This is a genomic window from Nostoc sp. CHAB 5836, assembly GCF_020829445.1.
In the GTDB taxonomy this organism is placed as follows: Bacteria; Cyanobacteriota; Cyanobacteriia; order Cyanobacteriales; family Nostocaceae; genus Nostoc.
The window spans coordinates 1-57,671 of the sequence record NZ_JAIVFV010000003.1 but is presented as its reverse complement, the minus strand read 5'-3'; the positions used below and the strand labels follow the sequence as shown (position 1 = coordinate 57,671).

At 42.6% G+C, this 57,671-nt stretch carries 55 protein-coding genes and 2 pseudogenes (1 of these 57 running past the window's edge); 15 read left to right on the top strand and 42 right to left on the bottom strand.

Going from position 1 to position 57,671, the window contains the following annotated elements:
- The 6 genes from LC605_RS01330 to LC605_RS01305 all read left to right on the top strand — a co-directional run.
- On the top strand, positions 1–94 hold the final stretch of the coding sequence (locus LC605_RS01330; RefSeq protein ID WP_229545783.1) for an ABC transporter substrate-binding protein. 2,669 nt of this gene lie to the left of the window's left edge; the window shows 94 of its 2,763 coding nt (coding positions 2,670–2,763); its start codon lies beyond the left edge, outside the window; its stop codon occupies positions 92–94.
- Positions 95–446: 352 nt separating this feature from the next.
- Entirely contained in the window at positions 447–650 is a 204-nt protein-coding gene (locus LC605_RS01325; protein ID WP_229545782.1) for a hypothetical protein, read from the top strand.
- 702 nt (positions 651–1,352) lie between these two features.
- A complete protein-coding gene (locus LC605_RS32725; protein WP_306426832.1) occupies positions 1,353–1,862 on the top strand; it encodes a calcium-binding protein in 510 nt (169 codons plus the stop codon).
- 786 nt (positions 1,863–2,648) lie between these two features.
- On the top strand, positions 2,649–3,302 hold the full coding sequence (locus tag LC605_RS01315) for a hypothetical protein (protein ID WP_229545781.1): 654 nt from the start codon (positions 2,649–2,651) through the stop codon (positions 3,300–3,302).
- A gap of 155 nt (positions 3,303–3,457) precedes the next feature.
- On the top strand, positions 3,458–5,053 hold the full coding sequence (locus LC605_RS01310; protein WP_229545780.1) for a VWA domain-containing protein: 1,596 nt from the start codon (positions 3,458–3,460) through the stop codon (positions 5,051–5,053).
- 27 nt (positions 5,054–5,080) lie between these two features.
- Positions 5,081–5,452, top strand: a complete 372-nt coding sequence (locus LC605_RS01305) for a hypothetical protein (RefSeq protein ID WP_229545779.1) — start codon at positions 5,081–5,083, stop codon at positions 5,450–5,452.
- Positions 5,453–5,522: 70 nt separating this feature from the next.
- On the opposite strand, the gene LC605_RS01300 is transcribed toward LC605_RS01305, so the two are convergent.
- Positions 5,523–6,059: a GAF domain-containing protein gene (locus tag LC605_RS01300; protein ID WP_229545778.1), complete on the bottom strand. Its 537-nt coding sequence runs from the start codon at positions 6,057–6,059 to the stop codon at positions 5,523–5,525.
- 302 nt (positions 6,060–6,361) lie between these two features.
- Complete coding sequence (locus tag LC605_RS01295; RefSeq protein WP_229545777.1) at positions 6,362–6,943, bottom strand: Uma2 family endonuclease; 582 nt, start codon at positions 6,941–6,943, stop codon at positions 6,362–6,364.
- A 454-nt stretch (positions 6,944–7,397) separates the two neighbouring features.
- On the opposite strand from LC605_RS01295, the gene LC605_RS01290 reads away from it, so the two are divergent.
- Entirely contained in the window at positions 7,398–7,853 is a 456-nt protein-coding gene (locus LC605_RS01290) for a hypothetical protein (protein ID WP_229545776.1), read from the top strand.
- 480 nt (positions 7,854–8,333) lie between these two features.
- On the opposite strand, the gene pgmB is transcribed toward LC605_RS01290, so the two are convergent.
- The 8 genes from pgmB to LC605_RS01250 form a co-directional block, all read right to left on the bottom strand.
- Positions 8,334–11,357 (bottom strand): beta-phosphoglucomutase, encoded by a 3,024-nt coding sequence (gene pgmB / locus LC605_RS01285; RefSeq protein ID WP_229545775.1) that lies wholly within the window; start codon positions 11,355–11,357, stop codon positions 8,334–8,336.
- A gap of 187 nt (positions 11,358–11,544) precedes the next feature.
- Complete coding sequence (locus LC605_RS01280; protein WP_229545774.1) at positions 11,545–13,956, bottom strand: sucrose synthase; 2,412 nt, start codon at positions 13,954–13,956, stop codon at positions 11,545–11,547.
- 668 nt (positions 13,957–14,624) lie between these two features.
- The gene (locus tag LC605_RS01275) at positions 14,625–14,999 is read right to left on the bottom strand and encodes a hypothetical protein (RefSeq protein WP_229545773.1); all 375 of its coding nucleotides are present in this window, start codon (positions 14,997–14,999) and stop codon (positions 14,625–14,627) included.
- Positions 14,989–15,996: an LLM class flavin-dependent oxidoreductase gene (locus LC605_RS01270; protein ID WP_229545772.1), complete on the bottom strand. Its 1,008-nt coding sequence runs from the start codon at positions 15,994–15,996 to the stop codon at positions 14,989–14,991. The genes LC605_RS01275 and LC605_RS01270 overlap by 11 nt, the downstream gene beginning before the upstream one ends.
- Before the next feature lie 145 nt (positions 15,997–16,141).
- On the bottom strand, positions 16,142–16,504 hold the full coding sequence (locus LC605_RS01265) for a hypothetical protein (RefSeq protein ID WP_229545771.1): 363 nt from the start codon (positions 16,502–16,504) through the stop codon (positions 16,142–16,144).
- 476 nt (positions 16,505–16,980) lie between these two features.
- The gene (locus LC605_RS01260; protein WP_229545770.1) at positions 16,981–17,292 is read right to left on the bottom strand and encodes a hypothetical protein; all 312 of its coding nucleotides are present in this window, start codon (positions 17,290–17,292) and stop codon (positions 16,981–16,983) included.
- A gap of 2 nt (positions 17,293–17,294) precedes the next feature.
- Positions 17,295–17,576, bottom strand: coding sequence for a hypothetical protein (locus LC605_RS01255; RefSeq protein ID WP_229545769.1), 282 nt, complete (start codon positions 17,574–17,576; stop codon positions 17,295–17,297).
- A 39-nt stretch (positions 17,577–17,615) separates the two neighbouring features.
- A complete protein-coding gene (locus LC605_RS01250; RefSeq protein ID WP_229545768.1) occupies positions 17,616–18,038 on the bottom strand; it encodes a hypothetical protein in 423 nt (140 codons plus the stop codon).
- A 1,533-nt stretch (positions 18,039–19,571) separates the two neighbouring features.
- On the opposite strand from LC605_RS01250, the gene cysK reads away from it, so the two are divergent.
- Positions 19,572–20,531: a cysteine synthase A gene (gene cysK / locus LC605_RS01245; RefSeq protein ID WP_229545767.1), complete on the top strand. Its 960-nt coding sequence runs from the start codon at positions 19,572–19,574 to the stop codon at positions 20,529–20,531.
- Between the two features lie 231 nt (positions 20,532–20,762).
- Positions 20,763–20,906 (top strand): hypothetical protein, encoded by a 144-nt coding sequence (locus tag LC605_RS01240; RefSeq protein ID WP_229545766.1) that lies wholly within the window; start codon positions 20,763–20,765, stop codon positions 20,904–20,906.
- A gap of 125 nt (positions 20,907–21,031) precedes the next feature.
- Here the strand turns inward: LC605_RS01240 and LC605_RS01235 are convergent, their stop codons facing one another.
- The 7 genes from LC605_RS01235 to fdxB form a co-directional block, all read right to left on the bottom strand.
- Positions 21,032–21,541 (bottom strand): ArsC/Spx/MgsR family protein, encoded by a 510-nt coding sequence (locus tag LC605_RS01235; protein ID WP_229545765.1) that lies wholly within the window; start codon positions 21,539–21,541, stop codon positions 21,032–21,034.
- Positions 21,542–21,830: 289 nt separating this feature from the next.
- Entirely contained in the window at positions 21,831–22,442 is a 612-nt protein-coding gene (locus tag LC605_RS01230; RefSeq protein ID WP_229545764.1) for a cupin, read from the bottom strand.
- A 209-nt stretch (positions 22,443–22,651) separates the two neighbouring features.
- Positions 22,652–23,137: a hypothetical protein gene (locus LC605_RS01225; RefSeq protein ID WP_229545763.1), complete on the bottom strand. Its 486-nt coding sequence runs from the start codon at positions 23,135–23,137 to the stop codon at positions 22,652–22,654.
- Between the two features lie 236 nt (positions 23,138–23,373).
- Positions 23,374–23,967: a heme-copper oxidase subunit III gene (locus LC605_RS01220; protein ID WP_229545762.1), complete on the bottom strand. Its 594-nt coding sequence runs from the start codon at positions 23,965–23,967 to the stop codon at positions 23,374–23,376.
- 205 nt (positions 23,968–24,172) lie between these two features.
- Positions 24,173–25,864 (bottom strand): cytochrome c oxidase subunit I, encoded by a 1,692-nt coding sequence (gene ctaD, locus LC605_RS01215; RefSeq protein ID WP_229545811.1) that lies wholly within the window; start codon positions 25,862–25,864, stop codon positions 24,173–24,175.
- Between the two features lie 176 nt (positions 25,865–26,040).
- A complete protein-coding gene (locus LC605_RS01210) occupies positions 26,041–27,039 on the bottom strand; it encodes a cytochrome c oxidase subunit II (RefSeq protein WP_229545761.1) in 999 nt (332 codons plus the stop codon).
- A 473-nt stretch (positions 27,040–27,512) separates the two neighbouring features.
- Positions 27,513–27,806: a ferredoxin III, nif-specific gene (gene fdxB, locus LC605_RS01205; RefSeq protein WP_229545760.1), complete on the bottom strand. Its 294-nt coding sequence runs from the start codon at positions 27,804–27,806 to the stop codon at positions 27,513–27,515.
- A gap of 1,103 nt (positions 27,807–28,909) precedes the next feature.
- Between fdxB and LC605_RS01200 the strand changes: the two genes are divergently transcribed.
- Positions 28,910–30,505: a helix-turn-helix domain-containing protein gene (locus tag LC605_RS01200; RefSeq protein WP_229545759.1), complete on the top strand. Its 1,596-nt coding sequence runs from the start codon at positions 28,910–28,912 to the stop codon at positions 30,503–30,505.
- A 173-nt stretch (positions 30,506–30,678) separates the two neighbouring features.
- Here the strand turns inward: LC605_RS01200 and LC605_RS01195 are convergent, their stop codons facing one another.
- Positions 30,679–31,656: a sucrase ferredoxin gene (locus LC605_RS01195; RefSeq protein WP_229545758.1), complete on the bottom strand. Its 978-nt coding sequence runs from the start codon at positions 31,654–31,656 to the stop codon at positions 30,679–30,681.
- A 1,439-nt stretch (positions 31,657–33,095) separates the two neighbouring features.
- Here LC605_RS01195 and LC605_RS01190 point away from each other — a divergent pair.
- On the top strand, positions 33,096–33,710 hold the full coding sequence (locus LC605_RS01190) for a Uma2 family endonuclease (protein WP_229545757.1): 615 nt from the start codon (positions 33,096–33,098) through the stop codon (positions 33,708–33,710).
- 318 nt (positions 33,711–34,028) lie between these two features.
- The gene (locus LC605_RS01185) at positions 34,029–35,018 is read left to right on the top strand and encodes an ROK family protein (protein ID WP_229545756.1); all 990 of its coding nucleotides are present in this window, start codon (positions 34,029–34,031) and stop codon (positions 35,016–35,018) included.
- Here LC605_RS01185 and mazF read toward each other — a convergent pair.
- From mazF to LC605_RS01120, 15 genes and pseudogenes are all read right to left on the bottom strand, one after another.
- A complete protein-coding gene (mazF, locus tag LC605_RS01180) occupies positions 34,984–35,340 on the bottom strand; it encodes an endoribonuclease MazF (RefSeq protein WP_229545755.1) in 357 nt (118 codons plus the stop codon). The genes LC605_RS01185 and mazF overlap by 35 nt on opposite strands.
- Positions 35,327–35,563, bottom strand: a complete 237-nt coding sequence (locus LC605_RS01175; RefSeq protein ID WP_229545754.1) for a hypothetical protein — start codon at positions 35,561–35,563, stop codon at positions 35,327–35,329. Before LC605_RS01175 ends, mazF begins: the two co-directional genes overlap by 14 nt.
- A 74-nt stretch (positions 35,564–35,637) precedes the next feature.
- Complete coding sequence (locus tag LC605_RS01170) at positions 35,638–36,222, bottom strand: Uma2 family endonuclease (protein WP_229545753.1); 585 nt, start codon at positions 36,220–36,222, stop codon at positions 35,638–35,640.
- Between the two features lie 51 nt (positions 36,223–36,273).
- Entirely contained in the window at positions 36,274–37,383 is a 1,110-nt protein-coding gene (proB, locus tag LC605_RS01165; protein ID WP_229545752.1) for a glutamate 5-kinase, read from the bottom strand.
- Positions 37,384–37,677: 294 nt separating this feature from the next.
- A complete protein-coding gene (locus tag LC605_RS01160; RefSeq protein WP_229545751.1) occupies positions 37,678–38,217 on the bottom strand; it encodes a YqeG family HAD IIIA-type phosphatase in 540 nt (179 codons plus the stop codon).
- A 53-nt stretch (positions 38,218–38,270) separates the two neighbouring features.
- Positions 38,271–38,934: pseudogene (locus LC605_RS01155) on the bottom strand (hypothetical protein).
- A 464-nt stretch (positions 38,935–39,398) separates the two neighbouring features.
- Positions 39,399–39,971 carry a DUF3727 domain-containing protein gene (locus LC605_RS01150; protein WP_229545750.1) on the bottom strand — a complete coding sequence of 191 codons (573 nt, stop codon included), beginning with the start codon at positions 39,969–39,971 and terminating at the stop codon, positions 39,399–39,401.
- Positions 39,972–40,102: 131 nt separating this feature from the next.
- Positions 40,103–40,585 (bottom strand): Holliday junction resolvase RuvX, encoded by a 483-nt coding sequence (gene ruvX / locus LC605_RS01145; protein ID WP_229545749.1) that lies wholly within the window; start codon positions 40,583–40,585, stop codon positions 40,103–40,105.
- A gap of 1 nt (position 40,586) precedes the next feature.
- Complete coding sequence (locus LC605_RS01140) at positions 40,587–41,843, bottom strand: GNAT family N-acetyltransferase (protein WP_229545748.1); 1,257 nt, start codon at positions 41,841–41,843, stop codon at positions 40,587–40,589.
- 204 nt (positions 41,844–42,047) lie between these two features.
- Positions 42,048–42,254, bottom strand: a complete 207-nt coding sequence (locus LC605_RS01135) for a hypothetical protein (protein ID WP_229545747.1) — start codon at positions 42,252–42,254, stop codon at positions 42,048–42,050.
- A gap of 236 nt (positions 42,255–42,490) precedes the next feature.
- Positions 42,491–42,622, bottom strand: a complete 132-nt coding sequence (locus tag LC605_RS32720; RefSeq protein ID WP_267868369.1) for a hypothetical protein — start codon at positions 42,620–42,622, stop codon at positions 42,491–42,493.
- Positions 42,623–42,672: 50 nt separating this feature from the next.
- Positions 42,673–43,164, bottom strand: a complete 492-nt coding sequence (locus LC605_RS01130) for a hypothetical protein (RefSeq protein ID WP_229545746.1) — start codon at positions 43,162–43,164, stop codon at positions 42,673–42,675.
- A 100-nt stretch (positions 43,165–43,264) separates the two neighbouring features.
- Complete coding sequence (locus tag LC605_RS32715; protein WP_267868368.1) at positions 43,265–43,390, bottom strand: hypothetical protein; 126 nt, start codon at positions 43,388–43,390, stop codon at positions 43,265–43,267.
- 24 nt (positions 43,391–43,414) lie between these two features.
- A complete protein-coding gene (locus LC605_RS01125; RefSeq protein ID WP_229545745.1) occupies positions 43,415–45,553 on the bottom strand; it encodes a pentapeptide repeat-containing protein in 2,139 nt (712 codons plus the stop codon).
- 388 nt (positions 45,554–45,941) lie between these two features.
- Positions 45,942–46,280, bottom strand: coding sequence for a hypothetical protein (locus LC605_RS01120; protein ID WP_229545744.1), 339 nt, complete (start codon positions 46,278–46,280; stop codon positions 45,942–45,944).
- 486 nt (positions 46,281–46,766) lie between these two features.
- Between LC605_RS01120 and LC605_RS01115 the strand changes: the two genes are divergently transcribed.
- Positions 46,767–47,198: a hypothetical protein gene (locus LC605_RS01115; RefSeq protein ID WP_229545743.1), complete on the top strand. Its 432-nt coding sequence runs from the start codon at positions 46,767–46,769 to the stop codon at positions 47,196–47,198.
- 39 nt (positions 47,199–47,237) lie between these two features.
- Here the strand turns inward: LC605_RS01115 and LC605_RS01110 are convergent, their stop codons facing one another.
- From LC605_RS01110 to petB, 6 genes are all read right to left on the bottom strand, one after another.
- Entirely contained in the window at positions 47,238–47,609 is a 372-nt protein-coding gene (locus tag LC605_RS01110) for a hypothetical protein (RefSeq protein WP_229545742.1), read from the bottom strand.
- A 65-nt stretch (positions 47,610–47,674) separates the two neighbouring features.
- Entirely contained in the window at positions 47,675–48,856 is a 1,182-nt protein-coding gene (locus tag LC605_RS01105; RefSeq protein WP_229545741.1) for a glycosyltransferase family 4 protein, read from the bottom strand.
- Position 48,857: 1 nt separating this feature from the next.
- Positions 48,858–49,856: a GDP-mannose 4,6-dehydratase gene (locus LC605_RS01100; RefSeq protein WP_229545740.1), complete on the bottom strand. Its 999-nt coding sequence runs from the start codon at positions 49,854–49,856 to the stop codon at positions 48,858–48,860.
- Positions 49,857–50,188: 332 nt separating this feature from the next.
- Complete coding sequence (locus tag LC605_RS01095; protein WP_229545739.1) at positions 50,189–50,632, bottom strand: anti-sigma regulatory factor; 444 nt, start codon at positions 50,630–50,632, stop codon at positions 50,189–50,191.
- Positions 50,633–51,176: 544 nt separating this feature from the next.
- Entirely contained in the window at positions 51,177–51,659 is a 483-nt protein-coding gene (gene petD, locus LC605_RS01090) for a cytochrome b6-f complex subunit IV (RefSeq protein ID WP_229545738.1), read from the bottom strand.
- A gap of 248 nt (positions 51,660–51,907) precedes the next feature.
- Entirely contained in the window at positions 51,908–52,555 is a 648-nt protein-coding gene (gene petB, locus LC605_RS01085) for a cytochrome b6 (RefSeq protein ID WP_094332660.1), read from the bottom strand.
- 406 nt (positions 52,556–52,961) lie between these two features.
- Here petB and ctpA point away from each other — a divergent pair, with 406 nt between their 5' ends.
- Together ctpA and LC605_RS01075 are read left to right on the top strand one after the other, a co-directional pair.
- The gene (gene ctpA / locus LC605_RS01080) at positions 52,962–54,206 is read left to right on the top strand and encodes a carboxyl-terminal processing protease CtpA (RefSeq protein WP_229545737.1); all 1,245 of its coding nucleotides are present in this window, start codon (positions 52,962–52,964) and stop codon (positions 54,204–54,206) included.
- Between the two features lie 311 nt (positions 54,207–54,517).
- Positions 54,518–55,084: a Uma2 family endonuclease gene (locus LC605_RS01075; protein WP_229545736.1), complete on the top strand. Its 567-nt coding sequence runs from the start codon at positions 54,518–54,520 to the stop codon at positions 55,082–55,084.
- Positions 55,085–55,114: 30 nt separating this feature from the next.
- Here the strand turns inward: LC605_RS01075 and LC605_RS01070 are convergent, their stop codons facing one another.
- The 3 genes and pseudogenes from LC605_RS01070 to LC605_RS01060 form a co-directional block, all read right to left on the bottom strand.
- Complete coding sequence (locus LC605_RS01070; protein ID WP_229545735.1) at positions 55,115–55,816, bottom strand: Uma2 family endonuclease; 702 nt, start codon at positions 55,814–55,816, stop codon at positions 55,115–55,117.
- 73 nt (positions 55,817–55,889) lie between these two features.
- A complete protein-coding gene (locus LC605_RS33230) occupies positions 55,890–57,197 on the bottom strand; it encodes a Rid family detoxifying hydrolase (protein WP_229545734.1) in 1,308 nt (435 codons plus the stop codon).
- Positions 57,198–57,327: 130 nt separating this feature from the next.
- Positions 57,328–57,447 (bottom strand): annotated as a pseudogene (locus tag LC605_RS01060) (NUDIX hydrolase); the annotation flags it as partial.
- Positions 57,448–57,671 lie beyond the last annotated feature (224 nt).

The following is a 57,671-nucleotide window of genomic DNA, read 5'->3' as shown; positions in this document are numbered from 1 at the left end:
GGGCGATCGCAGAGAATTTACCACTCGTGCGATCGTTACTGTAAATAATAAATTGAGGTTTGATCTCGTGAAAGACGTTCCTTGTCCTAAGTAGGTCGGGGCAATTAAAGTTAACTGGCTAAGGCTGTCATTTGTCATTTGTCATTTGTTACTAGTAAGGGTTTTAAGCTTATTTACGTTTCGTAACATACTTGGGTTTTTTCGCACCGACGTACTTAGATTTGTCTTGAAAGTTGGGTATGGGGCAATAGGTTTGGGTTAAAAAGAAAAGTAGAAAAGTAGGTTGGGTAGAGTGTAAGCGTTACTCAAGAAAGTCTTGAGGATGTTGGGTTTCGTTCCTCAACCCAACCTACGCCTACGCCTTGTCCCACATACGCTTTACCCCACCCCTCAATCCCCTCGCCGTGAACGGGGGGAGGTTTTAGCTCTACATTCTTTTTCACCAGATGTCTATTTGTTACATCGGCGATGGCATTTGTTACATCAGCGATGGCATTTGTTACATCGGCGATGGCATTTGTTATTTCGGCGATGGCATTTGTTACATCGGCGATGGCATTTGTTATTTCGGCGATGGCATTTGTTATTTCGGCGATGGCATTTGTTATTTCGGCGATGGCATTTGTTATTTCGGCGATCGCAATTGCTGATTGCCTTTATCCTAAAACAACTTAAGACAAAGACCTCTTGTTAGTTTACGAAGAAGCAAGCTTTCAGAGCCTATTTATAAAGTAAATATTAAGTAGGGTGTGTTACGGCTGTGTAGGAATTTGAGGGTTTGAGAAAGTTTAATTTAGCCGTAACGCACCATATTTTCAGGTGCGTTACGCGCTGCTTTAACGCACCCGACAATTTAAGGTTTACTTTATAAGTGGTCTCTCACCTGTCCAATACAATATTTGTTTGTAAAGTTACGTAAAAATTCGGGCGATTTTTACTCTAGCCTCCGATAGTCCTTTGTAGGGTAAAAAGCAATACGCTTGGGTTAAGAATAATTGTAGGTTGGGGAGCCACTTGTGTGAGCGGGTTTCTCGACTTGAGCAAAGTGGCGTTTGAACGCAGTTAAACCCAACAAAGGCTTGAAAACTACATAATTTAATTTTTTGGGCTTAACCCAAGTGTATTGGGGTAAAAAGCATTGTCTCTTGAGTCAATACTTTTCGGATAAGCGTAAACTACTCCCTGTTAGTCTCTTAGTTGGTTAAAGGGCAAAGGGTAAAGGTGAATTCAAAGCCTTTCCCTTTCCCCTTTCTCCCTTAACCGAAAAGTATTGGATTGCGTACCAATGAGGTGATGGAAGATTTATCCAAATACCTTTGCCTTAATTCGATTTAAATCAAGGAGAAACTCAAATGGCTATTATTAATGGCAGCTTTTTCAATGATGTACTCTTTGGCAGCAACGGTGACGACCTGATCGCTGGCTACTCCGTTGGCTCTGGTTTGTTTGATTACGACGGCTACGATACATTGTTTGGCTTTGCTGGCAATGATATATTGTTCGGCGGCAATCAGGATGACATCCTTTATGGCGGAGATGGTAACGATACATTGTTCGGCTCTACAAACAGTGGCTTAGTAGAAAACGACATCCTGGTTGGTGGTGCTGGTTCTGATACTTTCGTTCTTGGCGGTTCCTTCGGTGTTGGATACCAAGGTTTTGGTTACGCTACCATTACTGACTGGAACCCCTCTTCTGATTCGATTCTAGCCGGGGGTTTCTCTAGTCTATACTCTCTTGGGAATGCAAACTTGAGTGGCAATTCTGCTCTAGACACACAAATTTACTATGGCATTGACTTGATCGCTAACGTTCAAGACACTACCAATGTCATTCTCTCTATAGATTTCATCTTTGCCTAGTCAGCACTTTGTTCGCTTTCTAAATGCATTTTTGCTTAAAAGTTTGCGATGACGCACAGCCCCCGTAGTCAATGCGATCGCATTTGGGGGCATCGTTATCCAGAACCTTTGTAGAGATGTAGCAGTGCTACATCCAGGGCTATTTCATTCTAGACATAAACCACCCGGAACTGAAGTTCCGGGCTCATAACTAAAGTCCGTTAAAACGGACTATAACCCAATACGGTTCACTTAAGGCTAAAACTCTTTTTCTTTAACGTAGACGCACTCGCGTTTGCGTCTCCAAGAGTTGCGGCAAGCCGCAGGCTACCGCTCCAGATAAGGAGTTGCCAGTGCGCCCTTGCGGTTAAGAGACTTGTTCGCTCTTAGGGTTCCTGCAGGGTAGCAACTGGCGCGGCACAGAGAGAAGAGAGAAAGAGAGCGAAGAAATGCTTAACCCAAGTGTATTGGACTATAACCTTTTCTCAGTCGTCTTTAGACGACTTTTGCTATTAGACTCAGAATTCATTCTGAGGCGGGCTAGATGAGAATGAAATAGGCCTTATTTAATTGCATACTCTGCAAATGATTTCATCGTTTGCAAAAGCTTTGCTATCAACGAATTCATTAGACATCTGGTGAAAAAAAATGTAGAGACGTAGCACTGCTACGTCTCTACAAGGGTTCTAGGTAAGGCATATTTAATTTCTACCAGATGTCTATTACTTTCGCCGCCGATGCCAAACTGATCACGGCTAAAGAATGCGATCGCACATCAGCAATCCGTTTCCAAAATTAATTTCTACAATGATGACTCAACCGAGGGGCAATCCTTTTCGACTCTCTCACACTCAATTTTTAGTGGCTGGTTTATTAATTGGTTATATTAGCTTTGTTTTGTGGTTAGGAATACGTTTAATTGTTCTATTTAGCGGCGCAGTGATTGTTGGATTGGCGATCGCTTCTTGGTACGTGCAACTCGAAGGCCAAAAAATAAGCTCTTCAGCAACTTCCGCGAATTTACTGGAAAAAGATGTTTTTTTAAGTCATATCAGCTACTTTAATAACCGAATTCCTGATACTTCTCAAACTCTGTGGCGATCGGTTCAGCAACAAGCTCAAGCCATTGGGCAGATCGCGACACAAATTGCCCAACAGGAATCAACTTTCACTCCAGACTTGCTCGAAACATTGCACACTGTTCTAGATTTAGTTGACCAACTGGTGCAAGCATTGCAGGTTATTCAACAAGTGCAAACACCACGTTATCGAGAGTTGGCACAACAACAGTTACAAAGCAGCATGACTCGACTTCAGCAAACCCATGACCAGCTTCAGGAATTGCACGACCAAATTGCATTGGAAAGTTTGGAGCGGCGTTCACTTAGCGCTCCTGCTGTCATCTCGATCCGGCTGCAAACACTGATTGCGGAAAACGAAAGAGGAATTTTAGAAAATTAAAAACTGTGAAAAATTTGCCTTTCAAATTTTGCCTAGCGATCGGACTATGCTTGACATTTTTGTCCACTTGTACAATACCATCACCAATATCATCAATCAATTCATTTGAAAGTGCCGATCACTATCTAAGCCAACATCTTTTACCCAGTATTCAATTGGATTCACAGCTTGTATCTGACACCGCCGCCTATAATGCGGTGATTCCTCCACTAGCTGATTCTGTCCCCGATCCAAACTTCTTTCCTCTTTACGGTGCAAAGCCAAGCAACGATCCGAATATCGTGTATGTCGAAATCTACAGCTCGGCTGAAAAAGCGAATGGAGAACGACAGGATGAACGTTGGTTAATTGATGTTGTAGAAAAATTTAATCAGCAACCACAAAGGCTCAAGTCTGGAGAAGTCATTCAAGTAGGGATTCGGAATATTCCTTCTGGATTGGGCGCACAGATTTTAGCTGCTAAGAAAGGGAAACCCGCAGGCTACACACCAGCAACGGCTTTGTGGTTGGAGTTACTGAAAGCTGAAGGATTGCCACTACAAGCGATCGCACCTGCATTAGTCTCGAACCAAGCCATCTTTGCAATCCAACCCCAGGTGTATCAACAACTGGCTAAAGGTGGAGGGGTGACGTTTGATCGCTTGATGGATGCCATTCTCGCAGACAAAATCCAAGTTGGTTATTCCAATCCTTATATCTCCTCATCGGCGTTGAATTTTCTGCATACACTGCTTTGGCGTTCAGCAGGTCATACTCAAGATGGCAAACCATTAACTATTGCTGAACTAGAGTCTTCTCAAGTCAATTCAGTTTTTAGCACCTTCCAGAAACAAATCGCCCTCACGACGCCCACATACCTGGACTTAAAGCAAATTTGGATTCGTGATCCCCAAAAGTTTCAGGCAATTGTCATGGCCTACCAAAGCTATGTCAATCTGAAAAAACAGCCAGAATTTGCACAGCTTGCTTACATTCCCTTCGGTGTTCCTGAAAATTCGCCATTAGTTGGATTTGATTGGAATACGGCATCTGAGCGAGAAGCCCTGGAGAAATTTGCTGCCTTTGCTACCTCTGCACCAATGCAACAATTGGCTCAACAACAGGGATATGAAAAAACAGAGTATCTCCAGCGAAATCAATTTCCACCCCTACCATCTGGTGAAGTCCTCAAAGCCGCTCAGTCATTTTGGAAACAGCGTAAAGATGGTGGACATACAGTTTACATGGAACTGATTGTGGATACTAGCGGTTCAATGGAGCTAAACAACCGTCTGCAAGCGGTTCAGAAAGCGTTACGATTTGCCAGCCAACAAATTAACCGAGGTAATCAGATTGGGTTAGTGACCTTTAGCGATCGCCCCACTCGCCGGATCACCCTCGCTCCCTTCAACGAATTAGAACAAAAGCGATTATTTGCAGCCATTGACCAACTTCAACCTGATGGTGAAACTGCTCTCTATGATGGACTCGCTGTTGGTTTGGCAGATCTGATGGCAAAACAAAAAACTGATCCCAAGGGTCGATTTTATCTACTACTGCTCACCGATGGAAAACGAACCAACGGACTTGATTTTAGACAAATTAAGGATGTGATTAAGTACAGCCGTGTGAGAGTATATCCCATTGCCTACGGTGAAGTGAATCAGCAGGAATTAGAAGCGATCGCTGCGATTCGAGAAGGCAGTGTTTACCAAGGCACACCCGAAAAAGTACAAGTTCTGCTCAAAGACTTGTTTCAGACTAATCTCTGATCCAGTAATTTTAGAAAAATCACAACAATGAACCTCAACACGCAACTCCTCAAAACTTTAGGACTCAGTTGGTTAGTGTTTTTAATCACCGGAGTGCTGATCAGTTGGTTCTTTGCAATTCCGGCAATCACAATACTGATCGATCGCAGCTATTGTCCAGCGACAGAGTGGCAGCAGGTTGTTCAGACTTACACTCAACTTTATCAGCAGCACCAGCAACGTCGTTTGCAATTACAATCTGTCGTCTTGTTCAGCAGTCTAGGAGAGGAGCAGTTGTCAACTCCACCTGAGCCTAAAGTATTACAACAGTTATCGACTTACGGACGCCCGCAGCCACAACGGCAGTTGCAACTACAAAAAGACTATCCTCAAGCACAACTGTTGCAATGTACTCAATAATGGGGAGGGCTAGTAGGGAAGGGGTTGGGGGTTAGGTTTGACTTGCACACGGCATGAATTCCGAATTATTTTAACTCTCCACAATGTTACGATCCGTTGCTAGAGTTTGTGCGCCCGTTTGCATCATTTCTATATCTGATGGCGACCAATCGTGAGGCCCTTGACAGTGATGTGCTGCTAGCAATCCCCATAATCCTCTGGGAATCAAAATTGGTACAACCAAATTAGCACGAACCTGCATACTGCCCAGAAAATCTCGGTGACAAGACTCGATTGGCTCTAATTCAATATCAGCGATCGCTCTTATCCGTCCAGCTAAGTATAAAGCAGCATACTCATTGTTAAAACAATCATCTGGGCCAGTGGAACCAAGTATTGAGAATTCTTTAGAACTCAAAGATTCAAAAGTAACCTGTCCTTGCCACTGCCCGTAAAAATAATACAACACTACCCGGTCAACCTGAAGCGATTCTCTGAGTTGATTGGTAGTTTGGCGGACTAACTCATTTTGCTCTATTGACCTGACAAGGCGATCGAGCAATTTTTGCAACCCCTGTTTAGTGCGATCGCGGCTCTGGTTAAATTCTGAGTAAGGATGAATTTGCACGGTTCTCAAATTACGATTAGGTAAATGCTGCCGGATTTATATAGTAATTTATTAGACCTTATTTAAATACCAGGGCTATTTCATTTTATTTCTCCAGTATCCCAGCATTTTGGATCATTTATTTCTTGGATTACTCTAACGTAGTCCAACTACCAATGGTGCAATCTGGAGTACTGCAAACTGAGATTCGTTCTCGGTACAGTCTAGCCTCTTACTTTTATTCGCCACCCCGACTTATTGAGCCGATACCCAAAACAGGCGATTGCCCAAGGGGCAACGGCAAAGCCGAACGCAATTTATCTTTAAGCTTGATTTACTGCATCAAAGATTTGTGATACTTTGAGATTTAGTTGACTAAATTGCGGCGATACAACTAAATCATTACCAGAAAAGTTACCTATCTCAGTGTAAGTTTTGTCAATGAGTTCTAAGATTAATATAGTCTGAGCTTCGGGGTCAATAATCCAATATTCAGGAATCCCACAATCTTGATACTGCGATCGCTTGGCGATAAAATCTCTATCTCGTTGCAATTCTCCGGGACTAACCACTTCAATCACCAGTAGAGGCGGTAGCATCTCTAAGCGAATAGTGTTACGTTTTGCTAACTGCTGAATATGCTCTTGGCGAATAATTGTCAGATCGGGGTAACGGTTTCTAGGTTCTCCTCTGACTTCCAGTTCTAAACCATGTCCTCGCACTCTTCTATAGTCTAGTAGAGATGCAAATTGAATTAATAGAAACGTGGCAATCTCAACATTAATTCCTGACTCTGGAGGCATCTCGATTAACTCTCCATTAAACAACTCATAGAGTTTATCTGTGCCATCATCATAAGATAGGTATTCTTCAAAGCTTTGAAATCTATATTTAATATGTAGCATCAAGGTTACTCCATGATGAGTCTCAATGCAAGTTTAGCCGATCTTGCACTAGGCAAACGGAACTTACTGTGACGTAAAGCCCAGATTTCGCAGGTTAGTTTGAAAATCTTGGTATTTTTCATAAACCAACTATGACTTGTGTTTCAAGCATTGAACCTATATTCTGCACTCTGCGATCCCTTCGGTGAGCTACGCTAACGCAACTCTGGTAAGTGTGAAAGTTGAGGTGATTGACACTATTCTCAACAAACTTAGCCTGTTTGAGAGTAAAAACTTCGCTCACCCCCCATAGATGATAAAAAACGTGAATTTATTGCCAGGACTTAGTTGTAGCCGTTTTATCCCAATTCCGGTTTTGACAAAACAACCTGCGGAGGGCAAAAAATTGAGTATAATTAGGGCTTGCTGAATGTGGGGGTTTAAGAAGATAGCGTGTATACTTGCTAGAATCTCAATGCAGATATTAGAGAAAAATATGGGTAGTTTGGCTAGCGGTCGCCCTGGAGGGAACCCAGAATTTGGTAAGACTATTAAACGTGATGCGGCTGGGATTGAGCCTCTAGAGAAACTTTTAAATATTCGGCTTACGTCCTCGATGGATGAGGCGCTTAGGAATTTGGGCGATCGCAGGCTGGAATTTGTGCGGGAGGCGATCGCCCAGAAGCTGGGGCGGGAGTTGGCCGCCCAAACTGCTAAAACAGAGACAACTGAACTGGAGACTGAGCAGGGGCAACAACCTGACAACAGCCAAACCACCCAGCTAAACCTGGAACTGGCGACAGACCCCACGCTGACGGAACAGGTAGCGACCCCAAAAACACGGCGCAAGGCAGGACAGAACCCAGCGCGAAAGCAAGCGTTGCCCAAGAGCCAGACCCAAAACCGGAAAAACACCGCGACTGAGAACTAGAGGGAAGTAGGCCTTAAAATCTTTACTAGTGACCAATACTTCGACTTACCTCGACTTACTTCGACTACGCTACTTCGGCTGCGCGGTTCCTGAGCGTAGTCGAACGCGAGTGCGTCCCGCTCTTATAGCGATTCTCAATTGCATGGAATACAGACCTCAATACAGTTCAGTTAAGCAATTTTTTTCCTTCTCTTTCTACTCTCTGCGTCCTCTGCGCCTTGGCGGTAGCCTGCGGCAAGCCGAAGCGTCTACGTTAAAAAATTGACTTGGATAACAGAGTTTTAGCCTTAACTGAACCGTATTGATACAGACCTAACCCCCAGCCCCTTCCCTACTAGCGTTGGGGAGTAATATTCAAAGCCTCTCTCCTAAAAGGAGAGAGGAATGGAAGTGAGGTCAAACTGTATTGCATCCAAGCGAAAACCGCTATAAGGGCAGTACAAGTGACAGCCTTAGCCAGTTAGCTTTAATTGCGCCGACCTACTTATGATGTTTTTGTCTGGCAATATTGCTTAATTTGGCCTTTAAATTTGCCCATTTAATACCTGTTAGGCTGGGTAAAACAACATGAGCAGCTCCAACTCGTTCAATGGGGCCGAGTCCTACTGCCCACATACCAGCAGCTAAAGCAGCCTCAATGCCTGCTGCGGCATCTTCTACAACTACAGATTGCTCTGGTTCTAGTCCTAGCTGCTTGGCTGCGTATAGAAATAAGTCGGGTGCTGGCTTGGGTTGTTGTACACTGTAACCGTCAGCGATCGCGTCTACTTTGTCGGCAATGCCCAATCGCTCGATCACTGTGCGGGCATTTTTGCTAGCTGAACCAATACCAATTTTAATCCCCCCTTGCCGCAGTTCATCCAAGAGGGCGATCGCACCTGGTAACAAATCCTGGGATGTGATGTTTTCGAGCAATTTCACATAATAGCGATTCTTGCGCTCCATCATCTCCTCAATTTGTGCTTCCGAATAAAGTCTATTCCCAATAATCAGCATCAGGGAAGCACGACGCGAGACACCCCGCAGGGCTTCGTTAGCTTGTCGATTAAAGGGTATACCCTCTTCATCTGCTAGCTTCTGCCAAGCTAGATAGTGAAGTTCTGCTGTATCTGTTAGCACACCATCTAGGTCGAAGATGAATCCTTGGATGTTGAGTATTGGGGATTGGGCATCGGTTATCTGCGTTGTCTGCTTGTCTGGTTGTCTGCTTGTCTCCTTATTCCCATGGCCAATGCCCGATGACGCCAGTGGCCTCAAGTCGGGAAACCCGCCCACAGCGCTGGCTCCCCCATGCCCCATGCCCAATCCCCGATGCAGATCAAAGTCGTGCCATAACCCTTGCCAGTGCAGTTTAAACTTCAGGCGCGTCCAGCCTGGGGGTAGGTGGGGGTTGGCTACAGGGCCATTTTCGGTTATTTGGATGCCGCCGAATCCAAAAATTACAGCTTGCCAAATACCACCTGCACTAGCGCCGTGAATTCCATCGCTGGTGTTACCTCGGTTATCTTCAAGATCCACCATTAACGCCCGCATAAACTGTTCGTAAGCTTCCGTTGATTTGCCCAAATCTGAAGCTAAAATAGCTTGAACTGCTGGGCCAAGAGATGAACCATAGGTAATATCGGTGCGGGGTGCGTAGTAGTCCCAGTTGGACTGCAATGCCTTTTCGTTGTAGGGGAAATCTGCTGACTCTCGCATTAAATATAGTAGCATTAATACGTCTGGCTGCTTGATTAGTTGAGATTTATTAGTTTTCTCCATACCCAAGATGGCTTGGATGGAGCGATCGCGTGGTTCATGGTCTGCTAAGTTGATATCTTCCAATTGGAAAAATCCCTCAAACTGCTCGATTATTTCTGTTGATGGATCATCAAGAAACAATATTTTGGCGATGATATCTTGCCAGTGCGATCGCTCTTGGGAGGTGAGTTTTAGTTTCTGTTCTAGTTCGGTGACTCGTTCGGGGAATTTGTGAAACAGCCAATCATAAACTGCGATCGCTTTCTCTAGATGCCATTGCGCCATGCGGTTGGTAAAGGCGTTGTTGTGGACGAATTCATGATATTCATCTGCTCCGATCACTCCCCGAATTTCATACTTTTGGCGCTCAGGATTGAATTCGACGCGGCTACCCCAAAAGATCGCGGCATCCAAGATCATCTCTGCGCCGCACTTTTCCATCCAGTCATCATCACCAGTGGTTTGCCAATAGTTCCAAACGGCATAGGGAATATCTGCATTAATATGAATTTCGCGATCGCGGCACCAAATCCGCACGTCTTCACCATAAAAATCACTGCCGATAGCCCAACGTGGTGTCACTTCATCCCCGGTATCAGCACTTTCCCAGGCAAACATTGCCCCTTTATAGCCGTAATGGGCTGCCTTGCGTCTCGCTCCTGGTAAGGTGTGCCAACGGTAAGTGAGTAAATTACGAGCGATCTTTGGTTGGGTAAACAGAAACAAGGGCTGCATAAAAATTTCTGTATCCCAAAAGATATGACCACGATAGCCAAACCCGGAAAGGGTTTTAGCAGCAATGCTCACCCTGTCATCATCCCGTGGCCCAGCAATCAGCAGCTGAAACAGATTGTAGCGAACAGCAAAAGTAGCTGTGCTATCCCCTTCAATGAGGATGTCACTTTGCTGCCAAACCTCATCCCATGCCTCTTGATTGGCTTTTAGTAATGTTGCGTAGTCTGACAGGTGCGCGAGTTTTTCTTGAGCTGCTGCGGCTGGTGTTTCAATGTCCCGCGAGGTAAAAACTGTCACTAGTTTTTCCACCGTCACGGTCTGTTGTGCTTTAGCCAAGAAGTTTGTAGTCAAGCTAGGATAACCAGGTGCGGTACTGACTTGCAAAGATGCTTCAGTGCCTAATATTGTCACCTTAGCTGCCATACAGAGTTCAATTCGGGAGTTGCGGGTGCGGCGTTGCAACCAGATTCCTTCCTCAGTCTTACCCTGGTCTAGTCCTTCCCAGTGATTAAAACCCTGATTTTCTGGATAGCCGTTGATACTAGCTTGAACTTCGATTAACCCATCAAAATCTACTGGCGTTAAATGGCAGCGTAGTCCCAACACGTGTGGATCTGCAAGACTAGCAAAGCGTTCAAAACTGATATCTATAGTATTTCCACCAGGAGAGCGCCAACGCAAGGCGCGGATCAGTAGTCCTTGACGTAAATCAAGCTGGCGATCGTAACCCAATATCTCACCTTGATCCAGACGGAAGCGATCGCCATTGACAATCACTACCAAAGGTAGCCAGTCAGGGCAATTTACCAGTTCAGTGTACACCACTGGCACATCATCGTAGACACCGTGGATAAAAGTAGCTGGCAATGCATGAGGATAACCTTCCTCAAAACTGCCCCTTGTTCCCAGGTATCCATTGCCGATTGTAAAGACGGTTTCTTTGGAGTGCAATTGCTCAGGGTCAAACTGGGTTTCGATTAATATCCAGTCTGTGTATATAAAATGGCGAGAACGACCTTTTGTTTGCATAAGTTGGGATTGAGAATTGGGCACTTGTACTGAGCGACTTGTGGCAAGCGTTGTCGAGGTAAGTCGTTGGCGCAGCCTCTGGTAGAGTTAGTTGTATTGGGAATTGGGCATTAGGGACAGAGATGAATCCAGTTCCGAGGTGGATGAATCAGTCTCTTCCTCATCTCCCTCATCCCCCTCATCCCCCTCATCCCCCCATGTGTTTTTCCAAAATCTTTTCAACTCTGGGTTTATAAATGAGATGAAATAAGGTTTCCATGTACCGATCTCTAGCTTCGTTATTTTCGGGAGCAACCAAGTTCCAAAAACTAAACATTTTAGCAAGCAATAGTAATTGATTGCTATGTAAATGCCAATTATATTTATGATGAATTCGCTGACTCATCCATTCTGAAACTTCGTACCAGTATTCAGCACGAGTATCGCATTGTTCAAGGAAGTCTAAAATTTTCGTTGCTGTTCCTTCTAAATCTGTAGGATTAACATTAAATCGGTTTTCTTGGTTCTCGATAATTTCTAAAGAACCGCCAAATTGAGTCGCAAAAGTTGGCAAACCGGAAATCATCGCTTCCAAAATACTCCGACCGAAGGATTCAAAGCGGGCAAAATGGACATAAATCCCCTGAGAATCTGCAACTACTCGGTAGGCTTCGCCGAGTTCACTGCTGGGGATACGCATTCCCACCCAGCGAATCTTGCTATAAAGATGATATTGATCAATAATGTCGTGGAGTTTTTGAATTTCTTCTGCTTCTTCTGAGTTTATAGCTTCATCTGGATGCAGTTTACTACTTACAAGGATTAGGTTACAACGCTCTTGCAACGCCTGACTTTTACCAAAGCATTCAGCTAAACCAGTGAAGTTTTTGATTGAACTGATGGTATCAACGGCAAATATTGGTCGCTTATTAGGGTGATCTAAATGACCAAATATTCGGGCGTCTTCGCGGCTAAAAAGTAGATCGTGAACTTGTGTACGAAGGTGAGAATCTCGGTTTTCTTTTTGGCTATAGGGAAAGAAAATATTTTCATTTACTCCCGGTGGCACTAAGTTAAATTTAGGACTAAACAAGTCAATTCCATCAACCACATGATACAGTTGCGGCATCGTAAACCATTTGTACGACTCGTATTGACCTATGGTGTCAGGTGTGCCGACAATTTCTTGATAGGACGATGTAATAATAAAGTCGGCTGCATTCATGCTAATCAAATCGGCGGTGAATTGTGCCGAGAAATGATATTGTTCTTCTAAATCTTGCCAATATAAATTGCTAAATAGATATTTAGGTTTTTCCAAGGAATGGGCAATGTTGCACTGGGTAACTTTCATGCGACGAGATAGGAGAAAGGCCACTAAATTACCGTCACTATAATTGCCAACGATCAGACTAGGTTTGCCTTTAAATTGAGCTAGTAGTTCTTTTTCTGCATCTATAGCAAATTGTTCTAAATAAGGCCAAATATCAAATTTAGAAATCCAATTGTTAGTGATTTCTGGATTGAATTCACCAAAAGGAACGCGCAATATCCAAGCATTTTCAGTATGTTGGACTTTTTCTAAAGGCAGGTTGCAAAATGTCTCTTCACAGTTAGGGATTAAGCGAGTCAGAATAATTACATGGGGTTTAATGCCCAGCTGGTTGAGTCCAGCGAGCTTAATTTGTTCCCGCAGTTCATTTTCTAAGCTGCGAGCTTGTTCGAGGACGTAGATAACTTGACCGAGTGTTTCATCTCTTCCCAAAACATCTTCCTGTCCGATCCAGCCGTGGATGGAAATGAGGACGACGCGAAAGACGGCGGGGACGCGGGCTACAAATGTTTCTAAAATGCCCGGTTCTGGAGAGTAAATGAGTCGGTCGAGGAGTTCTAGGGTTTCGGAGACTCGCGCCGCAGTGTTACCCCAACCCGGCTCAAAGCCGAGTTCTTGGAGATCAAAGCTAAATTTTTCGTAAGGTTCATGGGGCGATCGCTCACTCAACAATTTGAGCGCTTGCTTAATTTGTTTGGCTAACTGAATACCGGAAGAAATGCGATCGCTCAACAAGAGGGGAATACCATCGTATTGCAACCTATGTAATGCTTGAAATAACATTTCTACCCAATATTCGGGGTCAGTCAACAATTGATTGCACAGGTAACGGTTGAGAAAAGCTAAACCTTGACCAATATTTCTTGCGTCGTCGATTCTTGGGGAACCTTCATAGAAGGGGTGGAGGTCGATTTCGAGGATGTGGGGTTGGTAGCGGTTGACTAAGCGATCTCTCACATCTAGCAGCGCTTGAGGCGTCATCTGCTCAAAGCTGCTAAAGTTGGCTGTGAGTTGCCAAACTTCCTGGTTAGCAATCCTTGGTCGAACCACGAACCAAGTACTTTCATCTTCAAGAATTATTTCGTGGGTGTACTGTATCAGTTTGCCAACAGAAGAAGAATAGTAGAAATAGGCTGGCTTTTCGGATTGATGACAGTGGTCGGCAAAGGCTTGCAAAATCTCATTTCTCAGGAAGTAACGCTTACCTGAAGCACTCAACGCATAAATCAACTGATGCAGAGCAGTTTTTTCATCACCGTTGAAGACAGCTTGAACTAGTTCATACATGATGACGAATTCCAGAAATTTAGCTAGGTAACGACCTCATTTTTATCTTTGGTCTCCAGTTATCTGAGGTACATTTCCCCCGTGATTGTAAATAATTATAAAAAACTTCGCGTCTAGCTTTGGGATGAAACGCTGCGAGTCTATGGGATGAGGGAGTTTAAATCAGTGAACAGTTAACAAGTATCCGCATTATCACAGTAACAGTGCGGGGATTTGAAAGCCCCTCAATCCCCTCCCGAAGAGCGGGGAGGGGAGGTTTTGGCTTTAGACAAAGCCGGGGTGGGGTGAGGCTCTAGCTGGTTGCGATCGCGCGGGCTTTCCTTAAAAAGGGGGGACTTTGATAGATGTTTTTCCGGTTCCCTCCTTATTAAGGGGGGATCGAATTCTATGCAGCTTCATAAAAAATTGGTGTTACCCAACAAATGCTCGTTGTAGGTTGGGTTGAGGAGCGAAACCCAACCTGCGCAAATTTATCGAACCGCAGAGGCGCAGAGGGCACAGAGAGAAGAGAGAAAGAGAGGGAAGAAATGCTTAACCCAAGTGTATTGGACTAAGGGGGATCTCCAATTGATGTTGCACCAAAACCTATGCAGTATTGACACCCTGCACTTTAGGAGTACAGGGTGGAAGAGAGTTATATTTGGTGTGATTCCCAGTTTCTAGTTACCTCAAAGCCAATCTCGATAAGCAGATATTTCATTAACACCAATTTCAAAGGGCATCCCCTTGCCAAATGGCGGATAAACGCGGATTTTTCCATTGGTAGCAAATCGCTCTAACCTATTACCCAACTGGGGAATATTGCTGACTATATGCCAGTAAGATACTAAATCAGGGCAGTCAATAATTAATGTGAGGATGCTAGCATTTGTTGTGATATACCACTGACAATTAGATAATAGGACTCGCGTAATGCGATCGCAGGCTAAATAAAAGCATCTGCCAGTAGACTGTTCTAGCTCCATTTGCAGCATTCCATCCTGTTTTGTTACCTCAGTGGGAGGTAAATCATCGGGAGGAAGCAGGTATAGTTTAGAAGACATAATTTCGCACCTCTTGGTTGTAGCGCGTCAAACTCTCCAGGTTTTTTTGCATATCCGAAGATGAGGGTTTGAGTGCTAGCGTACCTAAATTTAATTCGTCCTGAAATTTCTTGATTTTGTCTCGACAAGTCTCCACATCACCGATAATTGAATTCTCAATTAAATAATCTTCATCGAAACAAATGTTTGTGCGATCAAATGCTTTTTGGTTGGGATTTGCACTATTTTGCAATACTTCAGCCGAATTAGCTTTCATTTTCTGGCTAAATTGGCGAACGAAAGGTAACGCTTCACTCACTGCCTCATTAAATGTTTTGCCAACAAAAAAGAAGCGTGCCAGGACAAAGTTTTCCGCACCACTAGAATTTAAGGCTCGATATTTAGCAACAGTATCTTTCAATCTCTCTAGGGAAAATGGCGGCCCACCCATCAAGCTGAAGGAATGTTTAGCAGCAAACTCGATACCATCATCACCGCCAGTGGCAACATACACTGGAATTTGCCTCTGCAATGGTTTTGGGTAAATTGTCAAGCGATCGCATTGATAATACTTGCCATTAAATGATACATCAGTTTCATATAACAGCTTTTGAATCAATGCGATCGCCTCTAGCATCTTGGGACGGGATTCACTTGGTAGTGTCGCAAAATGCTTGTTTTGTTGGGGAAAGGGGCCGCCTTTAGCAACTCCAAATAATAATCGTCCATTGCACAGATTATCCAAAGTGGCAATATCTTCCGCTACTCTAATTGGGTTATGGAATGGCAGTAATACCGCCGCAGTGCCTAATTGGATAGTTGAAGTCAATCCCGCCAAATGTGCCACTAACACCAACATGGACGGACTGAGATTGGATGCACTAAAATGATGCTCACTCACCCAGGCTTCTTCAAAACCTAAGTTTTCTGCCTGTTTTACCAGCGCGACTTGCTCAAAGATGGCACGACGAGCATCTTGGTGAAAATTATCGTAATTGCAGAAAATTCCAGTTTTCATTACTTGCGTTGATACTTTGTACTCACCGTCGCTGCTCGTTGTTCTAGTGGCCTATCGCATTGAATAAGTTTGTACTGAGCACTTTAGTCCTCAAATATTTAAGCACTAAAGTGCTTACTACAAACTCAATTAATCCGATGAATAACTAAGTTGCAACCCACTGCAACTCCAACCATAGGCGTGGATTGTTCAATTTGACCTTCGACATAGGATCGCGCAACAATCGCTTGGCATTTATGCAGACTACCTGCATCAGACCCATATTGTCTGCTACTTCTCTGAGTATTTCTTTTTGAGCTTGCACGCAGGAAATCATTTCGTCAGAGCAATAAATTCCGATATATTGCAAGCGTCTAGCAGGTCGTCCCCAAAAACAGGTGATGACTTTCACATAACACCCATCCAGCAATTCCCCAACTTGCGGGTAGTAATGGTTGACGACTCTTGTGAATTCTTTGGCTAAGATATCTTCAGCAATCATTGGAACTGATATTTCTGTAGCGTCCATCACGCTATTTAATATAACATAATTTTATCAGTTAAATATGACAAAATCGCTGATTATGGTTTAATAAAATATTAAATATTACATCAAAAAGAGGTGTACCTTATTTGGTATCACCTCCGATTTGCAGAAAGCATCTTTATATTGAATGAAAGATCAAAGTATTGGTTTAAATAACTGGCGAATCTCATTTGCGGCTGTACACACAAAACCCAATACAGTTCAGTTAAGGCTAAAACTCTTTGCCAAAGTCAATTTTTTTAACGTAGACGCAAACGCGAGTGCGTCTGGTAAGAGTTGCGGCTTTCCGCAGGCTACCGCTAAGGACGCAAAGAAAGAATTTTTAATTAAGTAGGTCGGCACAATTAAAGCTAACTGGCTAAGGCTGTCATTTGTCATTTGTCCTTCGTCATTTACAAGGGTTTTAAGCCTATTTACGTTTCGTAACATATTTAGGTTTTTTCGCGCCAACTTACTTATTATCGAGCATTGCGTTCACAAACTAAGACTTCTGCTACGATATCCGGCACATTTATAAAGTCCGTAAATCCTTCATAACCACGGATTGGTGAAATAAATGTATAGTTTGGATCACACACTCCATTGTCATATACTTGAATAAACCACCTATCTGGGAATCCTTCTACACCTAGTTCCACAGTGTACCAACTCTCGCCAATCAGACGAGAGTTAAAGATTGTAAACCATTCTCTGTTCTCTTCTGAAATATTCCAATCTGCCATCAGCAGTTCTAAAGCTATTTGTCCCGCATCCGTTGAAGTCAACAGCATTTTTACTCCTTATTTGCAGCTTCAGGATTTGCAACTTCAGTATTGGGAACTTCCGGGTATAAACCCAATTGTTTAGCTAGCTCACGCCCCACAAAAAATAAAAATTGGGCGCCATCTTGATTACCTTCATGAGCAAACATAGTTGCTACTTGTAAGATTGTTTCTACTAAACCAGAATCCATCAATTCTGGCTGAGATTCTAAAATTTCTGGCTCTTGACCATTTGGGCATTTGAGCAACTCATCAATGAGATTAAAATACAGATTTTGACGTTGTTCTGTCATGGTAAATTTGTTGATTTGGGTGAGGAAATTGACAATTGGTTACTGTTCTATACTTTGGTGCCACAGTCTTTCTAACATTTCAACTTGTTCTTTTAAAACAGCAGCACGATAAACAAGATATCTGTCGTAAAAGAGAATTCCTAGCCCAACACAAATAGGGGTTAACAAGAAGAACCATTGCAAAATATTGGCAAATTTATATTGTTCAGCAACAGTCAGCATTTGATGAACTACATTACGATCAGAAGATTGGATGCTAGTTTGAGGGGAATGTGTACTCTCTGTCTGGGGAGCCAAGGCGGGAGCATCTGTAGTAGTGTTGTTAACTTCGCAAGCTAAATTCTGAGATTTTACTAACTCCAGATGTCGCTCCCAAACTATACCAAATACTACTAGTTCTGGAGAAAGCACTGCTAAGGTAACTACGCAAACTGTAATAATATTTAAAAGTTTGGCTTTCATCTCGGCTCTCCCTTGCTAGGTAGTATGCACCCAGGAAGAAAATATCTTTTACTGTTTATCGAAAGTAGCTATATATTTCTACCTATCAAACAGTTTTGATATTAAAATGTGTGTAATCGGTAATTTTCGCAATTGTTAATTGTCAGTTATTTTTTTAATTACCACTGACCACTGAAAAGTTACCAGGCTTTTCACAAAATGCAGGATTATTCAGTCAGAAATGACGCACTCAGATTGTTGGAATCTGGTTTGAGCCAACTCTCAAAACAGAGATTAAGAAGTCCCCCCTAGTTCACTAAGCTTTCGCTCAGGAATGTTGGGGGGTAGAGGGGAATCTCTGCGTAAATCCTATACGATTTATATCAGCCGCCCTCCACAAAATAGTTTAGCCCAGCCACGTTAAGATTATTAAATTCATTAGAATAGTACTCAAAGCCTGTAATCCTGATCTGATCAGACTTATAAAAATTAATTGGGGTATGGGTGCTAGTGTTTTTGAGACGAGGTTCTAGTGTTTTCGAGGTGGGGTTCTGGTGTTTTTGCACTCAACCTAAAACCAATGTAGGCAATGGATAAGGACTGTTTTCGATGCAATTTGGAGTTGAGAAAAACTGCACTCAACAGAAAATATCAATGTCTCTTGATAAAAATAAACTAATAAATTAGAAAAAGCAATTAAATATTTTGAAAATAAATTAGTAGGGTGCGTTAGCGTTTCGCGTAACGCACCATTGGTCAGGATTTGGTGCGTTACGCTGTCGCTAACGCACCCTACAAATACCTAATTTTGTTCAAAAATCAAATCGGATTCCTATAATAAATTAGAAAAAGCAATTAAATATTTTGAAAGTAAATTAGGGACTTCCAATCAATGAATTATCCAATCTTGTGGGGTGGGTGTGTCGCCATTGGTGTCAACTTAGGCTAGAAATGGCTTATCTGTTGGCTGCACTACCCACCTTGAACTAAAGTTCTTTGGCTTTTAGTTGAAGTCATCTAAAGATGACTAAAAGATTCTCAAAAATCTTTAGTCATCTTCAGAAGACTTTTGCTATTAGCAAGGAACTTCAGTTCCTTGCGGGACATAACTTTTACGTTAAGTTGACACCAATGGCGTGTCGCCCATCATAAATACAGAATTATAGAAATTCAATCTCAGCCCAGCAGGCAATAGTCAGTAATTCCAGATGGTAAAATACAAAGATGGCAAGCTAGCCGTCTGCTGAAGAGAATCAACGGAAACATCTGATAAAAGTTCTTCCTAAACTTTCATATTTGATGGTTTAGTTATAATACATAGTATATGCACTCATTGACACTCAACTGCAAATTAAATACACAAAAGGTTATTGTTACAAGTAAATACTCTGTACTAATATAGGAATCCGATTTGATTTCTGAAACTCTCATAGAGAGAGGGAAGAGGGAAGAGGGAACAGGGAACTCTGAAGGGGGAAAAAGGAATAAACCTGTACTGAGTTTTGTTCAAAAATCAAGTAAAAGTCCTATATTGAGGATTTTAGGAGTTAAATAATGCGGATTGCTCAAGACGTAACTGAACTGATTGGACGAACTCCTTTAGTTCAACTGAACAAGATTCCTCAAGCTGAGGGAGTAGTGGCGAGGATAGTTGTCAAATTAGAAGGGATGAACCCAGCAGCTTCGGTGAAAGACCGCATTGGGTTAAGTATGGTACTCTCAGCAGAAGCCTCTGGCTCAATTTCCCCTGGAAAGACGATTTTAGTTGAGCCTACTTCCGGTAATACAGGAATTGCTCTAGCAATGGTAGCAGCTGCGCGTGGCTACCGTTTGATTTTGACAATGCCAGAGACAATGAGCCAAGAACGACGAGCTATGCTGAGAGCTTATGGTGCTTCTTTGGAGTTAACACCAGGCGCTGAGGGAATGCGGGGAGCAATTCGCAAAGCCGAAGAAATTGTAGCTAATACTCCCAATGCTTTTATGCTGCAACAGTTTCGCAACCCGGCCAATCCTAAAGTTCATCAGGAAACCACCGCAGAAGAAATTTGGACAGATACAGACCAGGAAGTGGATATGGTGATTGCTGGCGTAGGTACTGGTGGAACGATTACTGGGATTGCAGAGGTACTCAAACAGCGCAAGAAGACTTTTAAAGCGATCGCAGTTGAACCCAGCAACAGCCCAGTCCTCTCAGGTGGTGAGGCTGGGCCACATAAAATTCAAGGTATTGGGGCCGGATTTATCCCCGATGTTCTGCGTCTAGAATTGGTTGATGAAGTAATTAGAGTCAGTGATGAACAAGCGATCGCTTATGGGCGACGTTTGGCAAAAGAAGAAGGCTTATTGTCTGGGATATCTTCTGGTGCTGCTTTGTGTGCTGCAATTCAAGTAGGTAAACGTCCAGAAAATGCCGGACGTTTAATTGTAATGATTCAGCCTTCCTTTGGTGAACGTTACCTCAGCACACCCATGTTTCAGGATTTATCTTTAGAAACTGCTGGGGTGCGGTGAACTACTCAGCATAGGTGTCAACTTAACAGTCCCGCAAGGAACTGAAGTTCCTTGCTAATAGCTGAAGTCATCTAAAAGATGACTCAATAATCGGAGAAGAACCCCACCCCGCCAAAGCTACGCTTTGTCTCCCCTCCCCGCTTGCGGGGAGGGAATTAAAGGGTGGGGTGTGATGACTGTGGGAATCATAACTAATTATGCGGACATGATATCAGTCAAAACAATGGCATTGTGAATCGAAACAATGGCATTGTGAATCGAAACAATGCCATTGTGAATCAAAACAATGCCATTGTGAATCAAAACAATGGCATTGTGAATCAAAACAATGGCATTGTGAATCAAAACAATGCCATTACAGCAGGTTACTTTTAAATAGCATGGCAATTGAGAATCGCCATAACTAATAAAAATCCCACCTGTAAAAGCTACGCTTTGTTTCCCCTCCTTCCTTGCTCTTAAGGGTTGGGGGTGGGGTATTAGGGACTTTTGCAAAAAATCTAATGGCTACAGTTGCCTTGCTTTTGATGTTTTTCACTATGATGGTTACAGCCACCTTCCTTATGGTGTTGATGACTATGATCATTACCGTGTGAGCAGCCTTGCAAATTTTGCTTCATCAGGTTTTCGCTGATTTCTCGCAAGGATTCATCCACAGGCTTTAAGCCAATCCAAGCATCAATCTTTTCTACATCAAATCCTACCTCGCGGCGGTCGCCTATTTCTAATAAAGGACGGCGAATCAACAATGGATCTTCCAACATTAGCGTCAAGGCGCTTTGGGCATCGATTTTTTCAGGAACCACTTCACCAGATTTTACCTTTGGGGCGGAAGGATTAAACCATTGGGCTACGGGGCGATCGCCAAAGAATGAACGCAACCGTTCAACTGTCCAAGGTTCTGTTAGCAGGTTGTATGGTATCACCTCATGACCGGCAGCTGTGAGCAAAACTTTTTGCTTAGTACCACCTTTACAGCCTGGTTTGCTATAGAAAATTACCTTTGCCATTGCACTACCTCCTAATTACTCAATTGTTTGTAGTTGGCGCTTTAGCGCAAAGCACCAACTACGAACCGAAGAAATGAATCCCAATACTGCGCAGGTTTTGGCAAAAAAATAAAAAATGTGTAGGTTGGGGAGCCACTGCGTTGGGCGGGTTTCCCGACTTGAAGCACGTGGCGTTTGAGGAACGAAACCCAACCGAAGAGCGAGGTTTGTTGGGTTTCGCCTACGCTCAACCCAACCTACAAATATTAAAAACCTACGCAGTATTAAAATGAATCCTGACGATTCCTAATTAAAAATTCCTAGCCTTATGAGTAACTGAGTCAAACTCAAATCTCTCATTCGGATCAGTTTCGCCGTAAATGTTAAAAGTGACAGTTGGTTCATCACCCATTGCTTCTACACTGTGAATTGCATCGGGAGTCAAGCTAATAATATCCCCTGGAAATAGAGTTACCTCTCCCGTCGGTTCAATTTTGTCCTGAAAATCTGGGCTATGGGTGCGTCGCCAAAAAGTATTTTTTTCCTGACCTTTTAACACCGCCACTACTCCCCACGTCCCATGATTATGAATGGTTGATCGGGTTCCCGGTGCAAATGTTACTGTTTGCACAGTCAAGGGAAAACCCAATTCATCGTATAGGAGTAAAACAGAGGTTCCCGTTTTGAGCGAAGGCTCTAAATATTGACTTCGCACCCAGTAGGAATTTACTATCAAGCGCCTTACGAGCATCCGAATTTCTGGCAAACCACTGACTTCATCATCCACACTATTGAGAACATCTTCGACCTCAGTTAAAAACCGATAAACGCGATAATTTTCTCGCAATAAATCCCATGCTCTCACAGCTTTACAGGCTTGATACTGACCGTCCCCTGTTAGCAGCCAATCCCTACCTTTCATAACTTTTAAATTGATAGCTGAGAAGATTTGATGATCAAAAGCGGAGAGATGTTAGGAATATTACCTACAGGAGCTTTAGTAGGTATGGTAATAGCAGGAAAGATAGAGTTACTATTACTAGCTGCTCCCAATAGGGAGTAAGAGGAATATGATGTAGTAGATAACCAATTGTTCATGATTGTTCACCTTGATTTTTGATTGCTGACTAATTAATCATCTTCTTCTGGCGGACGTGTCAAAATATCCAGCAGAATTCCGGCACCAAAATCATTCTTTTCGTCTATCTGTTTGACTCTGGTACTGATTTCTTTTGCTTCCTCGATTGCTCCCAACTTTGCTAGTACTAATCCCGAAGCAGCATAAGCATTTAAGTACAGTCGAATTTGTGGGTCTTCTTGACGATTAACTAATATCGGCTTCAGCTGCTCCCACTCATCAGGGAATTTTTCTAGTTCTTTAATTTTATCTAATAATTTGACTGTTGTTTGGAATGCAAGAGAATAATTGTTCTTATAATAAAAAAATCTATACGCTGCTACCAAGACATCTGTATTATCACCAGTTTGGTCTAAAGCTTGTTGAATATATTTTTCTGATTCTGATGTGTTTTCCCAGGTTTGTGCAGCTAAAACTAATAGATTTTTAATGTCCTCTGGCACCTGGAACCATGAGAATTTGTTTGTATTAGTTTGCATAATGGGATCCTGGATAGTTAGGAGTTAGGAGTTAGGAGTTAGGAGTTAGGAGTCAATACACTTGGGTTAAGCATTTCCTCCTTCTCTTTCTCTCTGTGTTCTCTGCGCCTCTGTGGTTCGTAAAAAAAAGAGTTTCAGCCCTTTTGTGAACCGTATTGAGTTAGGAGTTAGGAGTTGGGAGTTGGGAGTTGTGAATTTTTAACTCCTCACTTCTCACTCCTCACTCCTAACTTTTGTTAAAACAAGGTGAGAACGTACACTAAGGTGAAAAGAACAATCCAAATAATGTCTACGAAGTGCCAGTAAATTTCTGTCATTTCGATGAAAGTATGATTGGTTGCAGAATATTCACCGGGAAGACGCGATCGCCACAATACACGTAATATCAATAACAATCCCACAAAAACGTGCAAACCGTGGAACCCTGTCATGATATAAAAGCAGTTGGCGAAGACGTTGGTAGTCAGTCCGTATCCTAATGTTGAGTACTCATAAACCTGACCACCTAAGAAAATTGCCCCCATGATTGCAGTAATTGCATACCATAGTTGCATTCCCTTGACATTATTCTTTTTAATCGCCGTATCACCGAAGTGAATCACGAAACTACTAGACACCAAAATAATGGTGTTAATCGTCGGTACAAGTAGTTCTACTTCACTTCCTTCTGGAGGCCAAACTGGTGTAATACCTCGAAAAAACAAATAGGTGGCAAAAAATCCTCCAAACATCAGGGATTCAGAGGCGAGGAACGTTAACAGTCCCCAAACTCTTAAATCTGGATTTTCTTCGTGTCCTGCACTGTGATCTTCGCTTGTAGCTATAGTCATAGATTTTTTGACAATATTATGCGCTGCGTCTGTTGTGGAAACTTGAATGAAGTCTTTTTTAAACGCAAAGGTACGCAAAGTAAACGCAAAGGTACGCAGAGTTTTACCTCAGTTCGTAGCAAATAGACTCAAATAAACTTTGCGTTCCTCTGCGCTTACCTCTGCGCCCCTTTGCGTTAAAACTCAAACCCTCAATTCCTCTCTACTAAACACTAGCTTCCGGTGTTGCAGATGGCTGTATTTGATTACTATGACCATGACCATAGTCATAAGGGCCATGAGTGACAACCGGCAATACTTCCCAGTTTTCAATTGCGGGTGGTGAGCTAGTTGTCCATTCTAAGGTCAAAGCTTGCCAAGGATTATCACCTGCCAAAGGCCCCTTCAGCCAACTGTAAATCATGTTGATCGCAAAGGGAATTACTGATATCGCCAAAACAAATGAACCAAAGGTACAAATTTGATTCAGGTCGATAAATTGAGGGTCATACATTGCCACTCGTCGGGGCATTCCTTTTAAACCCAATTCGTGCATGGGTAAAAAGGTGAGATTAGTGCCGATAAAGGTAAGGGCAAAATGAACACGTCCCCAGGTTTCATTCAGCATTCGTCCGGTCATTTTGGGGAACCAGTGATAAATGCCGGCGTAGATGCCAAATACGGAACCGCCAAACAGAACGTAGTGAAAATGTCCGACTACATAATAGGTGTCGTGGACGTGAACATCAAAGGGGGCTGTTCCCATTGTCACACCACTTAAGCCGCCCATAACAAACATGGACAATAAGCCAATGGCGAAAAGCATCGCTGTGGTGAAGCGGATTTTACCACCCCAGAGGGTAGCAACCCAAGCAAAAATCTTCACACCAGTGGGAACTGCAACGATGAGAGTGGAGATGGTGAAGAACATCCGCATCCAACCGGGTGTGCCACTGGTAAACATATGGTGTACCCAGACGAACAAACCGACAACGCAGATCGCTACACTAGAATAAGCGATCGCTTTATAACCGAAGATTGGCTTGCGAGAGTGAACTGGAATTACCTCCGACATGATGCCGAAGATGGGCAGAATCATTAAATATACTGCCGGGTGAGAATAAAACCAAAATAAGTGTTGATAAATTACAACGTTACCACCTGCATCTGGTTTAAAGAAGGAGGTGCCAAAGTTGAGGTCAAACAACAGCAGGATTAAACCGGCTGCTAATACAGGTGTGGAGAGAAGCGCCAGCAGGGAGGTTGCCAAGATTGCCCAGCAAAATAGGGGTACTTGATCCCATTTCATGCTAGGAACTTTCATCATCAAAATGGTGATCACAAAGTTCAGTGAACCCAAAATTGAAGAAGTTCCCACTAAGACGATGGCAAGTATCCACATAGTTTGAGCGATTGGCGCTGTCACCAAACTCAAAGGTGGGTAAGCTGTCCAACCAGATTGGGAACCGCCAAAAAAGAAACTACCTAAAATCAGCGCACCTGCTGGTGGATTTAACCAAAAGGCGATCGCATTCAGCTTCGGGAAAGCCATATCCCTAGCACCGACCATCAACGGCACCAAATAGTTACCAAATCCCCCAATGGCGCTAGGGACAATCCACAGGAAGATCATAATCGTCCCGTGATTAGTCATGAAAGCGTTATACAGATTGGGGTCGAGTAAGTCTGCATCTGGTGTTGCTAATTCGGCACGGATAGCAACAGCCATCAGTCCACCGATGAGATAGAACACAAAGGCGGTCACTAAGTATTGGATACCAATAACTTTGTGGTCAACATTAAATGTAAAATAGTCCTGCCATTTCCACGCCTTCGGATGAGAGGTGTGGGCAGCCACCAGAGTTTCTGGTTTATTTCCTTCTGGTGGAGTATTCCGGGGAAATTCTACCTGTGTCATATTTTTATCCTTTGTCTTTTTGTCCTTTGTCATTTGTCATTTGTCATTTGTCCCTTGTCATTTGTCTTTTGTCCTTTGTCAGTTACCAATAACTAATGACCAATGACCAATGACTAATGACCAATGACTAATGACTAATGACCAATGACCAATGACCAATGACCAATGACCAATAACTAATGACCAATGACTACTGACTCTAAAGTTGCTGCACTAATTCCCATATCATGGGTGTGGGGCGCGAGAAATTCTGATGTTGATAAGTCGGCTGGATTAATTGCAACGACTTGATTTAGGTTTTGTTGTTGAGCAATCTGGTTTTCTGTCCGCCAGCTATCATATTCTTCTGGTGTGTGGACAATTACCTGTGTCCGCATTGAACCGTGATAACCACCGCACAACTCAGCACAAACTACGGGATATGTACCTGGTTTGGTGGCAACAAATCGTAGTTCGGTGGGGATACCGGGAAGCGCATCTTGCTTCAGGCGGAAGTTTGGTACCCAAAATGAGTGAATTACGTCTTGTGCTGAAAGGTTGAGTTGCACATCAGCACCGACGGGAATGTGCAATTCCCCAGAGGTAATGCCACTATCAGGGTAATTAAATATCCAGGCGTACTGTATGCCTTTGACATCAACCACTAAGTCGGCTGGTTTGTTTAGAGTTTGAGGAGACGCGCCGATGCCAATTGTTGGGGCAATTGTCGGGGCAATTGTTGGGGCAGTTGTTGCTTCAGTATCGCTTAATGTCGCTGCAATTGCACTCCCCGGCATATGAGCAACATGAGCTGCTGAATGAGGATGACCAGCAGGCTCAAAGCCCCCCATTTGGTTAAAAACATCTACACTGTAGATGCCCAAACCGAGGACAATCACTGTGGGAATTGCTGTCCAAAAGATTTCTAAGGGAACGTTACCTTCTATTGGTAAACCATCGGTATCATCACCGCGACGGTGACGAAACTTCACCAAAAAAATCAGAATAGTTCCTTCTACCACTAAGAAGAGTGCGATCGCAATGGTAAACATGACGTTGAAAAAACCGTCTACCAAAGGCGCTTGTAACGATGCCTGTATCGGCATCAGAGTGTGGTTTTGACCAATCCAAATGCTGATTGCTGTAACTACTATCCCAGCAACCAGAGTCCATAGTGAAACAGGAATTTGTTGCATATATGCTACCTGCTTTGTAAACCGTCTGTAGAGGTGTTCTTTTCTGGGTTTAAGTATTGGGCATTGTTATCTATTCCCCATTCCCTATTCCCCATTTCCTTTTCACTTATTAACTTTCTAACGTGCAGCCATTAAAAAAGGGGGAAACTTCCAGATTTTTTTCCATATCTTTCCCCCAGAAAATTACAAATTATATTTCAACTCCTATGACAAAGTTAGCCCCCTGCTTTCAGAAAAGCTAGTTGTTCCAAGAGGGCACTGTTAGTCCTAATATTGATTAGGCTATATTAGCAGCAAGTTTAAATTTGTTAATAGTGAACAATTTACGATTTACGGATTTGTCTACTGTAAACTTTTTATTAGTTCCAGTAAATAGTTAGTATTCCCCTCAAGTTACCTTGCGTAGCACATTTGTGCTGATTACAAACAGTGCCTCCTTGAATGAACAACAGTTTTGACTAACTCCAAAAACCTTAATTGTTTAATACAACATGGGTGTAGCAATTCTTGGGACAAATCCGTGAACAAGCTTGACAACCAATACAATTCTCTGGAAAAGTAACTGCCATTACTTTCCGCTCAATTTCTTCATCATCTTCATCTTCCACAAATTCGCCTTCTTCATTGAGTGCCTTCAATCCAAGCACATTGTACCCGCATACTTTAATGCATCTGCCACAGCCGATACATTTGTCTTTGTCGATTTCCTGAGCGAATTTTGGTGTCCAAGCATTACCACCAAATGTCAATCCTGTTAGTTGCGCCATGAATAAATCCTCGGCTATTTTGCCTGTAAATATGTTTGTGCATTAATCATCATATTATCCTAATCTTTGATTGTTTTGTATTCAAAGCTTACTTTTATTTCATCAAGTTCCGATGACTTTGAACACAATTGCAGATTGTTTTTGATTTAAATTTATAGATGAAAATTATTGCCAATAATTCTGACAAATCTTTAGTATTACTCGTTCCCATGCAGAGCATTCATCAAGTCTCTGACTCAATATATAACTCAATACGGTTCACTTAATCTTTTTTTACGAACCACAGAGGCGCAGAGAACACAGAGAGAAGGAGAAGGAGGAAATGCTTAACCCAAGTGTATTGATATATAACTGGAGACAGCAACCCACCATTAGCAATTTTCATGCAGAGTATAAATAAAAGGTTGATAATTCCAAATGTGTATATAGCGGTTTTCCACAATAGTAATGATATTCTTTTTCAAATATTTTTAAGTTTAGGCAAATAATTTCATGTGGACAGTATACATATATACCAATACAGATGTTCATCAGTTACATTTTGATATATGCAATATGTATTTTAGAAAGCAACAATTTTCAATTTAGTTTAATTCAAATATTTAGATAAATGGTGAGAAGATAAATATTATGTTTTCATCTAAACCAACAGAATTAATTTATAAAGGAACTGTAAAGTTTATGGCAGAATATTATCATGCATTAAATATTAAAATTATTAACAAATCAGATGAAGTTCAATTGTAAAAGGCTGAAATATTCCTGAAAAAGACTTCGCATAAGGTTTGATGGTCAAAGCGAAAATGTTCATGAAGTACGTAATTAAATAAATGTTAAGATTTTTGCTTAAGCTCGGTACGAACAAAATAATCATTTTTTTCATGAAATGTATAGTTAATAAGAAGTTTTATTTGGCTAAGTTTACAAGCTTTAAATAGCTTCCAATTTAATGGAAAGTTAAATATGGATGTGGGGATTAAATGTGGTGAGAAAAGATTATTCTCGCCAGAAAAATAATGTGGTAGCGAGTCATGAATAAACAGGACTCATCCAGGGGAGACCTGAGATAGACATCTCAACGATTAGAGTGGGAAAAGAGCCAAATGCCTTATACAATTCCTAACAACAGTTGCGTTGGATGTGACAACTGCCGCCCCCAATGTCCTACGGGTGCAATCAAAATAGAGGACAATGAATACTGGGTTGATCCTGGTCTTTGTAATAATTGTGAGGGCTATTATTCAGAACCGCAATGTGTAATAGCTTGTCCAACTAATTCTCCTATTCCTTGGCAGGCGAAAAAAGGGAGATGCAAAGTTGAACCGAGAGATGCTAGTAGCTTAGACTTGTTTTCTAACGGTAAGAATAACCCATTTGCTTCAGCGATCGCAATTTGGGAAGCTTGTAATGTACTAGCACAACGCACATCCCTACATTGGGAAACTGATAAACAGGGTTATCTATGTTACAGCCGACAAGTCAATCAAGGTCGGGGTGCGATCGCATTTCACATCCAAGATCCATTTAAAGTGAACGACAAGGCCACAGATATAGCAGCAATTGAGGGGCTTGACATCAGAGCCGCTTGCATACATTTAATTTTTGCAGCTTATGCTACAGCCTTAGATCAACCTTGGGAGCAAGAATTTGCGATCGATGAGCGACAAATCGAGAAATATTTGGGGATGGAGAAACGCAAAGACTTAAGCAAAGCTGCCAAACTAGCTTTAATGAAAAATATTGTCCAGCAAGCTTGCTCCCTAATTATCTCCATTGACTGGCCCCAACAAGGTAGAATTAACGGATTCTCAGTTACAGGAAGCCGCTTATGGCACTTAGTAGATATTCAGCACCACTTTCAAGAAGACAATCTTGGATGCAAATATCTTATTGGGCTAACTTTTAAAGTAAAAGCAGGGATTTGGGCAGAATATTTCTTAAACAAACAAGCGTGTAAAGAGCGAACCGCATTCTATCAATATGGCAGTCTCCCAAAAACACTCTTAACCGCAGTTATGAGTATTTGGCAGCAACATGAAGGCGCTGTGCGACTAATGCTGTGGTTGCTATTTAAAACCAAAATGGGCAAAGAACAACGTATTACCATTCCTACCTTACTGCGTATTGCTTACGGTGAAGAAAAAGTCGCCCTTGCATCCAGACAACGGGAAGAACGCAAACGTCTGCTGCGAACTTTTGAAAGCGATTTAGAAATTCTCAATCACTATGGAATGAAACCACTTTTCGATCCAGTTACCTACCCACCAGAAACTCAACCTTTGTGGGCAAAATTAGTTGATCTTCCCGAAGATCCAGATGAAGCATTAGAATTTTGGACTAATGACGGTGGTGCTGAAACTCGCCTCACAGACACAGGCCCCCGTGGTAAATGGAATCTGCTAATGAATGCGCGGATTTTGGCTTTTGAACTCCCACCAGAATGGGAACAGCAAATCTCAGAATCAGAAAAAAAGAAAACAAGAACTGCCAAAGCCAAAAGGAAGCCCAAAGCTACAAACGATTTGCTAGGTGAACAGATTTTGCAAGCGCGAAAAAATTTGAATCTCTCCCAAAGAGAATTAGCAAAACTCACAGGTAAAAGCCAAAGCTGGATTCGAGATATTGAAAATGGTCGTTTAAAAGCCAAATTAGAAGACCAAATACTATTAAGAAAAGTCTTAAATATGGCTTCATCTTGATTCGGAATTTAAACGCAGAGGAACGCAGAGGCAAGCGCAAAGTAACGCAGAGTTTTGCTAAATTTAGTTCACTACGAATTAATCAAGTCTTGTATTTAGTATAACGCTGCACAAAATCGTAATAAAATCTGCGCTTCCCTTTGCGTCCCTTTGCGTTGAAAAACTCTCCTCTTTTACCTACTATAACTCATCACTTTACTAGAGGTAATCCAAAGACTACCTACAGCATATTTAGTAACTACCAACTCCCTTGTAGCATTGCATGAACTCTTGAGTTGTTGAGTCTTGGTTTCATCTTTTACAAGTTTAGCCTGGTAAGTGTTGAGACAACCAGAAGGTTGTTCAAAACTTAGTTCAGCTAGGATAGTTTTATTGTCTAAACTTTGCTCTAAAATTTTGCCTGTAACTTTGTAGTTAAACCAATCCCATCCTTTACAGAGAATTAGTTCTCTTTCCAAAACCTGAAGTGCAGTAGGCAGAATTCCCCAGCCTCGATAGACTTGATGTAAGCATTGAATATCGCCACTACGAGTTAAAATCGATCTAAATGAATCTTGATCAAGACGACCGTAGTATCTTCCTTCTGGCAAATCTATGACCGTTGGTGCAAACCGATGTCCACCAAAGTGCGATGATTTCCAAATTCGCACATTATCTAAGCACAAATCAGCATTATTCGCTGTCACCTGGAAGTAAAAAGGAGCGCCATATCTCGCGCAACACTTATCATGGCTACCGTGGGTACAAACTAAAATATCTCTAGTTGTGCTAGTTTCTGCCTCAAAATTAGAACTGATACCCCATATCCATTTTTGGACAACTCCTGCTACTTGCTCAATATTTGCTAGCTTAAACTCTTGCTTGTGATATCCATTACTTAGCCCCTCTTGTTTTTGATAAATCAAAAGCGTAGTGTGGTTTACTTTGTGTGATACATCATTAGCAATTAAGAGGAATCTGATCGGTAGTTTAGCACGCTTCACTTCCTCTAACAAAATCCTCAAATTCTGAGGCACCCATTTGGAATCAAAAGCTTCTGATGTCCAGGGTAAAGGACACTCAACTAAAATATAAGTTTGATAATTAGTGGCGCTACCAATAACATCTTCTCCTATTTGCCGTGAATCGTCAGAACAAAAAAAAGTATTCATCTCGCTGTACTCATTAGCGTATTTTATGGACAAAAGGTATTACAAAATACAATTGTGTTCTTAGCTACAATATCCTTGGCTAAAGGAGATAAAAAAGAACAATATTCATTTCCCAGTTAAAACTAGGTAGCCACTTTATAACATCATGATTGATCGAGGTCTTTCCGGTTAATAAATTCTCCACAATAAAGATAAACAGTGTCAAGATAGATTTTTCCGTATGAGTCGCGTTAATTTTGTATCTAGTTTTATTGTTATTTGGTATTTCAGAAATTTTCATTTACTGAAACTCGGCTTTTCTGAACTTGGTTTCTTTAGCAAAATCAAAGATATGAAAGCTGGTATATAGACGCAAAGCGACTTGGACAGTTACCGACAATTAACTTGCTTACAATATCGATGTAGCTGATACTACAATCAGAAATACTCCTAGTAATAACCCTGACAATTCAGGTCATCTGGAAAACCTCACTTCTATTTCTCTCTTCCTTTAAGGAGAGAGACTTTGATTTTCTCCCTTAGAGCATCGGGAAGGGGGTTAGGGGGTTAGGTTTTTGGTGGACTTTTCCACATAACCTGAATTGTCAGGTAATAACCTAGTTGTTTAAAGTTTTGCTGAAATTATCTACATAGCTACTTACAAATCCTGTTTTTACACATAAAAATATAATTTTGTGCGGCTCTTGTGAGAAACATATTCCTAAAGGTAGATGCGGAAATATTTAAAAAACACTCATCGCTTTGGTAAGCCATACTGTTTTAAGACTTCTTCCACACTATCTGCTTTTAATGTATTTATCGATGTAGACATAATGCAAATAATTCTCAATTAGCTGATAAAAAAATAAAAACAATTAAATCAGGGGTAAATGCTTTACTGCCCCGTACTTCATAATCGATAAGTTAATAGTCAAAACCGATGACTAATTATTAGCAGCGTCACTGATATCAATATTAACAAATTTGATATTCAGCGTTTTACCTAGTCTAACTTCCTGAAGCTCATGTCAGGGTTTGATGATAGGCGTCTGCTTTGACTGTAGCTGAAGTCAATAACAAATGCAAGTATTTAAGAATCTTTCTGACTTCTTTACATCTAGGACGTTGCTTACATCAAGGTGAACAGGCATTGCATAGTTGAGATATAGGACTAGTATTTGATTTTTGAAATACACGTAGGGGAGCCAGTCGTTTCGTGAAGCAGTCCGGTCTTCTCCCTTGGCGGTAGCCTCTCCCCTTGAGAGAAGGGGAGAGGCTTTAGCGCATGGGGGTTCCCCCCATGAGGAACTGCCTTCATGGTTTCCCGACTTGAGCGAACTGGCGTTGTGTTAGCGCAGAAAGTACGGCACCATTGCAAGCTTTTAGTGCCTTAAGATTGAATTATTCCAACGTAAATTGTGAATATTTTGAGAAAGTAAAACAGATGTGGAGGTAAGATTATGACCCAAGCCTTGCCCAAATTACTCACCTTCAATGAATTTAGCGACTGGTATCCTAACGATGGTAAACGCTATGAATTGCACCAGGGAGTAATTGTTGAAATGCCACCCCCAAGAGGATCGCATGAAAAAGTTGTAGGATTTATAGCCCGTAAGCTCACTGTCGAGTTTGATCGCTTGAACCTTTCCTACACCATACCCAAAACCGCATTAGTCAAAACTCCTACTGCCGAATCCGCTTATTCGCCTGATGTGTTACTGCTAAATCTTGATAATCTCGACAATGAACCGCTTTTTCAAAAACAGTCAACAGTAAGCCTTGCAGCATCGGTTCCAATAGTTATTGAAGTTGTTTCAACTAACTGGCGAGATGATTACTACAATAAATTTAGGGATTATGAGGAAATGGGTATTCCTGAATATTGGATTGCTGATTATGCTGCATTGGGTGCAAGAAAGTTTATCGGCAATCCTAAGCAACCGACTATTTTCGTATGCAAATTAGTTGATGATGAATATCAAATGATGCCGTTTCAAGGCAACACCACAATTTCATCACCTACCTTTCCCCAATTAAATTTAACCGCGCAACAGATTTTTGATGCGGCTAACTAACCCACATCTTGCCATAATTTATTGATTAATAGACATCTGGTGAAATTAAATATGCGTTACCCATAACCCTTGTAGAGACGAGAGACGTAGCAGTGCTACGTCAAAACAATTCTTGTTCACCAGATGTCTAATCTGTATTAAAATCTTTTATAACCATCCATTAAAAGCTTTATTTAATTTGACAAAACCACTTGGTCTAGCAATCCATTATTGATCAACTGCTAGAAAATGTGCGATCGCATTTCTTGGAAAGGTTTACATTACGAACGATTGCAACAGTTGATTGACGAAGTGCTGGACTCAATAAAAAGTGAGTGAATGACATTAATTTTAGCTCTCGATTTTGGCGGAACTAAGTTGGCGGCAGCATTGGTAAATGTTGGTTCGAGAAAGTGGTTGCGTTATGAACGTCGTCTCTCGCCAGCGAATGCAGATGCTAGCACTGACTTGGAAATAATGCGATCGCTTATTTACTCTCTGCTGCAAGACACAAAACCTGCTGCGATCGGTGTCAGCTTTGGCGGCCCAGTTGACGCTTCTACGGGGACGGTGCGACTATCTCATCATGTCGCTGGATGGGAAAACATTGCTCTCAAAGGGTTGTTGGAGGAGGAGTTTGGCGTTCCTGTTGGTGTAGATAACGATGCTAATGTTGCTGCTTTGGGTGAACATCGTTTTGGTGCTGGACAGGGATACGATAGCCTATTTTATATTACTGTCAGCACTGGTGTGGGTGGTGGTTGGATACTCAACGGTAAGCCTTGGCGGGGTGCTGGTGGGATGGCTGGCGAAATTGGACATATGGTTGTAGATCCTGCTGGGCCAGTTTGTTTGTGTGGTAAGCGGGGATGTGTGGAACGTTTGGCTTCGGGGCCTTATATGGCGCAAAATGTTAGGGAAATTTTGGAAAACGAACCGCAGAGGCGCAAAGGACTCAGAGATGGAGAGGTTTTGAGGGGTTTGGTGGGGAATGATTTAACGTTGCTGACGGGACAGTTGGTAAGTGAGGCGGCGGCTGCTGGGGATGATTTGGCGAAGGAAGTTTTGCACAAGGCTGCTTGGGCGCTGGGTGTGGGTATTGGCAATGTGGCGAATTTGATGAATCCGCAGCGCTTTGTGTTGGGAGGTGGGGTGATGAAGGCGGGGGAGGATTTTTGGCGGGTGGTACGTCAAGTGGCGCGGGAGACGGCTTTACCGGAAGTTGATTTTGAAATTGTGCCGGCGGTGCTGGGTGATGACGCGCCATTGTGGGGCGGTGTGGCGATCGCTTCTATTATGGTAGAGGCATTAAAGTTCTCAGTAGAGTAATTACCTCAACTATGACTTCATCTGGTGCTTTGCAAGCAAACTCGGCTTTTCTTTCTTGCCAATCGAAAGACTTCACCTGATCTGCCAGCACTACTCCTGATACTGCTAAACCATCTGAAACAGGTACTTCAAATGGATATCCCTTGACTTTCGTAGTAATCGGACATACTAAAGCCAGTCGAACTTGACGATTATATTTAAGTGGTGAGATGACAAGAGCAGGACGCCTACCTGCTTGCTCACGTCCAATTTGAGGCGTGAAGTTTATCCAAATAATATCACCCTGCTTCGGTATGTATAATTCAGAATCAGAATATTTCATAACCTACAGGCTTTCCACTGTCAATTTCACCATGTAAATTATCGGGTGTTACTCGTGACAGTAGTTCATCGAGGTCATGTACTTTTTCACTTAAGCAAGGTAAGTTACTTGTCATGCTTTGCAATGCTAAGGATTCTATAGATTGTCCTGTTAACTCAGCAAGGTGATGCAATTGCTCAAACAGAAATTCTGGAATTTCTAACGTTAATTTTTGCTTAGTCATCTTTCAGCAGATTTGATTGTTGTTTTCTTGAATTATGAGTATTACAGTAAAATTAATATTTTAACATACTATTACTATTGAATACCCTGGCGAAACTCTCTAATAGCTTCCAAGGGAGACGATAACAAAATACAACGATTGAGCAGAGATAAATCTAATTCTGGTAACAACTCACTGTTAACAACCTTCTCATATTCTTGCTCTCGCAAGCAGTAAACTTCTATTGTGCCATCTTCCCAAAACCAAACTTCTGGGACTCCCATTAATTTGTACTTCTGTAATTTGATGGGACTACCGCTAGTAATCACTACTTCAATGCACAAGTCTGGTACAGGTTTATCGGTTCCAAAGCAATAAGATAAGTCAGCTTGATATTCTACTATCTCAGGAATAATCTGGCTAAAACTCCCACTGGGGAAAAATTCAATGCCTTTGACTTCAAAATAAGTAATCAATAGTCCAGCCATTAAACACTTAATCACCTCGTGAGGCTTACCAATAGTCACAATTTCTAAAACTCCCTGACAATAAAATAGCCGCACCCCTGACACATTTTCAAAGCTGGCTTGAATCGCTTTAAACTGTTCCCAACTTAATCCACGTTTGAAGAAGCGTTGTTCTTCTGGTAAGTTAACAGCATTTTCTAAGGTTTGAGTCATAATATTTTTACTCTCTCAGTTAGTAGTCACAAAATTTATCTAATTTCCATTTTAAGTCAAAACCAAATTATCCCGATGAATCACGGTTTCAGCACCGGCATAACCTAAAATTGTGGAAATTTCTCGTGAATGACAGCCGCGAATCTTTTGCAGTTCATCGCTTTTGTAATTTACAAGTCCTCTAGCAATTTCGTTACCGTTGCTGTCACACAATTGCACAGCATTCTGGGTGTCAAATTCTCCTTCTACTGCCTTAATTCCAGCAGCTAATAAGGATTTTCCCCCTAGAGAAATTGCCGCGATCGCACCTTCATCTAAATACAATTTCCCCGCTGGTACAAGTCCGTAAGCTATCCAACGTTTACGCGCCGAAGTTGGTTCCGGTTGCGGTTCAAAATGTGTCCCAATCATTTCTCCTTGGATAATTTTTTCGATATTCCGGGGAAATCGCCCTTGGGTAATTACAGTCCGCACTCCCGCAGCGATCGCAATTCTCGCGGCCGAAATTTTTGTCACCATCCCACCAGTACCCCACGGAGAACCTTGGGAACCTGTTTGTATTTGTAATTCTGCTAATTCTTTAATGCTACTAACTACAGCGATCGGTTGTGCATCTGGTACGGAACGCGGATCAGCTGAGTACAGCCGATCGACATCGGTGAGTAAAAATAGCCAATCTGCTTCTACTAAACTGGCAACCAATGCCGAAAGGGTGTCATTGTCGCCAAATTTTAGTTCGTCTATTGCTACAGTATCATTTTCATTTACTATGGGGATCACTCCCAGTCCCAGTAGTTCTTGAAAGGTGTTGTAGGCATTGAGATAGCGGCTGCGCTGTACTAAGTCACTGCGTGTTAGTAATACTTGAGCGATCGCCTGTTGCAGAGTAGTAAATAAATCATCGTATATCCGAATTAACCTGCCTTGTCCAACTGCTGCTACAGCCTGTTTCAGTGCGATCGCTTTAGGACGTTCAGTTAAGCCCAATCGCGCACAACCGACGCCCACAGCGCCAGAGGAAACCAAAATCACCCGGTGTCCTTGGCGTTTTAAATGGCAGAGTGTTTCCGCCAAGGTAGCGATCGTCGAAAGTGCTAATTGCCCCGTTTCTGGTTGGGTTAAGCTAGAAGTGCCGATTTTGACAACAATTGTTTTAGTCATTGGTCATTAGTCATTGGTCATTAGTCATTAGTCATTAGTCATTGGTCATTGGTCACTAGTAACTGACGAATGACAACGGACAAATGACAAAGGACAAATAACAAATGACTAAAACAATTGTAAAGCGCCAACCCCTCTATAGTGAAGGCTGACGCTTTACGGGTATATATTTACTTAGTATGAGTTAGGGTCTTATTTGGCTGACCCCATGTTATTAATAGTTATGATCCCCGATTTTTTGATTACATGAAGATTCCTTAATGATCTCTTTAGATTTACTTTCCTGACGATTTATTAACTTTTGCGAATCTTCTTTTTCTTGGGGGTAATAGAGGCTCCCAGAATTTCAGATATCCAAACTTCAAAGTTGCGGATAGGATGGGAGCGCAGGGCTGCGTCTGCATGGACAATCGGTTCAACTAGAATGGTAAACATCCCCAGGCGATTACCTGCTATAACATCGGTAAACAAGCGATCGCCTACCATCCCCACTTGATGCACTGGTAGATCCATTCCCCTCAGTGCTGACCTAATTTTACGTCGGGAAGGCTTGGCTGCACCCAAATAGTAAGGTAAGTTGAGCGATCGCGCAATTCCACCAATTCGTGCTTCACTCAGGTTGTTACTCACCAAGCACAGTGCAGTACACGTGCGGATTTGGTCTACCCACTGTCGTAGTTCTGGCGAAGCTATCCCTACTGTAAAAGGTACTAAAGTTTCGTCTACATCCAATACCAGCCCCTTCAGCCCGTATTGTTGGATAATATCTGGTGTTAGGTTCAACACTGAACCCTCTAAAATCAAGTCAGGCTGTAAAAGATTGTTCCAGACCATAGTCAACAGTCAAATTTAAATAGTTCAGACAAATGAGCATAACTTAATATAGTTTAGTTAGTCGAACTCAATCCTGGGATATCTCCCTGAACACCTTGAGATAAAATACCTAACATTGTAATCTATATCTTTGATGTAATAATTACTCAAATCAATAAATATTATATCGTTTTCTTCTAACTTCAAAAACTTCCAAATATCCCCTGTAGTTACCGCGCCGGAAATTTTTCTGATTTCATTTCCTTCTTGTTGATTAAACAATTGTGCTGCTAACATCGCTGCCGCACATTGACCTAATCCACCTTTAATATTTTCATTTTTGGCTTCAATAATAAGTACCACAGGCACATTAATTGTTAGTTGCTCTTTAGAACGACTGATGATAAAATCACAGTATCCATTCAGACCCTTTTCTGGATCTACATCAAAATCTGTTCCCGAAAATAAACTAATTGGATAATTAGCCCTGCGTCTCACCTCCAACAACATCGGAGTGATAATCATTTCTGAACGGGCTTTTTCAGTATTAATTGCTAAAGCCAATTCTGTAGTTTCTTCTAAAGAATTTTTGAGTTGATCACTTGCCTGTAAAGGTTCTATATTGGCACATAAATCAGTTTCTTCATCAATGCGGATGCTGAATGACTTTTTAAATTTACTTAATGTAACGTGAGTTCGATGAACCTCTCCCTCCCAACCTCCCTCTGGGAAACGCAAAGGGAGGAGTAACGAAAAATTAAGCTTTTTACTCCCCTCTGTGCGTCGGAGAGGGGCTGGGGAAGAGGTCAAACAAGACTTGTCGAACTCACGTTAATGTAAAGTCGCTATAAGCCATTTTCCGCACCTGATACCAATTTGGGATTTTATCTGATTGGAAGTTCTAACATCCCACCCTAACCCCTCCCCGTAAGGGAAGAGGGGAGACCAAGCACAGCTTTGGCTTTTTGAGCTTCTTCCGGAATGAAACGTAATTTATCCAACATGATGTTAGATTGAAAATTTCTACAAAAATGCTTTTCCCCGAATTTTGAACAATACTAATTGTCCCAATTTAGTGTCAATATTTCATGGATTCCACATTCAATCAGACATGGTAAAAGGTTTAAGTAGATTTTGATTAAAATGAAAAATTATCAATTAAAAAATTCAAAATGAAAATGTAACATTTTGAATTTTTAATCTTATTCCACTTCATTAAAAAGATGTTCCTCTAACAGAGGCTGCACTTTGCGAAACTCCTCTGGAGACAGTAATTCAGGTTCACCTGTTTTCGCTATCCGTGCAAAAAACAACAGAGGATCGAGGGGAGTATAAATTGCATACTCCTGATCTTCATCATAGAAGCTAGCGAGTAGCTGTAATTGCTCTGGCTCTAAATCTTCTCCTTGGTCTTCGATTTCTAAGGTGAAGAGTTCTGATTCTTCAACTGGCGGTAAATCACCTGCAACTGTCAAAGCATAGGCTGTGTTCTTCAATATTAGGTTCTGCTCAGACAATACAGCTTGAGCAGTAGGAAAAATTTGCTCGATGATGGTGTCGTCTTCTACCAGAACAGCTTCTTCGTCCTCATCCTCACCTTCCCAAGAAAAAATTTCTACAGGTGAGTCTACAGGAAGAAGTAAGACGTATTCTTGTCCATCTACCTCCAGGGAATGCTCTATGTAACATTCGAGCGATCGCCCTGTGTCATCGGTTAAAGTGATGGAACCCGTATGAGCGTTATCATTTTCTTCAGAGAATGGAGAGGAAAACATAGCCAAATGTAGAATTTTAATAAATACCAGCAATATTGGAAATCGCTTAACTATACTAATGACATATGATGTCAACCAAATAGCTTTATACGTAGATACAACTGCTGGCTAATCGTTTTCAGAATATCATGTTAAAAGGTATCAATATTCGCTGCCACTGAACTGCGAGAACTGGCACGCTTGACATCCAGCCATTGTTGCAAAATCAAAGCGGCTGCTTTGCGGTCAATCAAACCTTTATGGCGTGACGGAGAGCGGTTTTCAGCTATCAGCAGTTGCTCTGCTTGAAATGAAGTTAATCGCTCATCCATATATTCCACAGGCAGTTTTAGTGCTTTAGCAAGTCTTATAGTAAATTTCTGAACTTGACGTGCCTGAAATCCTAGTGAGCCATCCATTGAATAAGGCAAGCCCATAACTAGAACTTGCACATCGCGTTCATTAACTATTTGTCTGATTTGCTCGACATCCTGCTCAAAAGATGTACGCTCAATAGTGGTGATTCCCGTGGCAATTAAACCCGTGCGATCGCATCCAGCCACTCCAATCCGCTTCCTACCGAAATCTAGTCCCAACGCTGAAATAAACGGTTTTGGTTGCTCTTGGGATATCACACTAATTCTCCTGCTGTGCATCTACTGATTCAGGAATTGGCAATGCTTCGATGCTAGAGTTTTTTCCCGAAAAGTTAATTGTTTCTGACTTACTTGGCAGTGGTTTCTCGGACGATGGCAATTTTCCTGGTTGTATCCACGACATCCCACCTGGTATAGGTTTACGTGCCGGTTGTAAACCTTGCAGCATATCAGTCCACTGAATTCCTTCTAGGGAAACAAATTTCGACTCCCGTAGCTTGTGCCACACAGAGCGAGACATAACTAATGTATGTTCTATGCGTTTTGCCCCAATTTGCTCCAAATACTCTTCTCGCTCTGCCTGATAGTCTGAGGAGGCTAGTTGTAACCCTTGCTGGGGAAAATCTTGAGCAATGCGAGCCAGTTGAGATAGTAATTCTGGATACAGCCAGGTGTAAGCAGGATGAACCGTCAGCGTTGCAACATGGGGAACTTCACCCTTACGGTCAAGTTGCACGTGAAAATAGCCGATGGCAGCTTTGCGTTGCGGTTCAAATACGTAACCACTGACTACTTCCGTTTTAGTCAGCCATTGCTTCACTGCATCAGTTAAAGCACCAAACAAACTGGTTTTAAAGTCGCGGGTGTTGCGGTCAAAAACCTGACGTACCAGAGGTGGCATCGATGCCGTATCTAGTTGATATAGCAATTGGGCATCAGCATTACTAACGGGCAACAGGTTGGGCAAGTCTGGCTCTGCTTGTGCCAATTCAGCCAGTAATTCTGGGCCAATTTCCCAGTAGGTCATTTCTGCTAGACGCTGGAATCCATTTTGTCGATACAATGCCAGCGCTTCTATGTCATTGATGTTAACTTCCAGTAGCCAAGTGCGAGCTTCCAAAATCGATTCAAAGCAATGACGCAAAAGTTGCGAGCCAATTCCTTGTTTATCGACACCAGGCTCTAGTAGCACTTGATCAATCCGCCAAGTGCTGCGTGTGCGGTTAAAGGGTGACACTTGAATCATCCCTAAAAGCATCCGCCCTTGCTCTGCTACATAGGCACAGAGGCGATACTGGAGAGGGTTAGGAAACCAACTCAAAAATTTCAGTAATCCATACCAGCGACGCAGCCTTTGCATTTGGCTGATGGCAAAACCTGCTCCCTTCGGAGTGAGGGCTGCGAATGACTCTTGAGTTATGCGCTCAATCCCGTCCAGATCACGGTATTGGACTGGTCGGATAACAACACTTAGATTTCGGGGAAGTAATGAAGTCATTTTTATTCGAGCCGCCATTTAGCCTTAACTAACCGCTCTTCAAAGGGACTACTGCAATCATCTTAACTACTTTCTGTCCTTTACTATTGCACCAAAAGGGTGATTTTAGTAACTTAACACTTAAAAGAGCAGAAAAAGCAGACCTTGTGAGAACACCATTGGCATTGACACAACAACATCTGCCTTTATTTTATTGGAATTTTAATTAAAGTTTGTATATTTTTATAGCCCTTGTCGAGAAACTAGCTTTTCAAAGTGGGCTTGGGTTTGATGGAGTAATTGCTGGCGACTATCTACTAGTGTTTGCTTCAGGGTTGGAACAAGATTGCGAGCTTGCAGAGTCATGTGAAGTTGCAGGTTGGCGACATATTCACTGAAATCTTGATTCACTTCATCTGCGCCCGCATTCTTTAAGAAATTTGATTCCATTGCCACTGTGTTCTCCTGTGTTAATCCTATGCTGTCTCTCTTCATGACCAAAAACTATCACGTTGTTTGGACTAACTTCTCAATTTGCAATGAAGTTTAACGCTTCTTAGAAATAGCGATGGTTCTAGTAGTCCATCAACTCAACGAAAGCCGAGTCAGCCCAGTTTTAGAATCTTTCTCTGTGTAGCACCTGGCGCGTCACAAAGAGAAGTCAAATGCGGCTTGGGCCGTTAGCGTCACGCAAAGCGAGGTACGCTGCGCGAAGGATTGGGTAATTTATTTGTTGTCAGTCCATCGGCAACCGATTTGTAAAATGAGTTAAGTCCAGATGGTGAGCTTTTAGCGATCGCAGCAACTCGAAACATCACACTATGGCAAGTTACCTCTAAAGAAAAGATATACTCTTTACCCGTGCCCCTTAAAATCTCAAACCAACACCACCTTGTACGGAGATAGCTGTACCACCGCTATCACGGTAAGCATCAAAAGCGATAATGGCATTGCCAAAAAGCACAGTATTGCTATTTGGGATCATATAATCAATGCCCGGTTGTAAAGCAAAACTAATTTTGTCGCCCACAGGAGAAGAACCACCACCACCAGCCAGCACTAACCCAGCACCCAGGTAAGCATCAGCTTGCCAGTTGAGGGGAAAATCGTAGGAAACCGTAGGCACAACTGCCGTATTATTGCCAATTAACACTTGGGCACGCAGCGAAATTGGCGCTTCCAAAAGCTTGTAACGTCCAGCTATCACCCCCCCAAATTGGACACCATCAGTAATACCAATAGTGGGGCCTATACCAATATAACTGCCATAAGCTACTTGAGCTTGTGCTGGTTTAACACTCGCCAGACTCAAGACCAAGCCAGCCCCCAAAGCTGAAATCAAATATGGAATATACTTCATAACCGACTCCTCACACCAATTAGTCATTAGTCATTAGTCATTAGTCATTAGTCATTAGTCATTAGTCATTAGTCATTAGTTATTAGTTATTTTTCTTCCCTCACTCCCTCATCTCCCTCATCTCCCTCATCTCCCTCATCTCCCTCACTCCCTCATCTCCCTCATCTCCCTCATCTCCCTCATCTCCCTCATCTCCCAGTTCCCAGAGATGCACTGAGCTTGTCAAAGTCTCCCCATTCCCCATTCCATTCTACGGGCAACGGGGATGAATACCTCCTTGAGTACAAATGTATGCTAATTGCTTAGTATCTAAATTTTTGGCTTGAGAAAAATCAACACCTTGGACTACGGCAGACACTGAGCCTAAATCTGGGGTTTGGACAAATTGATCTGCTGGATCTTGTTTGCTAGGGGCGAGAATTGCTCCCTTAAAATCTGCTCCGGCGACATTCGCTCCCCGTAAATCGGCAAGACTCAGGTCAGCATTTTGCAAGTTAACGTTTTCCATCTGAGCCGAACGCAAAACAGCACCAGCTAAACGAGTGGCGCTGAGGTTGGCATTGCTGAGATTAGCACGATCCAAATAGGCTCCTGATAAATCAGCCCCTTGCCAATCAGTGTTACTTAAGTTGGCAAAAGATAATTGCGTTCCGATCGCAGTGGCGCGACCTAAACGGGCAGCATATAGATTGGCCTCATTCAATTTAGCATCGCCTAAATCAGCCCCAGTCAAGCTAGCTTTTTCCAAAACTGCGTTTCGCAGATCGGCTCCCACTAGTTGGGTGCTGTTAAGTTTAGCGTCATATAGACGGGCGTTGGATAAGTTGGCTCTGTTAAGAGTGGCGCGGCTCAAATCAGTACGGTTCATCAAGACGCGACTGAGGTTAGCATCAGTAAGGTTGGCTTGCTGTAACTGAGCTTGGCTTAAATCAGCCATTACATCGTCGTAGGTATCCCAACGTCCATCATCACCCACGCCCCGGAAGCGGCTACCCTTAAAGCTGGCTTGGTTAAGATTTGCAGATTTAAACTTAACTCCTGATAAATCAAGGTTGTCTAGCACTAAGTTGAAGAAAGAACTTCCGGGAGTACCGCTTTGACCTAATTGGGTGCTACTCAGGTCAACGCTCTGGATTTTCCCGCTATAAACGGAGAGAATTTTGTTAATCGTTCGCTGGTTTCTTTGTAGTCGTCCTTGCCGTAATTCCCGCTCTTGGGTTGCAGTGCTACCCACCGACTCCAGTTCGCTAACCAAAAACTGATTCTTATTTTTTAATTCGGGGATGGCTTGAGGCCCGACAGTTGTCAAAGCTTGTTGAATCGTATCCAGGAGGCTGGGGTTAGTTTCGCTAACTAATAAATCCGCCAGAAATTTAATGGACTGTGGGTCATTAATACCACCCATAGCCAGAATTGCACTTTGACGTTGCTCATTAGTCGCCCCAGAGTTGGGAATCAATTGGTTGCGGAGTTCGTCGAATTGTTGCCTGTTGATTTTCTCGGTTGCTCGCTGGGATTGTTGAATTTGGATATATACTTGAGTGCCGATTAAAGTTGCCAACACAGCAGTCATACTCGTTAGCCCTACCCCAAACAGGGTCAAATTAGGATTTTGCTGTATTCGCCGCCACAGATTCGGCGACTGGTTGGTTTGATCTGGGGCTAATTCTTCGTTTCCCTCTTGCCATTCTTCTGCTTGATCATTACCGCCAGTAGAGTGAGCTTGTCTGTTGCTAGCTAAGAGTGCATCTACTGTATAAGTTCCTGCTAGTTGATCGTGGAGTGCGCGACGCCCCCGGCGCGACGGTAAGCCTATCCCTTCACCCACAATCATTAACAATGACAAAAATGTGAATAATCCCAAATTCGGAAAAGCAAAGCTGTAGCGCCATAGCAGATAGGCGATGGAAATGGGTACAGTCCAACGCCCAACTCCTTCTCTAATGACAACTGCCCCCAACCCGGGCGGCTTCCCTTGCTCGTTGACAACCCGCACTTTTAACCAACGTTTCCCAATTGTGCTACCAGTCTTAGCTAGTAAATATAATTGCCACCATGAGAGAGTTACAGGCGCTAACAGAGCGATTGTCCACAAAATATTAGTCGGCCATGCCACGTTACGGATGCCATAACTTACAGGTAGAGCCAGGGGTCTAGCGATCGCTCTTTCTGTTACCACCAGCACAGGGTTAAGCGGTACTCGATTCAGATCGCTTCTAGAATTGGCATACACACCAATGCCGAAGGGAATCAACCCACTAGTAACCACTAATATGATTTCAGTTGCCCAAGCAGCAAAACGCCTACTTGCTAGCAACGGCGAATTGGCTCTTTCCGGTTCTTTTGACTGACCAGATTGATTACTTCTCCTGACAATTGGTGATGTCATCGGATAATTTCCTTTGATATTATTTATTATTTCTACGCCGCGATCGGCACAATTAAAATACAGGACTTACGCAAAAACTCTCTGCAACTCTTATTTATTGGCGTACTTGGCGTACTTCTCCCAGGGGGAGACGCACTCGCGTTTGCGGTTCGTTTTTTCATGATTTTGCGTAAGTCCTAAAATAAACTCAGCTAATCAGCAAACAGAAAAGCATATTGAAATAGGATTTAGAAGTTATACAGCAGAACTTAGAATGGGCTACGCCCAGCTGCGCTAACAGGAGTCAGAATTCTGAAGTAAAACAGGCTTTTGTAAGTCAGAAGCCGTTTGTATTTTGGCTCCTGACTTTCATAACTCCGGGCAGAGTGTAAAGTAAATGCATATCAGCTTATTGCTTACGTTGAAAGCTACCAGATACAAAAAATTTGTATCCAACATACACTAACACCGCCAAAAGTGCCAGAGTGATTACAGATGCAACTAGTTTAAACACTGCTTGTAGCATCGCCAAGCCTACTAGTACCGTCACACCTGAAACTACTAGTTTTTTCGCCCCAGATAAGCTGTTGAACCAAATCTTAAATCGCTCCAGTTGCAAGTTCAAGTTGGCAAAAATAGACTGAGGCATTTGTTCTTTTGCTTGTGGAACCACCCCAGGTGGGGAATTAATCTCAGCCTCTAGCTGGTCGAGGCGACGCTGTAAGTCTTTTTCTGGTTGAGGATTCATCAATTTTTTCTACCTCAGTTAGCATACTTATTCAACAACAGACCAACCAAATCTTATTTTTGGTGGTTGTCATAGTGATTTTAACTAATGTCTGTGCATCTATAGGACTACTATTTGATTTCTGAACAGATACGTAGGGTGCGTTAGCGTTTCGCGTAACGCACCGAATCCTTAAGAATGGTGCCGTACTTTCTGCGCTAACGCACCCTACAAATACTTAATGTTGTTCAAAAATCAAACCGGATTCCTATAATACCTTTCTGCACAAGGAAAAATTATGTTTTTTCTTGTTGCTTTCCAGACATTAATTGTAGAGACGTTGCATTGCAACGTCTCTACACACACCCATCAAATCTTTACAAATAATCCTTAAATTAATGGTATTACTTTATACGACAGCCTTTGGAACCAAGATGGATTGCTGTCGTCAATTAAACCAGACTGTATAACAATATTGCTCTAAAAAAATCTGGAGCATTAATTAAAATGAAAACGCTTCGGCTACTTGCAATTGTTCCCACAGCTTTGGCGATGAGTTTGGTTTTCACTGAGGTGAATTGGGCACAGACACCAACAATCCAAATTAATCAGAATTTTCAACCAGATCCACTGGTTTTGAATGGAAAGTCTGGGGGAACTGTCAAAAGTAATTGTGGCAATATTACCACTGAACCTAATCAAGTTATCCAGGTTACAGAGTCACTACCTTACTTGCGATTAACAGTGGAGAGTCAAGGGAAGCCAACGCTATTGATTGACGGGCCAGGGGGGCGCTTTTGCGTAATGCCAGATAGCTACTCTGGAAGCAAGCCAGAACTTTCTGGTTACTGGCAGGCAGGAAAATACTCGCTGTATGTGGGCGAACTATCCCAGCAGCAGTATAACTACACCCTCTCAATCTCGCAACAAAATAAATAGATAGTCATTAGTCATTTGTCTTTTACTAATGACTAATAACTAATCTTCCAGTGATTTAGCTGGAACTTCGACAGCAGTAACATCAATTGTGCCTTCTGGTGTGAAGCGCCGAAAATGACTATTTTGTACTAACAGCGACTCTCCACAGCTAGGACACTGTAACTGACTGTTATTTAAACCCGTAAATTCATATCCACAGACGGGACACTGATCGGCAACCAAGTTGCGTTGCAGCCACCAACGAAAGCCAAAGAAAGCCACAATGGGTGCCAAAAACAGCAACCCGACAATAATTAGCAACGAATTAACTAACCAACCCAAGCCCAGTGATGCCAGCAACCAAACAACTGCCAGCAGGGTAAGCCAAGGGCGGAGATTTAAAAGATTCAATTGAAATGACTTAAAGCTCATTTTTTAAATTTCGTCCTGCTCTCCTTCTAGGATAGCGATTTTAGTCATTTGTCATTTGTCGTTTGTCATTTGGACTTCATTGCTGAGGATTGAAGCATTTTTTGCAACTGCTGTTGAAAGGCATCTATACCAAATAGAGCGATCGCTTGTTCTCGCAGCCACTTTCCATTACATCGCTGGTCATCCCCTTGAAGCATTTCTATACAAGCTGCTGCTACAGCATCAGGACTGCGGTGTGGTACTCGCCATCCCAGTTTACCATCTTGCAAGGGGTCAGCAGAGCCATCATTGTCACCGGATAACACCGGCACTCCACAAGCCATTGCTTCCAGATAAACAATGCCAAAGCCCTCTTGCGAAGGCATAATATAGGCATCAGCAAGGCGGTAATGTTCCATTAATTCTTCTGTGGCAACAAAACCAGCAAACACGATGCGATCGCTCACGCCTAAATATGCAGCTAGCTGCGCCAATCGTGGTTGGTCATCACCGCGACCTATTACCAAATATTTCACTTCTGGAAAAACTTCAGCGATTTGTGGTAATGCTCGAATTGTGACATCTACACCTTTGTAAATATCTCCTGACCATAACCGCGCTACTGTCATTAACACTTTACCACCAGTTAAGCCATACTTCTGGATTAATTCTGGCTGCTTGCAACCAGGAGTGAATTTGTCCCCATCAATTGCACAAGGCATCATCTGTACCATTTTTGGGTTTAGACTATTAGCAACACAAGCGCGATCGCGGCTGTAGCGACTAATTGTCCAAATTCCATCTGCTGATATCAGGGCGCGACGTTCTTGATTTTTGAGCGGTTCCCAGACTTCTTTGCCGTAAGTTAGTACGGTGTAAGGAATCCCCAAAGGCTGACAAAGAGTTTGTACTAATACTCCTAAGTTAATATGACCGCAGAAAACTTGCTGCGGACGGCTTTGCAACAGACACTTAAGTAAAGCTGCTGCCATTTGTAGTCTTCCTATTTGGGGAGACTGATTTTTAAAGTAATGAAATTTTAACTTCTCGTCTTCAAAGGTATTTAAGCTATCAGGACTATCTCGCAGCAAAAAAACTTCCGCCTTGTAGGCTTGGCTCAATCCCAGATAGGCGCGAAAAATATCTTTTATATATGATTGAATACCACCTTCGTGAGCAAAAATTTCTAAAAACACGAATACATGGTTAGTTTTTTTGTTAACCTGATCACCTAACTTGAGTTTTTCTGTCACTGTAGTAATGTTCATGTTAGGTTATTAACACTTGCGGGAAGGGCGCGATCGCACCGCTTTGTAACCGCTCTAAATCTGTTTTTACCATTTTTTCTAAAAGTTCTTCAAAGCTCACTTGGGGTTCCCAGCCGAGATTTGTTTTAGCTTTACTGGGATTAGCTACTAGTTGAAAATGCTCATCTTGTCGCAATAAGCTAGTATTTATGACTACATACTGCGTCCAATCTAATCCGACAGACTCAAAGGCTGTGGCAACTAAATCCCTAACACTGTGCAATTTGCCAGTGCCAATCACATATTCTTCCGGTTCGTCCACTTGCAGCATTAACCACATTGCCTCTGCGTAATCCCCGGCAAAACCCCAATCGCGTTTGGCATCTAGATTACCGATTTCTAAGGTGTCAGTTAAACCCAATTTAATCGATGCGGCCGCCAAAGAAACTTTTCGCGTGACAAACTGAGGTGCGCGTAGAGGAGACTCATGATTATATAAGATTCCACTACAGGCAAATAGTCCGTAGCGCTGTCTGTGATGCACCATCGTCCAGTGGGCGTGCATCTTCGCCGCAGCATAGGGATTTTTGGGACGAAAAGACGTTTCTTCATCTTGCGGCGAAATAAATACATCGCCAAACATTTCCGAACTGCTGGCTTGATAAAATCTGGTAGACAAACCAACTTGTCGTACTGCTTCTAAAAGCCTGGTAGCCGTACCAGTTATCAAATCCAGAGTTCCCAATGGGTCGTTCCAGGAGTCGGGTACAAAACTGGGAGCTGCCAAATTGTAAATTTCTTGGGGACGCAGTTGTTCAACTGCGGTTAACAGCGCCGCATGATCCCTCAAGTCAACCGTAAAAATTTCTACCTGATTTGCCAGTGTTCCTAGCTTTGTCAAATTAGGTTGTCGATGGGGAGGTACTAATCCTACAACTCGATAACCACGGTTGAGGAGCAAATGGCTGAGATAGTAGCCATCTTGACCAGTTATTCCTGTAATTAGGGCTGTTTTAATCATATCTGTCGCCTAGTCTCTCTATCTCTTTAAGGACTAAATGGCACTTGTTGGAGGACAAAAATTTAGGCTCTCAACACTGCTGACAAATCTTAACAAGGGATCTAGTGTAACTCGAATGCTATCTTTACTGTATTCACTAATTCTTTTTATACAAAAATATTATTTTATGTTTGACAAAAAAATGCTAATAACTAAGCAATTTCACGCAATAAACACATTACTCCAATTCAAATATTGCTGGAAATGAGTATACTTTTATCAATCAAGTAACTAGGTTTTGGAGCAGAAACTGCTTCTGCTTATGCTTTTGTTTTAAAGTAAGTAGCTCAACTTTACTTTTGTGCTTCTACAGAGTATTTGACGATCAGAAGGCAATTTCTACCATCTGCACCACGTTCGTACACAACACGGTCTGCTAACCGTCGCAGGAGAAACCATCCATACCCCCCTACTTGTAGAGTCCCTGGGGCTGGCTCTGCGATCGCATCAGGATTGAAAGGTTTTCCATAATCCCAAATTCTAATTTCTAGTCGGTCAATCCACAGATAAACATTAATCTCAATGGTTGTTTCCGGCGGTAAAGCATGATGAGCGTGACGAACAGCGTTGGTAAAGCCTTCTGCTAATGCTAAATTAAGGCGATCAAGTTGGGTTTTTGACCAGCCTAGTTGAGATAAGTGTTGCAGACAAAATTGCTCAAACCATTCTTGCACCTGGTTTAGGAGCCTGAGTTCGCTCTTAACCGTCAGATGGTCTTGCTGCACTATGCTAAACATTAACTGTGACTTTAATACAAGTAAGCGCAAGTTGCTAGTTATTAAATTTTGCGCTTTTCGCAAAATTTCTCTGACATAAAAAAATCTAAATTGACATATTTTGCGTACCAAAATACAAAACATGAACGATTTTGGCATTTCGAGGGTTGTAACTAGCAACTTACGTTAAGTAAATGAAAAATGTTTGTATCTATTAACTTTTAGTGATTTGAGATTTTGAATAGCTTTTCCATCCAAAACTTCAGATCCCAGATGTCATCTAAGCTATTGAAGAAAAATAGGGAATTCAGAATCAAGATGCTCGCGGACTCGTTGGCGTAGCCTCTCCAAGAGTTGAGGCTGCGCTATCAGTGCGGGGACTGAATCTCCCACTGATTGAAGATCGCGGCTCAACTGAGCTTCGCAGAACGTCCAAACGTTTTTCGGTAAATTATGACTCCTGAATTATTTCTTGTTAAAATTGACGCCTGTTGATTGTTTTCAAAAGCACATTTGCATCTGCTTTTGAAACTCACAGGCGTCAAAGTACTTTGCGGTGACTAATTTAGAATAGTCCCAAGGTCAAAGATTTATCCAATGGCAAGGCAGCACCAATACCTAGCCACACGGTAACAAGGGTACCAAAGAGGAACACTGTGGTTGCAACTGGACGGCGGAATGGGTTTTGGAACTTATTAACGTTCTCAATAAAAGGAACGAGGATTAGTCCCACTGGTACGGAACCCATTGCTAACACTCCTAAAAGTTTGTTAGGAAGCGATCGCAAAATCTGGAAGACTGGATACAAATACCACTCCGGCAAAATTTCCAATGGTGTGGCGAAAGGATTTGCTGGTTCACCGGTCATTGCGGGATCTAGCACAGCTAGAGCCACAATCGCAGCGAAGGAACCCATGATCACGATTGGGAAGACGTAAAGTAAGTCATTAGGCCAAGCGGGTTCACCGTAGTAGTTGTGGCCCATGCCTTTAGCGAGTTTGGCTCTTAACTGAGGATCGCTCAGGTCAGGTTTTTTTTGTGTTGACATTTTGAAATGTGCTCTCCTGCTTAAGTTAAATTAAAGCATTTGTGAAAGTTATCAGCTACTAGGCAACCAACGTGCGGCAGTAATCTATCTCCGGTCAGCCGCCTGGAGGTTTTCTACAGCTTTCAGCCCCAGATACAAGTATTTGTTTTTTAGAACTTATGGGCAATTAATTTCTTGTGTTTCATAAGTTTAGAACAAACAACATCATCTGAAAACTGACAAATGTTGCCTTTGGCTAATAGCTGAGATTACAAAGGCCCGGAAATGCCTTGCTTGCGGATCATCAAGAAGTGAAACAGCATGAAGACTGCAATCAACCAAGGCAATACAAAGGTGTGTGCGCTGTAGTAACGAGTTAGTGTTGCTTGACCAACACTAGAACCGCCGCGCAGCAAGTCGGAAATCAGAACGCCAACCACAGGAATTGCTTCTGGTACACCGCTAACGATTTTCACAGCCCAGTAGCCAACTTGATCCCAAGGTAGGGAATAGCCGGTGACTCCGAAGGAAACGGTAATCACAGCTAGGATGACACCACTTATCCAGGTTAATTCGCGGGGTTTTTTGAAACCACCAGTCAGGTAAACCCGGAAGGTGTGTAAAATCATCATCAACACCATCATGCTCGCAGACCAGCGATGGATAGAGCGAATTAGCCAACCGAAGTTGACTTCATTCATGATGTACTCCACTGAGGAGAAAGCTTCGGTGACTGTTGGTCTGTAGTAGAACGTCATCGCAAATCCAGTGGCAAACTGGATGAGAAAGCAAACCAGGGTAATTCCACCCAGACAGTAGAAGATATTGACGTGGGGAGGGACGTACTTACTAGTGACGTCTTCCGCGAGTGCCTGAATCTCCAGGCGTTCCTCAAACCAGTCGGAAACGTTGGCCATACAATCTCAAGTTCCTAAAAGTCGGTTGCGGTTGATAAATCGTGAAGTTCTGAATCGGCAAAAGCCTTGGTTCAGACTTCTCTCCCAATTAGCAATTTTGGGATTTTAGTAAAGGAGAGTTTTTTGGAAAGCTTTTCAGCTTTTGGCGTGCTAAGAGACTTCAGAAACTTTACACTCTGTAAAGAAGGGATATATTGCGATCTCTTTACGCCCCTACATTGAAAATGGTGGACACAAAGTAGATTTTATCCTTTGGTGAGTGGATACGATGCATCAGTTGACTGAACAACTTGATGAGAAAAATGCACCACTTCTATAAAAAAAGTAACATAATCGAGAGATAGATTTCATCAACAACAGGGGAAGTGGGCATTTCTAGGCAATTTGGGTTGAGGTGGAATTGATAATGGGGTTCATGAACAAACAAGTCTTTCGGGTTGGATTTTCATTGTTAATGGCATTTTGGTTAGCGTTGGGCACGCTGACACAGCCGGCCCTGGCTTTGACGACGGAACAAAAGCTGGTTTCGGAAGTTTGGCGAATTGTTAATCGCACTTATTTAGATGAGACGTTTAATCATCAAAACTGGGCAGCAGTCCGGCAGAAGGTTCTGGAGAAGCCGCTCAGTGACTCAAATGCTGCTTATACGGCAATTGGGAAGATGCTCAAGAGCCTCGACGATCCTTTTACCCGCTTTTTAGATCCAGAACAATACCGCAGCTTACAGGTCAATACTTCTGGGGAACTGACTGGAGTAGGATTGCAAATTGCTTTGAATCCTGAGACTGGGAAATTGGAAGTAGTGGCTCCCATCGCAGGTTCGCCAGCAGATAAAGCGGGGATTAGACCACGCGATCGCATTATCAAAATTGAAGGCGTTTCTACAGAAAACCTCACTCTTGATGAAGCTGCTACCAGAATGCGCGGCCCGAGTGGCAGCCTTGTGACTCTCCTCATTGAACGGGACGGAGAGGCAGAAACGGAAATTAGACTGACACGCGATCGCATTGCTCTTAACCCTGTAATCTCCGAATTGCGTGTTTCCACGGAGGGTAGACCCATTGGCTACCTTCGCCTCACTCAATTTAATGCCAACGCCTCAACAGAATTAGCACACGCTATTTCTAGTCTAGAGAAAAAAGGCGCTGCTGCCTACATTCTGGATTTGCGAAATAATCCTGGGGGGTTATTGCAATCAGGAATTGAAATCGCCCGTCTTTGGTTAGACTCTGGCATAATCGTTTATACTGTTAACCGACAAGGCATTCAGGGTAGTTTTGAAGCCCTTGGGCCAGCCCTGACGAAGGATCCTCTGGTGATTTTGGTGAATCAAGGAACTGCTAGTGCCAGTGAGATTCTCGCCGGCGCACTCCAAGACAATGGTCGTGCCCAGTTAGTAGGCGAAACCACCTTTGGCAAAGGCTTAATTCAATCCTTGTTTGAATTATCAGATGGTTCTGGCTTGGCAGTGACAATTGCTAAGTATGAAACTCCTCAACATCGGGATATTAACAAATTAGGTATTAAGCCTGATCAGGTGATTTCCCAAGCAGCCATTAACCGCGAACAGATTGGCACTGAAGCTGATTTGCAATATCAAGCAGCAGTGAAGCTTTTGGTTAAAAACTCGGTGGTGGCGGGAAAGGGGTAAAAAGTTAGGAGTTAGGAGTTGGGAGTTGGGAGTTGGGAGTTGGGAGTTGGGAGTTGGGAGTTGGGAGTTGGGAGTTGGGAGTTGGGAGTTGGGAGTTGGGAGTTGGGAGTTGGGAGTTAGGAGTTGGGAGTTGGGAGTTGGGAGTTAGGAGTTGGGAGTTGGGAGTTGGGAGTTGGGAGTTAGTATTGTTCCCAGTCTGAGACTGGGAATGACCGAATAATTACTAATTTTATGGTTAGTGAGCTTGTCGAAGTATGGGGATTGTTAATTTTGAATTTTGAATTTGAATTTTGAATTCGGAGCGAAGCGACGTGACTCAGACCACCTCAAATCAAATTCGTTGGACTAGTGCCGATTTAGAATTATTTCCTGACAGGGAATGGAAGCGTTACGAAATCGTTGATGGAGAATTGTTTGTGACTCGCGCTCCACATCTAGGTCATCAAGATTCTGGTGGTTGTATTTATGCCCGATTATTCTTTTGGTCAGAAGAAACTAATCTGGGTAAGCCTTTTTTTGCACCGGGTGTAGTCTTCTCTGATATAGATGATGTGATTCCCGATGTGGTATGGGTCAAGCAAGAACGCCTAGCTGCAATTGTCGATGAATCAGGACACTTTACTGCTGCACCTGATTTAGTTGTGGAAGTCCTTTCTTTGGGTAGCCAAAATGAGCGCCGCGATCGCGAGGTAAAACTGCGGTTATATTCTCTTAAGGGTGTCCTAGAATATTGGATTGTTAACTGGCGACTCCAGCAGATTGAGGTCTATCGTCGGGATATGGGACAACTTAGGTTGGTAGGAACATTGCTATCTGAGGATGAACTCACATCCCCATTACTACCCGGTTTTTGCTGTCAAGTTGCCCGTTTTTTTTAAAGTTATCAAAGTACTATCCAGCCTTTGAACTTATCCATCTGATTGAATTGCTTGGGCTAACTGCTGCACAAAGGCTTGATGTTCGACAGAATTCAACCCTGCTTGCAATACGGTTAACACCTGTTGCATATCACCCGCCAGCAAGGCAGATTGATCTAACCACAATCCTGGAAAGATTTGGCTGTGAATCACACCTGTCAGATCAGGGTGCAGATTTATATACTCTCCTGCTTCTAAGTGGAACCAATCAATGCGCTGCTCAAACACCTGCCACACAAGGTACTCCTGTATACCATTCCGCCGATAAGCACGCTTTTTGTCACCCAGATCGACCGTGGCACTACTGGCAGCAATTTCTGCAACTAGTTCTGGCGCTCCCTCCACATACCCATCTTGGCTGAGGTGCGATTGCCCACCTGATTGAGCATCAATCAATAACACCGCGTCGGGTTGGGGTTCATTGTCCAAGTCAAGGCGAACGGTTGGGTTATCACCAAGACGCACTCCTGGGGTCGCAATCTTGTAAGTCCATAACCAGCCCATCAAGTCACCGTGAGGTTCAGCATGTGGTTCAAACCGCAGAGGTGAAGCCATGTAGACAGTTCCTTCAATCAATTCGGCTTTTTTTAGTTTTGGCATCGCACTGTAGCGCCGCTCAAATTCAAAGCGGGTCAGGCGATCGCCGTTTTCTAAAGGGGGAGATGTCAAACGCCAAAGCGAGTAAGAAGGCATAGTTAGGGCAGAGGCAATTTATTTTTATCCTACAATAACTGCGATTTTATCGTTTATGCTGACAATGGCTGAATCAAGCAGAAATCATAGCGATCGCATCAATCTCTACCAACACATCTTTAGGTAAGCGCGATACCTGGACACAGGCCCGTGCTGGGGCTGTATCTTCCGGGAAATATTTAGCATAAACGGCATTCACCGCCGCAAAATCATTCATATCAGCTAAAAATACAGTAGTTTTCACCACATCTTGAAAAGTCGCACCGGCTGCTGTGAGGATGGCTTCAAGATTAGCAATTACCTGCTCAGTTTGCTTTTTGACATCATCAGTGTAGACGACATCACCAAGACGAGGATCGATGGCAATTTGTCCAGCTACGAATACAAATTGACCAGAAGCTGCGATCGCTTGATTATAAGGGCCGACTGGAGCGGGTGCGTTATCAGTATTAATTACTTTACGAGTCATAGATATTACTTTCTCTAACGATGTTTCCTGTTTACCGATTTCCACCTCAGAGGCGATCGGCTTGTAGACCTCTCCATCTGGCATTATCGCACCAGTTAGGTCTGCATCTTTAAAGGTTGCCCCATAGATATTTGCCCCAGTTAAATCAACCCTTCTCAAATTTGCTCCATCTAAATTTGCCTGGATTAAATTTGCCCATCGCAAATTTGCTTTTTGTAAATTTGCTCCTTGGAATAATGCTTTTGTAAGGTTTGTACTTTGAAGAGATGCTGCTGTGAAATCTATATCAGCCAAATTCATGCCTGAGAGATCAACTTCGTTCAGATTCGCTCTATGAAATCTGGCCCCTTGAAGTTTAGCACTTTGCAATATTGCCTCAGTTAAGTTTGCCAGAGTTAAATTTGCTCCAACTAAGTACGCCTGACCCAAATCTGCCTTAGTTAGATTAGCTTTACTGAGATTAGCTTCAGCTAAGTAAGCCGCAGTCAGGTCTGCACTACTAAGATTTGCTCCACTTAAATTTGCTGTATCTAAATTCGCATAGATTAATTTTGCACTACTTAAGTTGACACCTGTCAGTTTTGCCTGTTCTAAGTTTGCATAATTTAAATTAGTGTTACTTAGATTTGACCAACTTAAGTCAGCACCATTAAGGTCTGTCCAAGCAAAAATTGCTGAAGAAGCACTCACCGAATTCAACTTTGTATTTGTTAGAGACGCTTTAGTAAGATTTGTACTATTAAGTTTTGCTTGCGTTAAGTTTGGCCCACTTAAATCGGCTCCAGCCAAATTTGCATTATCTAAGTCTATTTCACTGAGGTCTGCACCTTTGAGATTTTCTTCACTCAAATTTTCTGAACGAAAATTCCGTTGTCCTTCGGCGTATTTCTCCAACAACGACTCAGCATCCATAATGCACCTTTAAATACCACTGACACAGTATAATCACAAAAACTTTGTGTCACAGATATTCTTCTCCTCTCTCCCTTGGCGTCCTTGGCGTCTTCTCTACGAGACGCTGCGCGAAGGCGGTTTGTCCTTCTTACCCCAACCTTGGACGTATCCCATAATGCCGATATCGCCAATAATCCCGCAAAATGCGATCGTGGTCAAAACATAAATTACCAGGCACACACCAATACTCAAAAATGCCTACACCCTCATTGGTGACAATTTAAAATAACATCGCTTTTGTCAACCAGAAATTATGCTGGAAATTAAATAAGGAGTAAGGTATAAAACTAAGCTTCGTACCAAGATTTCAGTATAAAGATTAACAATGAAGACAAAGATTAGGCGATCGCTAACCCAAAAACAATGTTTTCTATCACAGTTTTTGGCAGAATTTTCACTCTATAGATATATTGACAAATGCATCATAACCTT

What these genes read in the sequence shown, in the direction of transcription:
- LC605_RS01130 (WP_229545746.1), bottom strand. Translation starts at nt 43,164, where the DNA reads ATGAAGTATATTCCATATTTGATTTCAGCTTTGGGGGCTGGCTTGGTC.
- LC605_RS32725 (WP_306426832.1), top strand. Translation starts at nt 1,353, where the DNA reads ATGGCTATTATTAATGGCAGCTTTTTCAATGATGTACTCTTTGGCAGC.
- LC605_RS01280 (WP_229545774.1), bottom strand. Translation starts at nt 13,956, where the DNA reads ATGTATGAACTAGTTCAAGCTGTCTTCAACGGTGATGAAAAAACTGCT.
- LC605_RS01225 (WP_229545763.1), bottom strand. Translation starts at nt 23,137, where the DNA reads ATGCAAACTAATACAAACAAATTCTCATGGTTCCAGGTGCCAGAGGAC.
- LC605_RS01190 (WP_229545757.1), top strand. Translation starts at nt 33,096, where the DNA reads ATGACCCAAGCCTTGCCCAAATTACTCACCTTCAATGAATTTAGCGAC.
- LC605_RS01210 (WP_229545761.1), bottom strand. Translation starts at nt 27,039, where the DNA reads ATGCAACAAATTCCTGTTTCACTATGGACTCTGGTTGCTGGGATAGTA.
- LC605_RS01305 (WP_229545779.1), top strand. Translation starts at nt 5,081, where the DNA reads ATGAACCTCAACACGCAACTCCTCAAAACTTTAGGACTCAGTTGGTTA.
- LC605_RS01235 (WP_229545765.1), bottom strand. Translation starts at nt 21,541, where the DNA reads ATGGCAAAGGTAATTTTCTATAGCAAACCAGGCTGTAAAGGTGGTACT.
- ctaD (WP_229545811.1), bottom strand. Translation starts at nt 25,864, where the DNA reads ATGACACAGGTAGAATTTCCCCGGAATACTCCACCAGAAGGAAATAAA.
- LC605_RS01170 (WP_229545753.1), bottom strand. Translation starts at nt 36,222, where the DNA reads ATGACTCAAACCTTAGAAAATGCTGTTAACTTACCAGAAGAACAACGC.
- LC605_RS01200 (WP_229545759.1), top strand. Translation starts at nt 28,910, where the DNA reads ATGCCTTATACAATTCCTAACAACAGTTGCGTTGGATGTGACAACTGC.
- fdxB (WP_229545760.1), bottom strand. Translation starts at nt 27,806, where the DNA reads ATGGCGCAACTAACAGGATTGACATTTGGTGGTAATGCTTGGACACCA.
- cysK (WP_229545767.1), top strand. Translation starts at nt 19,572, where the DNA reads ATGCGGATTGCTCAAGACGTAACTGAACTGATTGGACGAACTCCTTTA.
- LC605_RS01260 (WP_229545770.1), bottom strand. Translation starts at nt 17,292, where the DNA reads ATGCTGTTGACTTCAACGGATGCGGGACAAATAGCTTTAGAACTGCTG.
- LC605_RS01070 (WP_229545735.1), bottom strand. Translation starts at nt 55,816, where the DNA reads ATGCCTTCTTACTCGCTTTGGCGTTTGACATCTCCCCCTTTAGAAAAC.
- LC605_RS01230 (WP_229545764.1), bottom strand. Translation starts at nt 22,442, where the DNA reads ATGAAAGGTAGGGATTGGCTGCTAACAGGGGACGGTCAGTATCAAGCC.
- LC605_RS01140 (WP_229545748.1), bottom strand. Translation starts at nt 41,843, where the DNA reads ATGGCGGCTCGAATAAAAATGACTTCATTACTTCCCCGAAATCTAAGT.
- LC605_RS01295 (WP_229545777.1), bottom strand. Translation starts at nt 6,943, where the DNA reads ATGCTACATATTAAATATAGATTTCAAAGCTTTGAAGAATACCTATCT.
- petD (WP_229545738.1), bottom strand. Translation starts at nt 51,659, where the DNA reads ATGTCAACACAAAAAAAACCTGACCTGAGCGATCCTCAGTTAAGAGCC.
- LC605_RS01255 (WP_229545769.1), bottom strand. Translation starts at nt 17,576, where the DNA reads ATGACAGAACAACGTCAAAATCTGTATTTTAATCTCATTGATGAGTTG.
- LC605_RS01265 (WP_229545771.1), bottom strand. Translation starts at nt 16,504, where the DNA reads ATGGACGCTACAGAAATATCAGTTCCAATGATTGCTGAAGATATCTTA.
- LC605_RS01095 (WP_229545739.1), bottom strand. Translation starts at nt 50,632, where the DNA reads ATGTTTAGCATAGTGCAGCAAGACCATCTGACGGTTAAGAGCGAACTC.
- LC605_RS01325 (WP_229545782.1), top strand. Translation starts at nt 447, where the DNA reads ATGTCTATTTGTTACATCGGCGATGGCATTTGTTACATCAGCGATGGC.
- LC605_RS01135 (WP_229545747.1), bottom strand. Translation starts at nt 42,254, where the DNA reads ATGGAATCAAATTTCTTAAAGAATGCGGGCGCAGATGAAGTGAATCAA.
- LC605_RS01315 (WP_229545781.1), top strand. Translation starts at nt 2,649, where the DNA reads ATGATGACTCAACCGAGGGGCAATCCTTTTCGACTCTCTCACACTCAA.
- LC605_RS01125 (WP_229545745.1), bottom strand. Translation starts at nt 45,553, where the DNA reads ATGACATCACCAATTGTCAGGAGAAGTAATCAATCTGGTCAGTCAAAA.
- LC605_RS01175 (WP_229545754.1), bottom strand. Translation starts at nt 35,563, where the DNA reads ATGACTAAGCAAAAATTAACGTTAGAAATTCCAGAATTTCTGTTTGAG.
- LC605_RS01160 (WP_229545751.1), bottom strand. Translation starts at nt 38,217, where the DNA reads ATGGTCTGGAACAATCTTTTACAGCCTGACTTGATTTTAGAGGGTTCA.
- LC605_RS33230 (WP_229545734.1), bottom strand. Translation starts at nt 57,197, where the DNA reads ATGGATGCTGAGTCGTTGTTGGAGAAATACGCCGAAGGACAACGGAAT.
- pgmB (WP_229545775.1), bottom strand. Translation starts at nt 11,357, where the DNA reads ATGCAAACAAAAGGTCGTTCTCGCCATTTTATATACACAGACTGGATA.
- LC605_RS01105 (WP_229545741.1), bottom strand. Translation starts at nt 48,856, where the DNA reads ATGAACATTACTACAGTGACAGAAAAACTCAAGTTAGGTGATCAGGTT.
- mazF (WP_229545755.1), bottom strand. Translation starts at nt 35,340, where the DNA reads ATGAAATATTCTGATTCTGAATTATACATACCGAAGCAGGGTGATATT.
- LC605_RS01195 (WP_229545758.1), bottom strand. Translation starts at nt 31,656, where the DNA reads ATGAATACTTTTTTTTGTTCTGACGATTCACGGCAAATAGGAGAAGAT.
- LC605_RS01100 (WP_229545740.1), bottom strand. Translation starts at nt 49,856, where the DNA reads ATGATTAAAACAGCCCTAATTACAGGAATAACTGGTCAAGATGGCTAC.
- LC605_RS01110 (WP_229545742.1), bottom strand. Translation starts at nt 47,609, where the DNA reads ATGAGCTTTAAGTCATTTCAATTGAATCTTTTAAATCTCCGCCCTTGG.
- LC605_RS01275 (WP_229545773.1), bottom strand. Translation starts at nt 14,999, where the DNA reads ATGTCTTCTAAACTATACCTGCTTCCTCCCGATGATTTACCTCCCACT.
- ctpA (WP_229545737.1), top strand. Translation starts at nt 52,962, where the DNA reads ATGGGGTTCATGAACAAACAAGTCTTTCGGGTTGGATTTTCATTGTTA.
- LC605_RS01290 (WP_229545776.1), top strand. Translation starts at nt 7,398, where the DNA reads ATGCAGATATTAGAGAAAAATATGGGTAGTTTGGCTAGCGGTCGCCCT.
- LC605_RS01270 (WP_229545772.1), bottom strand. Translation starts at nt 15,996, where the DNA reads ATGAAAACTGGAATTTTCTGCAATTACGATAATTTTCACCAAGATGCT.
- LC605_RS01150 (WP_229545750.1), bottom strand. Translation starts at nt 39,971, where the DNA reads ATGTTTTCCTCTCCATTCTCTGAAGAAAATGATAACGCTCATACGGGT.
- LC605_RS01115 (WP_229545743.1), top strand. Translation starts at nt 46,767, where the DNA reads ATGAAAACGCTTCGGCTACTTGCAATTGTTCCCACAGCTTTGGCGATG.
- petB (WP_094332660.1), bottom strand. Translation starts at nt 52,555, where the DNA reads ATGGCCAACGTTTCCGACTGGTTTGAGGAACGCCTGGAGATTCAGGCA.
- proB (WP_229545752.1), bottom strand. Translation starts at nt 37,383, where the DNA reads ATGACTAAAACAATTGTTGTCAAAATCGGCACTTCTAGCTTAACCCAA.
- LC605_RS01185 (WP_229545756.1), top strand. Translation starts at nt 34,029, where the DNA reads ATGACATTAATTTTAGCTCTCGATTTTGGCGGAACTAAGTTGGCGGCA.
- LC605_RS01220 (WP_229545762.1), bottom strand. Translation starts at nt 23,967, where the DNA reads ATGACTATAGCTACAAGCGAAGATCACAGTGCAGGACACGAAGAAAAT.
- LC605_RS01120 (WP_229545744.1), bottom strand. Translation starts at nt 46,280, where the DNA reads ATGAATCCTCAACCAGAAAAAGACTTACAGCGTCGCCTCGACCAGCTA.
- LC605_RS01250 (WP_229545768.1), bottom strand. Translation starts at nt 18,038, where the DNA reads ATGAAAGCCAAACTTTTAAATATTATTACAGTTTGCGTAGTTACCTTA.